Origin of the sequence: Chryseobacterium turcicum (genome assembly GCF_021010565.1) — a bacterium.
GTDB classification, from domain to species: Bacteria; Bacteroidota; Bacteroidia; order Flavobacteriales; family Weeksellaceae; genus Chryseobacterium; species Chryseobacterium turcicum.
Window position 1 is genome coordinate 1,038,085 of the sequence record NZ_JAJNAY010000002.1, and the last position, 56,717, is coordinate 1,094,801.

Below are 56,717 nucleotides of genomic sequence, written 5' to 3' on the forward strand. Positions count from 1 at the left end.
CCTAACTGAAGCTCTCCGTTTACATTTCTAATGTATAACCCTTTTAATTTAACATTTAAATCTTTTCCTAGTTTAAATCTTTTTTCGAAGTATAAATCTTCTCTGTTAATATTGATTTTAATACCTCCAGTAGCATCTTCTAAGTAAAGATATTTGAACAAATTTTTTGTAGCGTCATCCGCAATAATTTGAGCTTTAAGATAGAAATCACCTGTAATCTGTACAAGCCCATTTGGCGCTAAATTTCCTGCTAATTGTTTAACATCAGCAACCGTTTTAGCCATTAATCCATCAGGGCTGAAGTTACATGGATTTGCGGTTTTACCATCCACACGTGGGAAGTGATGATCAACACCATCTGCACCCGCACCTTCCATATCAAGATCTGATAGTTTATTGATATACATTTGATAAATAGAATTAAATCTACTCAAAATCCCTACAAACTTTCCTTTACCAGCAGGAACAATTTGATTTGCAAAAGATGCATAACCACTGTTTCTCACAATTGCTGTTGATACATACTTTTGAGTTGCGCTATTCCACCCTTGACCGATTGTTCTATCAACAGTTTCTCCGTTTGGAGCAAAATTGGTACACAAAGCTCTTTCGTCAAATTCTACATCATCAAGTTGTACCAAACACCCTACAAGAGCATCATTTGTTGCGAACTGAGCCATTGTTAAAACTTTAGGTTTAATATTCGCTCTAATATTACAATCTCTGAAAATATGGTTCGGAACTTCTTTTTCCAACATCCTTGTTCCCGCAGGAGTAATTTGACCTAATTGCCTTACACTACCATACGCTGTAACAGCTAGCCCCTTCAGATCAATATATATTTTAGAACCTTGTGGAAATCTCGTATATGTGCTTACCATATCTACGCTTATCGTTAAACCTTCTGTAGGGTTTTCCGGAGCGTCCTGAATATATATCGTTTTATAGACATTTCCAGATTCGTCTGTAGAAGATACATACCCTTCAACATAAGCGTTCTCTGTAATTACTTCATTTAAAGTCTTCAATTTCAAATCATGCAAAGTCCATTTTACATATTTATTTTCAGGCTTTGTATAATAATCAGCAGTTCTACACTGGTAATTCTCAAGATTTGGCTCATCATATTTATCGTCATGCACACAACCTGTAATAGCCAAGACTGTAATAAGCGCAAAAATATAGGATAAAATTAAATTATTTTTTTTCATAATAGTCAATAGTTTAGAATCTTAAATAAACATTAGTAAAGAATGTTCTTCCTCTGTCATACCAAAGTTTTGGACCGAAATAAGGTGTCCCTCTGTTGTTTTCTTCCAGAGCTTGAGGGAAGTTTGCCAATCGTCCTTGCTCAAAACCTCCGGTAACATAGTCTCTATTATTTAAAATATTATTTACAGAAATACTGATTCCCATTCTGTATTTTCCGAATTGGAAAGATTTACCGGCATTAGCATTCAACATAAATTGGTCATCAAATTTCTTCTGTGCAGTCAGTTGCTGGATAAGTTCGGGAGTAACACCATCATATAACACATCGGATGTCCCAGGAATAGTATAAAGAGATGCTGTCTTATTAAGCGCTGAGAAATCAAGATATTGATCCATTAAATAATTTGCAGATGCACCCACCCACCAATATTTAGTTGAATTATATTTTAAACCGAATGAAAATGCTTTTTGTGGGGTTCCGGCAACTTTGTAATCTTTGATATTTGCTTTACCATAGCTTCTGAATCCGACTTGGTCATCAAATGAATATACCTGAGGGGTGTTTGTAAATTTATATTCACCTACACTTGCAACACCGGTTGCGTTTAATGTAGGAGTAATTTTAACATCAAATCCTAATTCAGCACCCATATATCTCTTATCAGCACCACTCATCGCTTCGTTGATTAACGTATTATACGTTCCTGAATTTGTAGAAGATGATGATGCCGCATAATACCTTGAAATTTCTGTTGAATTACTAATTGTTGTATAGTAACCTGATAGTCTTAATTTTAAAACTTGCCCTCTCATGATGTAGCTCAAATCGTTTGAGTTAATCACCTGATTTTTAACTCCAGGAGTTAAATAATCTACCGCTCTCGGGTTGATATACAATTCGTTAAACGTTGGCGCTAAACTAAAGAAAGCCCCGTTGTAAACAATAAAGTTTTTACCATTAATCTTATACGTAATTTTACCTTTAATACCTGCATCCAAAGCATCATAAACAGCACTTTTACCTTTAGAATTATTTGCAAATTCAGCGATTCCACTTCGGTAATCACCATTTCTGTAAGCTTCAGAATATGAAGAGAAAATAGATGCTACAATATTAAATTTGTTGAAATCAACCTCTGTAGAAACGTTTAAAGTATAATGATTTTTATGAAGTTGATAAGAATATTGCGTTCTATCTCCTTCTCTTACTTTATAGTTTTCATCATCAATGTTATAGCGCGCATCGTTATTAAAAGGGTTAAGATTATTAGCATAATTAGCACCTAATAAATCTTTAACTCTTCTAAAGTTATCCGAATTTAAGTTTTGAAAATTAAAATTGATATTCAACTTCCAATTTTCCTTTAATCTTGCATCAAAGTGAGACGCCCAGTTGAACGTTTTATCTTTATTTACATCTTCAACCAAACTATATGAAGCGCCTTTTTCTGATCCATCCATATTGTTAAGGTTCAGACGATTAGTATTATATAAATAGTTCCAATCGATTTGTGATTGTGCTCTGAATTCGTCAGCAGTTAAAAGACCATAACTTGGTAATTTTCTGTAATAAGTAGGATTTGGATCTGCAGCATGGAACCAATCCAGTCTACTTCTTGCATCACTTCCGATTTGATAAGAAACGGTATTTATCCAGTTTGAATTTTTACCAATTTTTAAATAATCAGTAAGCATAAACATTGGTTCAAATACTTTTCTGATTCTCGAGTTTCTCTTTTCACCATCTTGCCATCCCCAATATGAGTTGTAATCTTTACCCATTATGTCATAAACCTCCTGAGTATTTGGCGAGTTTGATGCTCTGTAGGTAGGAGAACCAAAACCAGTAAAGTTAATAGAGTGTCGCTCACTGAATTTTTTCTCAACTGAAGCAAAATAAGCGTAAGCATCCTGGTAAACACCATCGATAATTGCATTATCACCCCATCGTCTGCTTCCTGAGAATGTAAACGCCCAACCACTTTTGCTCATTCCTGAAGAATAAGTTGCCATTGCTCTGTGCAAATAACTTCTATTGGTAAATGAATAGGCCAAAGATGTTTGTTTTCTGTAAGAAGAAGCTCTTGTATTATAATAAGCAACCCCTCCCAAATTACCAAAAGCATATTCTGAAGGTGTAATATTATCTACATTTTCGTAAGGATATCTCGTGACATCATTCAGCCCTCCCCAATTGTTGAAGTCGATTCTTCCGTCATCATTTTTAGACATCGAAACACCGTTGAACATTACATCTTCAAAACGGTTATCTACCCCTCTTGGCCTAAACCAATAAGCTCCCAATTCAAAAGCAGAAACATTTTGAAATGCATCTCTACCTGAACTCAAAAGCCCCACAGTAGGCTGCATTGAAGAACCACCATCTTCGGTATCGCTTGCAGAATCATCAATCACAACAACTCCGGCATCTGTTCCCAAACTATTATTTAGTACAATAACACCTAAGTCTTTTCTCTTCTCATCAGCAGTTACATCAAACTTTAGAATCTTAGACTCAAAATTTGGTTTTGTAACGGTAATAAGATAGTGTCCTGGCTTTAAATCTACAAACTGGAAGTAACCGATTTTATCAGCAGTTACATCATCAACAGATTGTTCTAGATCAACCTCTGCTCTTTCTACCGGCTTACCATCCTGACCTTTAACATATGCAAAAACAGTAGTTTGCGCAAAGTAATAGGATGCAGGTAATAGTGTAAACAAAGAGATTAGGGATAGTTTTTTAATCATAATAAACTTATTTTTTTCACCTTCTTTATTTAAGGGGCAACAAATTTAGGATTATTTTCAATAACTAAAACACTTTCAGCATTTCATTCTATTAATTATTGTTAACAAACACCAATTGTCCTAAAAAAAACAAGCTTTAGAGTTGAAATTCAAAAAAGAGTTGTTACGACAATTTAACATATAGATGTATTAAAAATTTGTAATTTTAGCCCCTCAATTTTTTGAATTTTTTAAAAACATGAAAAAATATTTTATCATTTTTGCGGTATTGTGTTTTAATTTTGGTTTTTCTCAACAAAAACAAGTTAAAAGAGCAGCTGTAGCTTTCCTGAATGTAGAAAACCTCTGGGATACCATTGCATCTGCAGACTATATTGACGGAACCCTTCCTTTTTCTAATCCCAAATTTCACAGAAGCGTACCTATTGATTCTCTAAAATTTTTAGAAACTACAGAAGACTACAAAGGAGAATGGAGCAATGAGCTTTTGGTAGGAAAAAAAGTAATTCGTCATCAGATTTTAGCAACAGATTTTACGGCAAACAGCCCAAAAAGATGGGGAACTAAATATTACAACCAAAAACTAGCTAACGAAGCAAAAGTAATTTCAGAGCTTGGAAGACAATATACTAATGACAACCCTGCAATTTGCGGTTTAATCGAAGTAGAAAACAGACAAGTAATTGAAGACCTTATTAAGCAACCAGCGTTAGCGAAAAGCAATTATGGTATCGTGCATTACAATTCGTATGATGCGAGAGGAATTGACATTGCAATCATTTATCAGAAAAACAGATTTGTCGTTCAAAATTCTTATACTAAAGAAATAAAAGTCTACAACGAAGACGGAAGAAGACAATACACCAGAGATGTTTTGGTTGCGATAGGGCTTTTAGATGGTGAAAAAATTGCCGTTTTTATGAATCACTGGCCTTCAAGAAGTGGTGGTGAAGCAGCTTCACAACCAAGAAGAAACGCTGCAGCAGCTGTTTTGAAAGCTGAAATGGATAAATTATCTGTAGAATATCCAGGCATCAAACTAATTTCAATGGGAGATTACAATGATGACCCAGTAAGCCCAAGTTTGAAAAAACATTTAGGAGCAGTAGAAAACCCTTCAGACTTATCTGATAAAACTCCTTATTATAATTTAATGTACAAATTATATAAAGCAGGAGTTGCCTCTTTAGCCTATAGAGATGCCCCCAACTTATTTGACCAGATTATAGTCTCTAAAAACCTTTATTCTCCAGAGAAACTTACTCCTACTTATTCTATTTTCAAGGCAGAAATTTACGCTCCTTCTTATTTAGTAAATAAAGAAGGACAGTGGAAAGGCTACCCACTCCGTTCTTGGGACGGCGACCGATTTACTGGCGGTTACAGCGACCACTTCCCTGCGGTATCAATTCTCCAGAAAGAACATATCAAAAAATAAAATTAGGCACTCTATTTGGAGTGCTTTTTTTGTATAAATCATTCATTATGAAATCGCCATGACTAATATTTAAATACAAACAACAAATAAAAAACAATAAACACCTGCATATGAAAAATTTAATTACCATATCACTTTTAATTCTCATTCCCTTACAATCATTTGCACAAGTCAATCCTAAAAACGAAAAGGAAGATTCCGCAATGAAACCTTCAAAAAATGAAGATGGAGAATGGGATTTAATCGTAATCGACACTCAGTTTGATTACTTTATGAATGCCATCGCAAGACCAATGAATCAATATACTGAAGCCAATTTAAAAAGCCGAAATAGAATTTTAGTCAACGAATGGAATTCTTATTTTATGTCTGGGAAATATCGACATATTATTGAATCATCCATAGATTATGACCCAAGAGAACAGTACGGAATTAAGTTTGAGTATAAACTATATCAGGTTTTCGTATATGTAAATTGGAAATACAAACTGAGAATGAATGGACTCGGAGCAAGTGATATATTCAGATAACAAAAAAAGGTTCAGAAAATTTCTGAACCTTTTATATTTACAATAATCTAAAGATTATTTGTTGAATAATTCTTCAACTTTATCCCAGTTTACTACATCGAAGAACGCAGACACATAATCAGGTCTTCTGTTTTGGTAGTTCAAATAATAAGCATGCTCCCAAACATCCAATCCTAAAACCGGAGTTCCTTTTGAATCAGCAACCGGCATTAATGGGTTGTCTTGATTTGGAGTAGACGTTACAGAAACAGAACCATCTTCATTTTTTACCAACCAAGCCCATCCTGAACCAAATCTTGTTTTAGCTGCCTCAGAAAAATCATTTTTGAATTTTTTAAGACCACCATAATTTTCGATAGCAGCTTTTACGCTTCCTACAGGCTCTTTGCTTCCACCTGGAGTTAAAATTTCCCAGAAAAGAGAGTGATTGAAGTGACCTCCACCGTTATTTCTTACTGCTGGTTTTTCAACAGCTGTTCTGCAGATTTCTTCAATAGTCAATCCTTCAAGGTCTGTTCCCTCGATTGCTTTATTTAAGTTATCAACATATGCTTGGTGATGTTTTGAATGGTGGATTTCCATTGTTTTTGCATCAATTGTTGGCTCTAAAGCTTCGTAAGCATATCCTAATTTTGGTAATTCAAATGACATAAGTTTATTTTTAATGTTATGATTCAAAGTTAGCCAATATTCAAGCCATTATCAAAAATTGAAGATTACTTTAATAAATCTTTAACATTGATAATAACAAAAAGGTAGTTATTTATTAAAATTACTTTAAGCAGACCCATCATCGACAAGTTTGGCGAGAAAGCAATTATTTACTATCAAAAATGTAAAAATAGTGGCGATAAAAATTGTATTCCACGATTTATGCGCTTTCGTAAGATAGATAATGAATGGATTAAAAGAAGCTAACAAAAAAAGCAGTCAAAATTTTGACTGCTTTTATATTTTATAGGTAAATACCTTATTATCTGTTCATCGACATCAAAAACTCTTCGTTATTACGAGTTCCTCTGATATTTTTGCTTACAAATTCCATTGCCTCGATAGGATTCATCTCTGAAAGATACTTTCTGAAAATCCACATTCTCTGCGAAGTTACTTCATCAAGTAATAAATCATCTCTTCTTGTGCTTGAAGAAATTAAATCAATTGCAGGATAAATTCTTCTGTTGGCAATTTTTCTGTCTAATTGGAGCTCCATGTTTCCGGTACCTTTGAATTCTTCAAAAATAACTTCATCCATTTTAGAACCTGTATCAATTAAAGCGGTTGCCACAATCGTTAGCGACCCTCCGTTTTCAATTTTTCTTGCAGCTCCGAAGAATCTTTTTGGCTTGTGTAGAGCATTTGCATCAACACCACCAGAAAGAACTTTTCCAGACGCAGGAGTTACGGTATTATAAGCTCTTGCCAATCTTGTAATTGAATCTAAAAGAATCACTACGTCATGACCACATTCTACCATTCTTTGAGCTTTTGCTAAAACTAAATTAGCAACTTTCACATGTTTATCTGCCGCTTCATCAAATGTAGAAGCAATTACCTCTGCATTTACACTTCTTTCCATATCGGTAACTTCTTCAGGACGTTCGTCTATTAAAAGTACCATCATATAAACTTCTGGGTGGTTGGCAGCGATAGAATTGGCAATATCTTTCAACAACATCGTCTTACCGGTTTTTGGCTGAGCAACAATCATCGCTCTCTGCCCTTTTCCGATGGGTGCAAATAAATCGACGATTCTTGTTGACATCGTAGAGTTATCTCCAGACAAGTTAAATTTCTCTTCTGGAAATAATGGCGTAAGATATTCAAAAGCAACTCTATCTTTAATAAATGCTAAATCACGACCGTTTACCTCAGTAGGCTTTAGTAATGAAAAATATTTTTCACCTTCTTTTGGAAGTCTTACAATTCCTCTTACGGTATCACCCGTTTTTAATCCAAAATTTCTAATCTGTGCGGTCGAAACATACACGTCATCTGGTGAAGAAATATAAGAGAAATCTGATGAACGTAAAAATCCGTAGTTATCTGGTAAAATTTCTAAAACCCCTTCAATACTAACCATACCATCGAAGCTGAACTCTTTTTTCGGCTCATGCTGCTCCTCATGTCTCTCAGAATGATGCTGTTGCTGCCTATTCTGATTTTGATTCGGGTTTTGGTTTTGATTAGGATTTTGGTTCGGATTATTTTGATTCCGGTTTTGAGAATTTCCACTATTTTGCTGTGGATGGTTTTGACCTTTTTGATTTTGCTGTGGCTGACCTTGTTGTGGTCTTTTAGGTCTTTCTTCTTTAGCTGGTGCTGGTGCACTTGGCTGAGAATCTATATTTAAAGGAAGTTCTATAGTTCCTTGCACTTCAATTTCACTATTCGTTGCAGGAGGTAAAACTCTTTTTCTTTTTTGTCTGTTGTTAGGAGACGCTGTTTTTTCTTCTGGAGTATTTTTCGGAGCTTCAGCTTTCGCCTCTTCCGCAGGAATTTCTTCTGCTTTGGCTTCTACTTTGGTAGCTTCCGGTATTTCGATAACTTCCGGTGCTTTTACAGGCGGAGTTTCTTTTGGCTCCGCTGCTGTTTCCACTTTAGGTTTTACAGTTTTCTTGGGAGCAGCTTTTTTAGGAGCTGGTTTTGTTACTACCTTCTCCGCCGGCTGTTCTTCTGTAACAGCAGTCGGTGTTTCTGAGGTATTGAAGTAATCTTTTGTAACTTTAGGGTTGGAAGCCTGAAAATCTAGAATAGCAAAAATCTTATCATTATCATTGCTGGTTCTTGCAACCTTAACGCCCAAATCTTTTAAGATTTTAGTCAATTCCGTTACAGATTTTGACCTTAACGTTTCTATGTTAAACATATATAAAGTAAAATGTAATTAGTTGTGAGTAAGAAAAGTAAGTCGGGTGACTTTTGTTTTCAAGTACATTGTATGTTGCAAATCTACACTTATTTTTGAATTGTGCAAAATTTATGTTATTTTTGCTGCTGAATTTAAAATTCTATGTTACAAAGAATACAGACTATTTGGATTTTGCTCTCGGTTTTGGCCGCAGCTTTTCTATATATTACAGGGCAGGATGTAGATGTTTTCGGAAAAACTCCGATTGTAAGCATTGCATCAATTGTTTTAGTTTTTGTAGGAGCATTGAGTTTGTTCAGTTTTAAAAACAGAAAAAGACAAATCTTGCTGAATAACATCAGCATTATTATAAACGTTTTGTTGATTGGTGTATTGGTGTACTGGGTACAAAACTTATCCGGAGGAATAGATTTTCCTGAGAAGGGTATTGAGCCGGTTTTCCCATTAATTGCGGTAATATGTTTGTTTTTGGCAAATATTTTTATCAAAAAAGATGAGAGGCTCGTAAAATCTGTAGACAGACTGCGATAACCTAACAATGATTTTTTTTGAGTAAGAACAGCTTCTTTTTAGAGGCTGTTTTTTTTTTTGCTTGTTCCCACAAATTTCACAGATTTTCACAGATGATTGAAGTGAGAATAAACGAATGCCTTTTTAAAATATTTAAATAAAATTCGTGCATTCGTTACAAAAACTAGATGCAGGATGTAAAACTCCAACTCATCACACCGATTTTTCAGATAATTAAAATAAAATCTGTGAGAATACAAATATTTTAATAGTTCTCTGCAACATTTCATATAAAATTACGACATATTCGTTTATAATTAAACGAATAAATCTAATTTATGAAAAAACTAACCTACCTTTTACTTTCACTTTTTTCGGCATCGGCTTTTGCACAAGATGTTTCTGAACAAAGAGTAAGAACCGTAATTTCTACTCTAGCTTCTGATGAAATGAAAGGTCGCGAAATAGGAACTCCCGAAAATGATAAAGCGGCAGAATATATCGCTCAGCTTTTTAAAGAAAACAATTTAGAATATTGTACCGGAAAATCTTATCTCGTTCCTTTTAATTATAAAGGAAAAATAGCTTACAACGTTTGTGGAATTAAAAAAGGAAAGTCTGAAAAGTTTTTGGGATTTTCAGGACACTTTGACCACATTGGAGTCAACAATAAATCTGATGACAATATTTATAACGGTGCCGATGACGATGCAAGCGGAATTACAACATTAGTAGGTATTGCTGATTATTTCAAAAATAAAAAACCTGAATTCTCAATGGTTTTCATGGCTTTTAATGGAGAAGAAAAAGGAATGCTGGGCTCAATTGCTATTTCTGAGGATAAAAATTTAGACCCTATTTACAATAATCTTTCAGCTTTATTTAATTTTGAAATGGTAGCAACAGAAGCAGAATTTGGAAAAAATACAGTATTCATTACCGGTGATGAGTTTTCTGACCTTGACGAATTATTTAATAAAAATGCGGTGAATGGTTTAAAAATACATCCAGACCCTTATGCTAAACAACAATTGTTTTACAGATCAGACAACGTAAGTTTTGTAAAAAAGAAAATTATTGCACACTCTATTTCTACTGCAGACATGAGCAAAATTACTCATTACCATCAGGCAAATGATGATATGAGCATCGTAAATTCTGAAAACATGACGCAGATTATCAATAACTTTGCAAAAACTTTGGAGAAATTGAGCCCCAAAAATTTCACCCCAAAATATAATGATAAAGTAAAATTCGATTAAAGACGTCTTATCATTATATTTTAATTAATTTTGCTATCCAATTTTATTTAATGAACGAATATAAAAAAATACTAAAATTTGCACGTCCGCATCAGAAATATATTTACGGAAGTTTATTCTTCAACCTTCTCTATTCTTTATTTCAGATTGCTTCTTTAGGAACAATATTGCCCGTTCTGGGAATGCTTTTTGGAACTATTAAACGTCAAAAATTTACCGCCGCTCCTGTATATTCGGGAGAACTTGTCGATTTATTTACTTATCTGAAGTCATATTCTAATTATTACATTCAGACGTTAGTTGATGCTTATGGTACATTAAATGTTTTAGCATGGCTTTGCGTTATCACAGCGTTTATGTTTTTACTGAGAAATATTTTCAGATATTTAGGCTCTTACCTTTTGATTAATTACCGTGTTGGGGTTACCAAAGACCTTCGAGGTGAAATGTACCGCAAGGTGTTGGCTTTGCCTGTTTCATTTTTTACAGACAGCAGAAAAGGCGATATGATGTCTCGTATGTCAAATGACGTTGGTGAAGTTGAAGGAAACATTTTAGGAAGCTTAGTTGATTTAATCAACGCTCCATTTATGTTAATCAGTACCTTAATCAGTCTTTTTTGGCTGAGTTCGGAACTTACACTTTTCTCTCTTTTGGTTTTACCGGTAATGGGAACTATGATTGCGCTCATCGGAAAAAGTCTTAAAAAAGACTCTCACGAAGCTCAAAATGAAATGGGAACTATTTTCTCAATCGTTGATGAAACCTTAAAATCATCAAAAGTGATTAAAATTTTCAGCGCTGAGAAAATTATGGATAACCGATTCATGGGCTCTATGCAAAAATGGATCAACAGCTCGATAAGATTGGGTAGAAAAAAAGAATTAGCTTCACCCATAAGCGAATTTCTAGGATCTGTTACTTTCTTAATCATCGCCTGGTATGGTGGAAAACAAATTATTGTAGATCACAGTATTGCTCCGGAAGACTTTTTGGTATTTTTAGGAATGTTCTTCCAGATTTTACCTCCTGTAAAAAGTTTATCAGCTTCTATTTCTAATGTTCAAAAAGGAGAAGCTTCTTTACACAGAGTTTTGGAGATTCTTGAAGCTGATGTAAAAATTGAAGAAGTTGCAGAACCAGTTTCTATTTCTACTCTTGATAAGCAAATAGAGTTTAAAAATATCGGTTTCTATTATGATAAATCTAATTTAATTCTAAAGAATTTTAATCTTATCATTCCGAAAGGAAAGACCGTTGCATTGGTCGGGCAAAGTGGAAGTGGTAAAACTACAATTGCCAATCTTTTAGCCCGTTTTTATGATGTTTCTGAAGGACAAATCTTAATTGATGATACCGACATTAAGCATTTAAAAATCAGTGAGTACAGAAAACTTTTAGGAATGGTAACCCAAGAATCTGTATTGTTTAATGACACCGTTTACAACAATATTTTGATGGGTAAACCTGAAGCGACAAGAGATGAAGTAATCGCTGCCGCAAAAATTGCCAACGCAGATTCATTTATTTCTCAGCTTCCAAATGGTTATGATACGAATATCGGAGACGATGGAGGAAAGCTTTCAGGAGGACAGAAACAAAGAGTTTCTATCGCCAGAGCGGTTCTGAAAAACCCACCGATTATGATTTTGGATGAAGCGACTTCTGCTTTAGATACAGAATCTGAAAAATTTGTACAAGATGCCCTTGAAAAAATGATGGAAAATAGAACTTCGCTTGTGATTGCTCACCGACTTTCTACCATCCAAAAAGCAGACTGGATTGTTGTTATGGAAAAAGGTGAAATTGTAGAACAAGGAAGCCACCCTGAACTTATGGCAAAACAGGGAACTTACCACAAGCTGGTAGAGCTTCAAAATTTTGACTAAATCATTTTTAAATTCAATTTAAAATGAATCCTATACAAGAGTACTTCTACAGAATCGATGAGCCTGCAAGAAGTACTCTTTTGTTTTTACGGAAAAATATTTTAGAATCTGACCCCGAAAATATTACAGAAACTTTGAGTTTTGGGCTCCCGTTTTTTAAGTTTAAAAAGAAAATGCTCTGCTATTTTTATTACAGCAAAAAGCATAAAAAACACTACATTAGTTTTTATCATGGTGACCGACTGAACCATCCGCTACTCATCAGTGAAGGCAGAAAGAAGTTTAAAATCCTTTTAATTGAGGAAAATGAGGATTTGCCTGTTGAATTAATTTTAAGCCTAATTAAAGAAGTAAAACAATACATCAAATAAAAACGAGAAACCAATTGGCTTCTCGTTTCTGTTGATATGAATGATTAAATATAAATGCCAGATTGTAAGTCTTTTCTCTATTTTCTATTTTCTTTCATCTACTTCAATTATTTCTTGATTACTTTATGCTTAAACTGAGCACCTCCATCTAATGTAACATCCAGCAAATACGTTCCTGAAGGATAAGCAGTAAGATTGATTTTGGAATCTTTGACTTCATTTAATTTTCTTCCGTCTAAAGAATAAATAACAATCGTTTTTACTTTTTTATCAGACTTAATATTGACAAAATCAGCTGTAGGATTAGGGTAAACAGAAACATCAACCGTTGATACATCTTTTACAGACAAAAACTGATTAGAACTTTGCATATACATAGAAAGTACAATTCTTCCGTCTTGCCCGTTGAAAACTGCAGTCGGAACCTCATATTTTATAGTATGACTTCCCGCAGAAAGTGATGCTGCGGTAAAACTTCTGATAGGTACAGAATCTCCGGGACACCAATTATTCCAAGAGGTCCACCAAGATTGGTTTTGTGCGTTTGCTCCATAAATACCATTTCCCTGTGTGTTGTACATTCGGTAGGGCTCGCAAGATTTTCCACCGGGAGTAAAGGTTAAAACCTGAGCATTGTCTAAAGAAATAAAGTTCTGCCTTCTCACATACTCCTCTCCTCCCGAACCAGCACCATGCGGTGTAGTAACAACAAAGAATTTGGCATTATCGGTACTTTGGTTCAGAGAAAAATTCACCAATCTTACTGTTTGACCTGCTTGGTCTGTATTATTGTAATTATTAAGTTCATTTGAATCTAATAATGGAAGTAAATTATTATAAGAAGTTGTAATTGCAGGGTCATTAGAAGTAACAAAATCAAGTGTTCCTGCAAAAACATCATTTCTTCCAGAGCAACCTGCAACCTGAGTATTGGCAGCATAAGGAACACCAAAAACATCAAGCTCTACATACATATCGTAAGTATTTCTTAAAGCAGTATTACTGAAAACACTATATAAATTATCAACTGCATACGTATAAGGAACTGATGTAGGAGAAATATTTTTATTCATAAACGGTGTAATGTATCTTCCAATTTCAATTCTTTTCACTTCGGTATCACTTAAAGTATAAGTCGCTTGATTTTTTGGAACTAAAGCCAAATGCACTCCTCCAATTCTATCATAATTATCACATAAAGCTCCAATGGTAACATTCATGGTAATTTTATTCTGAAAAGAATTCAGCTCGGCATCCGTTAATTTTTTCGCATATCTGTAATTAGCAAGCCTTATTGTATTGGCAGGAACCGGATTGGAAACATTTGCAGCGTAACCATCATAAAAAACGATTTGCGAAAATACATTGATGTTTGTCTGAGCCTGCATTTTGAAAAGCCCTGTGAATACCAATAAAGGAAGTAGAATTTTTTTCATTTTAAAAATTATATTTTTTGATTTCGCACCAAAAATAACAATTAAAACAACACCAAAACCATTTAAAGCACCTGATGAGTATCAATAAATTACAGTTTCTTTAAAATAAATCAAAATTTAATAAAAATAAAACCAAAGTAATAGCAGTTTACCATTTTATTAAATCATCAACCTTGACCATCATGAGCATAACCTAAGCATAAAAGAATCACCTTCTAAATATTCTTCATACAAAACAAAAAAGACTGCTTCTTTCGAAACAGTCTTTATATATTTTGATTAAATATTAATCTTTCATTTTAGCAATCACATCGATTCCGCCTTTAGTAATATCACCTATTTTACAGATAATTTCGGTATCAAGTGGCAAGAAAACATCCATTCTTGAACCGAATTTAATGAACCCGAATTCATGTCCTGCTTTTGCATTGTCTCCAGGATTACAATAGAAAACAATTCTTCTTGCTACATATCCTGCAATTTGTCTGAACACTACTTTATGATTGGTTAAGCTTTGTACCGCAACAGTCGTTCTTTCGTTTTCTGTAGACGACTTTTCGTGCCAAGCCACCAAATATTTTCCTGGATGATATTTTTTATAAATAACCTCCCCAGAAACCGGATATCTACAAATATGAACATTTAATGGAGACATAAAAATAGAAACCTGAATTGCTTTACCTTTGATAAACTCATCTTCTTCTACTTCTTTAATCATTACTACCTTTCCGTCTACCGGAGCAATTACATTCTCTACATGATCTAAAATATCACGGTTTGGAACTCTAAAGAACCAAAATACCAAACTGTAAATAACTAATAAAGGTACAATGATCAAAAGTGACCACATTTCGAGAAAATAAATAGATGCCGCTGCAATAATTGCGAAAAGTATAGTTGCTACCGTAATGGTTCCTTTCGACTCTTTATGTAATTTCATAATGATAGTAATTGTTGTTTGTTATGGTCTACACGCTTTGTGAAGCATAACAATAATATAAGTTTAAATAAATTTTTCTAAAATAAAGTACAAATATACGACAGGAACGCAGATTAAAAAACTATCAAGCCTATCTAATACGCCACCGTGCCCCGGAATGATGTTTCCGCTGTCTTTTACCCCAAAATTTCTTTTCAGCTGGCTTTCTACCAAATCTCCCAAAGGCGCGAATGCTGCAATTAGAAAGCCTACAACCATCCAGTTTCCACGAAGCTGCGGTTGATACTGCTCTACAAAATAAGACAATACTAATGTTAAAACAACACCACCAATATAACCTTCCCAGGTTTTTTTAGGTGAAATTGTAGGAGCCATTTTATGTTTTCCAAAGAATTTCCCGACAAGATAGGCAAAGGTATCGCTGCTCCAAATCAGAATAAATAAGAAAATAACTTCCAGTGAAAACGTATTGTCAATAGAAGAATATTTAGGCAAACCTAAAGCAAAAGAAAACGGTAGTGCGACATAGATTACGGTAAAAATAAGTTTTCCGCTGTCGATGTACAGTTCGTTTGAGAATTTAAAAAGTGTAATTACGGCAATAAGCGTTAATGAAATTGCCAAGATTTCCGACAGTCTGAAGTCAAAATAAAACCCATGCTGAAAGTATCTTTTAGAGAAAACATAGAAGATAAAGAGTACGAGCGGAAATACGACCCATTTTTCATAGCCATCTCCGAATTTCATAATTTTCATACATTCCCATGTTCCAACCAATAAAAGAAAGGTGATTAAGCCATAATACAAATATTGCTGCTGAACGAGCCCCGGAGAAACCGAGTCTAAGAGCTGTGCTCCAAAAGGTGTTGCACAAAGAAATATGACGGCTACGTAGACCAGCCCTGAAATTGTTCTCTGAATAAGGTTTTTGTCCAAAATATAAAAATTTAGAAAGCGATGCTAATCCTCTATTAAGAGTAAAAATAGCTTCGTATTATTGTTTGCAGCAGCATCCAGCTTAGAGTGGTTTCCGCTGATTGAAGTAAGGTTTTTGATATTTCCGGTACGTTTTATCTTCCCCATTGCGTCATTAAGGTTATTGACAATCTGAGAGACGTTTGCCATAATAATAATTTTACCCGGAAGTCTTGAAGAATGATAGTGCAGGATGTTATTGTGCGACAACATAATTCTGCCATCGTACGCAATAAGATATTCGCATGAGATAAAAGCGGCATCATTACCCGATTCCAACTCTGGAGTATTGTTTGTTTTTATTACATTCAAAAAACCCTGAAGATCTTTATCACAGCAAAACACAGAGGTAATACCCTCGATTTTCAAAATCTGGTTTAAGGTCTGCAATGCTTCTGCTTCATCGGCACAATAGTTGAAAAAGCCACCAGAATGCGTAAATAATTGCGCAAACTTGTAGTCGAGATCTGCATTTTTCAGCGAATCTCCAAGCTTTTCCAGACTCTGCTTCGTATCTTCTTCGGGCTGGTTGGTTAGTTTGCTTACAATTCTTTTAAATAAACTCAACTTAGTATATTTTTAGTCAACTTAATACAAAAATAGAAAATATAATTATAATCCGTCTAAGAATATAGTTTAAATAACAAAAAACCCGACAAATAGATTATTCGCCGGGAGTTATTTTAAATCCTATTAGGATATTTTAGATCTGAGTAGAACTTTCAGGAGCTTGAATTTCACTGTCCTTCACTTCTTCTTCGATTGGCTGCTCTTCTTTTTCAACAATAGGGATTGTATTGGTTACCGGTTTTTCTGTCAATTCCGGGTCCCAAGCTCTTTTGCCGAAGATATCTTCAAGATCTTCACGGAAGATAACCTCTTTCTCTAACAGTTTATTTGCTAAAGCATTCAATTTATCTTTATTCTCCGTAAGAATTCTTACCGCTCTCTCGTATTGGTTTTCGATTATACCTTTAATTTCGGCATCAATCTTAGAAGCTGTTGCTTCAGAATAAGGCTTACCAAAATTGTATTCAGACTGACCTGAACTATCGTAGTAAGAAATATTTCCAATATTTGGGCTCAATCCGTAGATGGTTACCATCGCCTGAGCTCTTTTTGTTACCGTTTCAAGATCAGAAAGGGCACCTGTAGAGATATTATCAAAGATTACCTGCTCTGCAGCTCTTCCTCCTAAAGTAGCACACATTTCGTCTAGCATCTGCTCAGTCGTAGACAATTGTCTTTCTTCCGGAAGATACCATGCTGCTCCTAAAGATTTCCCTCTCGGAACAATCGTTACTTTAAGAAGCGGTGAAGCGTGCTCTACCAACCAAGAAATTGTCGCGTGACCTGCTTCGTGGAAGGCTACTCTTCTTTTCTCAGAAGGCTTGATTGCCATATTTTTCTTTTCAAGACCACCAATAATTCTGTCTACTGCATCAAGGAAATCTTGTTTAGTAACCGATTCGTGGCTGTTTCTCGCTGCAATAAGTGCAGCTTCGTTACAAACATTGGCAATATCTGCTCCACTGAAACCAGGGGTTTGCTTCGATAAAAACTCTCTGTCTATATTGTCGTCTAATTTGATTTTCTTTAAATGAACATCAAAAATCTCTCTTCTTTCATGCAATTCTGGAAGGTCAACATAAACTGAACGGTCAAAACGACCCGCTCTCATTAATGCTTTATCTAAAATATCTGCTCTGTTGGTCGCTGCCATTACGATAACGTTGACATCGGTACCAAAACCATCCATTTCTGTAAGAAGTTGGTTTAGGGTATTTTCTCTTTCGTCGTTTCCGCCAGAGAAGTTATTTTTACCTCTTGCTCTACCAATGGCATCAATCTCATCGATGAAGATAATTGCCGGAGATTTTGCTCTTGCCTGCGCAAACAAATCTCTTACTCTTGACGCTCCTACCCCAACAAACATTTCAACAAAATCTGAACCTGAAAGTGAGAAAAACGGAACTTTAGCTTCACCTGCTACGGCTTTTGCCAATAAAGTTTTACCTGTTCCCGGAGGACCTACCAAAAGTACACCTTTAGGAATTTTACCTCCCAATTTGGTGTATTTTTCAGAATTTTTCAAGAAATCTACAACTTCCTGTACTTCTTCTTTTGCCCCTTCTAAACCTGCAACATCTTTAAATGTTGTTTGAATTTTTTCTTTTTCATCAAAAAGTTTAGCTTTAGATTTTCCGATAGAGAAAATTTGTCCGCCAGGACCGCCACCGCCGCCCATTTTTCTGAAAAGAATAAAATAGAAAAGACCTAAAATTGTAATCCAAATTAATGCCTGAATAAGAATGCTCATTAATGGGCTCTCCCCTTCCGCATAATCTTTGGTTGTTTTCAAAGCGGGATTTTCAGCTTTCAAAGTTTCAAACTTTGACAAAAACAACTGTAAATCACCATATTTAAGTGTATAATCTGCTTTTGGAGTCATCCCCAATGAAGAGAATGGGTTTGAGCTTTTATCTTGAGCTTTTACCGTTTCCGTCTTCGCAGCTTTTGTTAAATAAACTTCAGCATTTTGTTTTTGCTTGTCTATCAACACTTTCTGAATCTTCCCAGCCTGCATCTCTTTGAAGAATGAATCTTCATCGATAGATTTTGCACTGTTGTCACCCATAGAAGTGGCGATAAAAAATAGCACTAATGCTATGATCATGACAGGGAAAAACCAGTTAAATCCTTTATTATTCATTTATTACTTTTAAAATTTATACTTCACTTTCTATCCTTGTGATTTGTGCATCTCCCCAAAGTTCTTCAATATCGTAATATTCACGAGTTTCTTTTTGGAAAATATGTACTACCACAGAAACGTAATCTACCAATACCCACATTGAGTTTTCTGTACCTTCTACATGCCAAGGTCTATCTTGAAGATCGTTTCTTACCTTTTTTTCTACACTTCCTGCTAATGCTGAAACTTGTGTATTTGAGTTTCCGCTACAAATTATAAAAGTTTCTGCAACTGAGTTTTCAATTTTAGTAAGGTCAAAAATCATAATGTCTTCACCTTTTACGTCTTGAATTGCCTCTACAATTTTATCTATTAGCGCTTGCTTTTCTGCTGTTTTATCCATTAAAATATACTATAATCTGCAAATTTATTGTTTTTCTTTTACTTTAGCCTTACTTTTAGCCTTTTAATGTCTTAAAGTTTTCTTAAATGAGTGAGCTATTTTACCGCAACACGTGTTCTTCTACTAATGACGAAATAACTGAAGTTTTACTTTATCCGCCATCCAATTTTATTGGTCTTTATACATTTAATCAAATAAAAGGGCGGGGACAGTACGGAAACTCCTGGGCATCAGTAGCAGAACAGAATCTTGCTTATACATTGGCCATAAAAACCTCCTGCATTAATCACTCGGATTTCTTGTTCAATTATTATACCGCAATCGCTGTACAAAATTATCTTGCCAATCTGACTGAAAAGATAGTAAAAATAAAATGGCCAAACGATATTATCGTTAAAAACAAAAAAGTAGTTGGAATATTGATTGAAAAGAAAAAAATCAATCAAGAACATTATTTTATTATCGGAATCGGAATCAACATTTTACAAGAAAAGTTTGATGAAATTTCTAATGCAGGCTCGCTTTTAACCCAAACCGGAGAAGCATTTAATTTAAAAGAATTTACAGAAAATCTGCATTTATTCTTAATTGAGAAATTCACTCATATCCCTAGTGATGGTGAAATTTTAGCTCAATTTAATTCAAACTTATTCAAAAAAGATGAAATCTCTGTTTTTGAATTAGATAAAACACGCCAAAATGGCATTATTAGAAATGCAGATGAAAATGGTGAAATCTGGATAGAACTGGAAGAATCTGGGCTACAATCTTTTTACCACAAAGAAATAAAGCTGCTTTATTGATTGGCTCGTTTTAGATATAAAAACAAGGTAACGGGAAAGAATATAATATTCGGAAACCACATCGCCAATGCTGGTGACATACTTTTATTCTCTGAAACCACTTTTAAGGCTTCAAATGAAAATACAAAGACAAACGCCAAAGAAATACCAATTGCCAAGTTAATACCCAACCCTCCTCTTTTCTTTTGTGACGAAAGAGAAAGCGCCAAAAACGTTAAGATAATAATAGAAACAGGCATTGAAGTACGCTGATAAAACTCGTTCAGGTGAGAATTAAGGTTGCTATTTCCTTTCTCTTTTTCACGCTGAATAAATTTTATAAGATCGGGAGTTGTTTTATTCTGCCCTAAAAGCTCATTAGGAAAAAGCTCTTCAGGATCTTGCCCGTAATTTTTTTTCAACTCAAAACCCTGCCCAAGCTTTTCTGAGTCATCTTTATTGATGGTTTTTTCTAAATAGCTATTCAGTAAAAAACTTTTTTTGTCTTGTTGCCAAACAACATCGGTTGCTTTAAGCTCATAGATAAGTCTTCGGTCTTTATCAAACTTCTGATACAAGAATCCATACCCTCTTTGTTCTCTTTTATTCCAAGAATTAATGAATATATATTCCGTTTTGCTGAGCTGTGCAGAAACCGGAGCTGTTCCCAGGATCTTCTCTTTAGCGGCCGCATTGTATGTATAGGCTTCTAGCTGGTTTTTCTTAACATTTGCCCAAGGCAAAACGAAGTGATTCACCGTCAAAGAAATAGCAGCAATAAGCAGAGAAGTTAGCAAATAAGGCCTTGCAAATCTGTGAAAACTGGCACCACTGCTTATAATCGCAACAATCTCGGTATTATTTGCCATTCTTGAAGTAAAATAAATCACCGATATAAAAACAAGAATCGCCAAGAATGTTATCACCAAATTAATAATCCAATAAGGATAAAAGTGGATCAGAAAGTAGGTTAAATCTAATTTCGGGTCAATCTCAGTTGCTTTTTCTATTCTTGGAATTTTCTGCTGAACATCGATTACCAAAACCACAATAGACAGCAATATCAACATGAAACTAAAAGTTCCAAGGTATTTTTTTACGATATATCCGTCTACTATTTTAAGCATTACTGCGTTTTTATTTTTTTAAATTTAATGGATTTTGTATCCAATTTTTAAGCAAAGTTATCCTTTAGCTTGTTTATTTTAAAGCCTTTGTCTTAATACAGGAATCACAGAGTCTTTCCATTGGTAAAAATCTCCTGCTAAGATATGTTCTCTGGCTACTTTTACCAAATCTAAGTAAAATGCAAGATTGTGGATTGATGCAATTTGTTTACCCAAATATTCTTTAGAAACAAACAAATGACGCACATAAGCCTTAGAATATTCGTGATCTACAAAACTTGTCCCAAACTCGTCTAACGGAGAAAAATCTTTCTTCCATTTTTCGTTTTTCATATTCATCACCCCTTGCCAAGTGAAAAGCATTCCGTTTCTAGCGTTTCTGGTCGGCATCACACAATCCATCATATCGATTCCCAAACCGATTGATTCTAAAATATTCCAAGGAGTACCTACTCCCATCAAATATCTTGGTTTATCTTTTGGTAAAATATCAGTTACCTCATTGGTAATTCTGTACAATTCGTCTTCAGGTTCACCTACAGAAAGTCCGCCAATTGCATTCCCTTCTGCTCCTGCTTCTGAAATTACTTCTGCTGAAATTTTTCTTAAATCTGAATAAGTAGACCCTTGAACAATTGGGAAAAAGCGTTGTTTGTAACCGTATAATTCAGGATTTTTTTCGTTCCAATCGATGCATCTTTTTAACCAACGATGCGTCATTTCCATCGATTTTTTCACCTGATTGTAATGTGCAGGATATGCAACACATTCGTCAAATGCCATGAAAATATCAGCACCAATCTGTCTCTGGATTTCCATTGATTTTTCGGGAGTAAACAAATGATAACTTCCGTCAATATGAGATTTGAACTTCACCCCTTCTTCAGACATTTTTCTGCTTCCTGAAAGTGAAAACACCTGAAAACCTCCTGAATCGGTAAGAATCGGAAGGTCCCAATTCATAAATTTATGTAAACCTCCTGCAGCTTCCATTACTTCCATTCCCGGACGAAGATATAAGTGATAAGTATTTCCCAAAATAATCTGAGCTTTAATATCTTCTTTTATTTCTCTTTGGTGCACGGTTTTCACACTTGCAACTGTTCCTACAGGCATGAAAATCGGCGTTTGAACAGTTCCGTGGTCGGTCGTTAAAACTCCTGCTCTCGCTTTACTTTCTGAGGTTTTTTCTATATTAAAAAAATTCATTCTTATACATTTTAACTGCTTTACGTGAAAGCATTACTTCATTATTATTTTTCAAGTTTCACTTTTGGCAATTCTCCATCTTTCAAGGGAGCATCACCTATAATTTTCTTTTCAGACTTCGGATCTTTTTCTATAATAATTTTCTGGGCATCTTCTACAATACCCTTCATTTTCTGTTTGATGATATAATATCGATAACTTGCAAGAAAGTCTTCGTTTTTCACCTGATGATTTTTCAGAATAAACCGTGTCCCACTTTCCAGATTGGTTCCCGGATACAAGTAAATAACCTGGTCATTAATCGCCAAATCAGCAATAATCTCAGACATCTTGGTTTTATCAATAAGATTTTTTGGTTTATCGATGTACTCGTTGCACGACAACAGTCCCATTAAAATAAAAATAAAGAACAGTTTTTTCATAATCTGTTGATTATTGATTTCCATTTTAAATTTAAAACTCCAAATACGGCTTCATGGATGATTCCACCATTCATTTTACTTTCACCCAAAATTCTGTTGGTAAAAATAATAGGAACTTCTACGATTTTGAAACCTTTTTTAAAAGCCCTGAATTTCATTTCAATCTGAAAACCATATCCTTTCAATTTTACATTATCCAAGCCTATTTCTTCTAGCGTTTTTCTAGAAAAACATACAAACCCTGCAGTGGTATCATGAATCGGAAGACCTAAAATAAATCTCACATATTTTGAGGCAAAATAAGAAAGCAAAACCCTTCCCATAGGCCAGTTGACAACATTCACTCCTTTAGAATAACGTGAGCCGACCGCCATATCTCCATTTTTGCACGCTTCGAAAAGCTTAGGTAAATCTTTGGGGTCATGCGAAAAATCGGCATCCATCTCAAAAATGTAATCATAATTGTTTTGAAGTGCCCATTTAAAACCATGGATATATGCCTTTCCTAAGCCATCTTTAATATGTCTTATAGAAAGATGAAGCGTATGGGGAAACTTTTTTTGAAGTTCTTTTACAATGTCTGCCGTTCTATCTGGCGAAGAATCGTCTACCACTAAGACATGAAACTCTTCTTCCAATGCAAAAACAGCGGAAATTATATTTTCTATATTCTCCTTTTCGTTATAGGTCGGAATTATGACGAGTTTTTTCATTTCAATTTGCAAAGATAGTTTATTTAAGCTTTTTATTTTAAACAAAATAATCGATAATTTTGCAAAAAATATTGCGTTGCCTGTATTACAAAATTTTAAAAACGAAGTAAGAATACCTGAAAATAATGATTGGGTGGTTTTTATCCTTATCGGCTGTCTCTTTTTATACATCTTTATGATGAATGTGATAGAGCGTGAAGCCAATCTTAAAGATTTTCTTCTGCAGAAATATTACGACTCCAGCAATAATCTTCCGAGCTGGATGATTACTTCGCTTGTCACCGCACTAAGTTTAAGCGTTCTTATTTCCCAATACGTACCAATTGTTCCGAAATACGTAACCGACTTTCAACCTTTTGGATATCAACTCAATAAAATAGGATACACGGCAATAATTATATCACTTTTTTATTCATTCAGAACTGCGCTTGGCTTTTTATTTTACCAAGCGATTGGGGACGGCAAAAAATGGAGTATTTTTTATTTTACCTCCACAAAATTCCATTTTATTCTTTCAGTTTTGCTGATTATTCTATGTATAATCCATTACTACTTCCCAATTGACAGAAATAGCGCATTTATTTATTATCTCTGTTTTTTTTCTTTTGTATTCATTTTCAAGGTGTTTTTCTATTTGTTTCACAGAAACAACATCTTACCCGAAAAATGGTATTATAAATTTTTGTATATTTGCACCCTCCAAATTGCACCTCTGTTGATGCTTTGGAAGTTATTATTTATTTAATAAAAGTACATGATGAGAATAAAGTCAATATTGGTTTCTCAACCAGCACCTAGTGAGTCTTCTCCATATCTGGAAATTGCGAAGAAGGAAAAAATAAAGATTGACTTCCGCCCTTTTATCCACGTCGAAGGAGTAGATAACAAAGAACTTAGAACACAAAAAATAGACCTTACGCAGCATACCGGTATTATTTTTACCAGTAAAAATGCGATAGACCACTATTTCAGGCTTGCAGAAGAATTAAGATTTGCCGTGCCAGACACGATGAGATATATCTGTCAGTCTGAGGCGATTGCCAACTATCTACAAAAGCATATTGTGTATAGAAAAAGGAAGATTAGTTTTGGTGAAAAAAACTTTGCCGACCTTTTACCTCTTTTCAAAAAATTCCCTTCCGAAAAATACTTATTACCCTCTTCAGACGTATTAAGCCCAGATATCCCAAAAACTTTGGATGCGGCGAATATCGAATGGACGAGAGCAATTATGTACAGAACGGTTTGCAGTGATTTGACAGACATCAACATTAAAGATTACGACATGTTGATTTTCTTCAGTCCGCAAGGAATAAAATCTCTACAACAAAATTTCCCTGACTTTAAACAGGAAGATACAAAAATAGGCGTTTTCGGACCCACTACTTCGGCAGCAGCAACAGATGCAGGTTTGACGATAGATTTGATGGCTCCCACAAAAGAAACACCTTCTATGACTATGGCACTTGAAAAATACATCAAAAGCCTACACAAATAGTTTTAAAGTATCTGATACAATACAGCCGTCTTTTCGATTAAAAGAAAAGATGGTTTTTTTTTAATTAAATTTGAACAAGAATTAACATTGAATGAAACATCTATGTAGAATGCTCTTCAAAAAGAGAAAATGTAGAAAAACGTTCCATCCAATCAAATAAAAATTTAAAATATTCGGATGAAAGCTCCCATTGCAAAAAAAATAGAAAAAGCACTCGAAATACACGGTGACACAAGAATTGACAATTATTTCTGGATGAATGAAAAAGAAAATCCTGAGGTAATACAATATCTTGAAGAAGAGAATGCTTATGCAGATTTTGTGATGAAAGACTCTGAAGAATTTCAGGAAGAGCTTTTTCAGGAGATGAAAGCCCGATATAAAAAAGATGACGAATCTTTGCCTTATTTTTTTAATGAATACTGGTATATCGTACGCTACGAAGAAGGAAAAGAATATCCTATTTTTTGCAGAAAATATAAAACTCTTGAAAATAAAGAAGAAATCGTTCTCGATGTAAATATTCTTGCAGAAGGAGAAGATTTTTTTGAAGTGGCTAATGTTGCGGTAAGCCCGAATAACGAATTAGTATCATTTTCATCAGATAATGTAGGAAGAAGAATTTATACTTTAAATTTTAAAAATTTAAAATCTGGAGAAATCCTTGCCGATAAAATTGAAAACACCACCGGAAAAGCAGTTTGGGCAAATGACAACAAACATGTTTTCTACATCAGAAAAGATGAAAGCTTAAGAGCCTACAAAGTCTACAGACACAAATTAGGAACTGACACTTCAGAAGATGTTTTAATCTTCCATGAAGAAGATGAGACTTTTGATGTGAATGTTTTCAAGACAAAGTCTATGGAATACATTTTCATGGCAAGCTCGAGCACCATTTCCGATGAGCATCATTTTATTCCTGCAAATAATGTTTTTGCAGAATGGAAAGTAATCCAACCAAGAATTGATGACCTGGAATACGCCGTAGAGCACTATGAAGACGAATTCTATATCATTACCAATGCAGACGATGCTACCAATTTTAAAATTGTAAAAGCAAAAATCGACAATTGTGGAATGGAGAACTGGGTAGATGTAATTCCTCATCGTGAAGAAGTCTTATTGGAAGGATTTGAGATTTTTAAAAACTACCTTATTCTTGAAGAAAGAGAAGAAGGCTTGCTTCAGATAAAAATCATTGACGAAAAAACTCAGGAATCTTATTACCTGCCCTTTTCAGACCCTACTTACACCGCTTATATTGGAACAAATCTAGAGTTTGATACAGAAGTTTTACGTTATGGCTACACTTCTTTAACTCAGCCAAGTTCAACCTACGAATATAATTTAAAAGAAAAAACTACCAAACTCTTGAAACAACAAGAAGTTTTAGGAGGAAAATTTAATCCTGACAATTATATTTCTGAAAGAATTTGGGCAGACTCCAGAGATGGAGAGGAAAAAATTCCAATCTCATTAGTTTATCATAAAGACACCAAAAAATCAGCTGAAACATCTCTTCTTTTATATGGATATGGAAGTTATGGGCATACAGTTGATGCAAGTTTTTCGAATGTAAGACTGTCAATTTTAGACCGAGGGTTTATTTATGCAATTGCACATATTCGTGGTGGTGAATATTTAGGAAGAGAATGGTATGAAGACGGAAAAATGCTTTTTAAGAAAAATACATTTTTCGATTTTATTGATGCCGGAAAATATTTAATTAAAGAAAATTACACTTCATCAAAGCATTTGTACGCAATGGGCGGAAGTGCTGGTGGATTATTGGTTGGTGCTGTAATGAACTACGAACCTACCCTATTCAACGGTATTGTGGCACAGGTTCCTTTTGTGGATGTAGTTTCTACAATGATGGATGAAACAATCCCTTTAACAACCGGAGAATACGATGAATGGGGAAATCCTAATGACGAAGAATATTATCATTATATGAAAGATTATTCACCTTATGATAATGTAGAAGCAAAAGATTATCCGCATACCTTGATAACGACTGGTTTTCATGATTCGCAAGTACAATATTGGGAGCCTGCAAAATGGACAGCAAAATTGAGAGAATTAAAAACTGACCATAATATTTTAGTGTTCAAGACTGATATGAGCTCTGGACATGGCGGCGCAAGCGGAAGATTTGAATCATTAAAAGAAGACGCATTGGAATATGCATTCTTGCTGAAAATTGACAAAATGTAGTTTTTAAACTTTTTATTTAACCACAAAAGGCACAAAAGATTTAGATATTTTAAGTTTAAACTTATCATTTAAAAAAAACACATAAGTTTTCAAAAATCTTTGATTTTTTTATTCTTTTGAAAACTTTGGATATCTAATAATATACATTTCAAATTTCTTTTGCCTCTTTTGCGGTTAAAAAAAATTAGTTTAAACAGATTTTTTTATTAAATTAATCAACCTCAAATTACAATGATATGATTTTAGTTTTTATAATGATTATGATTACTGTTATTTACTATCTTATCCAAAGAGATAGAATCATTAAAAATGAGAAGCGAGAAATTTTAAAATTTAAACAAGAAGAAAAACTTGCCGAACTTCTAAAAAAGGCAAAAGAAGAAGACTTAAAGAAAAAAGAAGAACAAAACAATCCTTAAAATAAATGTATCATTCTAAAACAGAACGAATACAGAAAATATATTATGACAGAAAGTGAAATTTGGCAAAAAATAGAACAATTTTTCATTGAAAATTTTGATACTGAAAAAAACGCTCCGATTGAGACCTATTTATTCTTAATTGGCATTCAGGAATTAGGAAGCGGGCAACAAAAATATACCAAAGACGATAAACTAAACATCCTACACATCGCAGTTTGCAGATTATTGGAACCTTTTGGATATTTTAAATTCTCACATTACGATGACGATGGCTATCCTCATTTTGATGAAGTCGAGAAGCTTCCGGAGCTGAAACCTAATGAGCAGCAAATCCTGATGAAAAAAGCAATTATTCAATATTTTCAGGATGAAGAGTTAATTTGAGAATAAGATAATTTGAAAATTAATCAATTATTAAATAACAAAAATGGAGCGTAAAATTTACGTTCCATTTTTGTTATGCTTCTTTTAAATTTTCAAATTAACACATTCTCAAATTTTCAAATTACCTTTTCAAATCATTAAAAATATGTTCCAGCTGATTCAAGCCCATTTTAAAACCTTCTTCAAACCCCATTTCCAATTGTTTTTTCATGTCATCTTCAGAATTAAAATGAATGTTAAGAGAAATTTTCGTTCCATGCTCAACTCCTGTAAAGCCAATCAGCCATTGTGTTTGGGGAAATCTTTCATCTACATTACCATTAGCATCGCAAAAAGCATCAATACCATCAACACTTCTATGCTCATCTATTTTACCATACTTAACCAACGAAAATACTTTCTCGCCATCTGGCCCATTCATCGAATATAGCCAAACGCCCCCTTCCTCGAAATTTAACGAATCCGTATTACACACCCAGGGTTTTGGCGCCCACCACAAATCGAGGAGTTCGGGTTTTGTAAAATATTCCCATACTTTTGACGTTTCTGCATCATAAACCTTCATCACATAAATACTCTTCGAATTAAAATCTTGATTAAAAACAATTGTTGAGCTCATAGTTATTTTAGTTTTGGTTAATAAATTATCATAAGTTTCTTTAAGGAACAGACTATTAATTTATAATAAAATGTTAAAACATCAGCTTTTAAGAAAAATTAAACAATATTTTGGCGCATTTTTTGTTTATCAAATCTTAAAATGATTAATTTTAACATTCACAACTTTAATTACAATATGCAATGAATAACAAATTCATCCCGATAATCTCGGTTTTTATGACAATTTCCCTCATTGTTTTTGTCACGCTGCAGTTTTATTGGCTTAAAAATTATTACGTTGCTTTGGAACAGGAATTCTCCAACAAAGTTTATTCCGCTTTGGAAAATACCTCCAAAAACATTGCAGAAATTGAAGTAGATAAGCTTTTTAATGAGAATTATGCAAATTTAAGAGATAATGTAAAAGCAAACAGCAAAAAACCTTCTCTTACCACGATTCAGCAAACCCAGGATTCCGGGACTCAAAAATCGATTGTTTACTACAGAAATATTATTGAGACACAACAGCTCCCCATTTCAAAAAGAGGCGACTCACTTCTTCTCACCAAAATGTACACCGATGATGCGGCATATACGGTTAAAAGAGATACTTCGAGACGTGAATTACTGACCTCGGAAATCCATCAGGATATTGAAAGTGGAGATTATAATTTCAAAGAATTTTTAAAGGTAAATGGAAACAATTTACCACTCAGCAAAAGAGTTGACCCAAAAATTCTAGACTCTGTAATTACCAAAGAGCTTAGAATGAAAGGTATTACCGCTGATTTTGGATATGGAGTTTCAGATAAAAATAACAAACTTACCAATATTTTTAATAAAGTTTTTAAAGAAAAAAAAGATACCAATTCTTATTCCTATCCTTTATTTACAGATACAAAAGATAGAACTTTATATACTTTGGCGCTGGTTTTCCCTAAAAAAGAATATTCTTTGGCGATGAATAACTGGCCTATGCTTTTGGGAACTTTTCTTTCTCTATTGACGATTTTGGGAATTTATATTATTTCCATTAATTATATGATGAGGCAGAAAAAACTGGCAGAAGTAAAAACAGATTTCATCAACAATATGTCTCATGAGTTTAAAACTCCATTGGCAACAATCTCGGTAGCGACAGACTCTTTGGCAAATGATAAAATTGCTACCAACCCAGAGAAAGTAAAATATTATTCACACCTCATTAAACAAGAAAATCTGAGGATGAAAAAGCAGGTAGAAAATATTCTGAACATGTCTAAATTAGAAAGAAATGAAGTAGAATTATTCTTAAAAGAAACCAATGTAAGAGAATTGATAAAAAAGACTACAGAGTCATTTAATCTTATTATTCAGCAGAGAAACGGAAAACTTACGCAGGAATTTAATGCTACTCATTTTACTTTTAAAATTGATGAGTTCCATATTTCAAATATGCTGGTGAACCTTTTAGACAATGCCAATAAATACTCACCAGAACCTCCAGAAATCAGTATCAAAACTAAAAATGAAGGAAATTGGTACGTTTTAGAGATTTCAGACAAAGGAATGGGTATGGAAACGCATAATAAAACCAAGATTTTCGAAAAATTCTTTAGAGAAGAAACCGGAAATATTCATAATGTAAAAGGACAAGGCCTCGGACTTTCCTATGTGAAGAAAATTGTAGAACTACACAAAGGAGAGATTATTGTAGATTCTGAAAAAGATAGAGGAAGTAAATTTATCATCAAACTTCCGATGGTATAAAATAAATTAAACGAATAATAAAATATACAACATATGAGCAACAGAATATTATTAGTAGAAGACGATCAGAGTTTCGGTGCGGTACTGAAAGATTATCTTACGATAAACAATTTTGAAGTGACCCTTGCAATAGACGGTGAACAAGGATTAAAAGAATTCACAGAGAGTGAATTTGACATCTGTATTTTTGACGTCATGATGCCTAAAAAAGACGGATTCTCATTAGCTGAAGATGTAAAAAAGATTGACAAAAATACGCCAATCATCTTCTTGACTGCTAGAAATATGAGAGAAGACATTCTGAAAGGTTATCAATTGGGAGCAGATGATTACATCACAAAACCATTTGATACAGAATTACTTTTATACAAAATAAAAGCAATTCTTCAGAGAAGTTCGACCCTTGAAAACGAAGAACAGGAACAGTTTAAAATCAGCAATATTTTCTTTGATTCTATGCTGAGACAATTGAGAGTGGGTGATAACGAATATAAACTTTCACCTAAAGAAAATGAGCTTTTAAAATTGCTTTGTCTTCACAGAAACGACTTTATGCCTAGAGATTTAGCATTGAGAAAAATCTGGAAAAAAGAAAACTATTTTACAGCAAGAAGTATGGATGTTTATATTGCCAAACTTAGAAAACTGTTGAAAGACGATGAAGGTTTAGAAATCATCAACGTACATGGTGAAGGTTTCAGACTTTTGGTTAAAAACTAAAAGAACGTTAAATTCCCGATATAAAATTAAAAATTAGCAAAACAATTCAAAATGTTTTGCTAATTTTGTTTTTCAGGGTAATTTTTGATGTAAAATTGTAAAATTTAAATGAAAGTAAAACCAAACTTCAATTATTGTCCTAAAAAATAGAAATCTAATTATGAAGAAAATACTTTTTGCCCTTTTAGCAACTTCTTTAGTTGCAGTTTCATGTAAAAAAGACGAAAAACCCACCTATTTAAAAGACGAAAACGGAGCTCAGCAACCTAATGTTGCGATGAATACCAATGCAAAACCTTCATTAATTGATCAGGCAGGCATAAAAACGTCTAATGGCTCAACGATGGTTACCGCACCAGGAATGAATCCTCCACATGGGCAGCCAGGTCACAAATGTGAGATTCCTGTAGGGCAACCTTTAAATGGTGCCGCTGCTCCTGTTCCAACACAAAGTCCGGCTAATCAAAATATTCAGGTAAATGGGAATAATGCGATTCAAATTGACCCCAATTCTGTAAGTCCCGGAAAAATAATGCCTACTCAAAATAGTCAACCCGTAAAAACAGCACCAGGAATGAATCCTCCTCATGGAGAACCAGGTCACAGATGTGATATTTCTGTAGGACAGCCTTTAAATAGTAAACCAGCTCCAGCAGCAGCTCAAACGACTCCTGTACAAGCGCCACAACCAATGCCAACTCCGCAGCCTGCAGTTGCTGCTAATACAGGGCCAAAACCAAAAAACAATCCTGCTCACGGACAACCTTGGCATGACTGCGCAAAAGAAGTAGGTGCTGCACTTTAATTTTTTTTTGTAAATTTGCACTGTGAAACCAATACAGCTCTTATTAATTATCTTTTGCTTGGGAATTTTTTTGATTCCTAAGGATAATTTTTATGCTCAGGCGTCACAGGAAATCTGCTGTAAGGCTGAATCTAAAAAAGCATGTTGTGAAAAGAGTCATGACAATCATGATTCTAAAAACAACAAGAGCGACCACAAATCATGCAACGATGACTGTTGCTCGTTTTGTATGACCTGTAATACTTTCGTAGAAAATAATCTTACGAAAAATAGTATCTCAGAAATCTCTTCATTCAAAACAATCTCAAAAATTCAGGTTCAGTACGCTAACCCTTACATTTCAAACGGTTTAAAAGAAATTTGGCAACCGCCTAAATTAGGTTAATTAAAAATTAATTTAACGATGTATCAGTTTACCAACCTACCAATGGGTTGTTACACTATTACATTGTTAGAATGTTACATTAATTCAATTAATCTAAATTTTAAACAAAATGAAATTATATTTTACCAAGGTAATCCTTGGCGCATTCTTACTATTCACTACATTCATATCTGCTCAAAATCTTTCAAAAAATCAGTTCCTGGTAAAAGGAAACTGTGAAATGTGCAAAGAGAGAATAGAAACAGCTGCAAAAAAAGCAGGTGCAAAAAAAGCGCAATACTCCTTAGACACCCAAACTTTAACCCTAGAAACTACAGAAAAAGCTTCACCTGAAGACATTCTGAAAAAAGTTGCTGAAGCCGGTCATGACAACGAAAAATTCAAAGCTTCTGATGAAACGTATCAAAAACTTCCAGGATGTTGTCTTTACGAAAGAGATCTAAAGCCTGTAACGTCAGACATAGAAAATCATCATCACTCTAAAGGTGAAAACGAGTTTTTCGTGAAAGGAAATTGCGAATCTTGTAAAGCCAGAATAGAAAAAGCTGCAAAATCTGCAGGAGCAAATTCTGCAGAATGGAGTGCTGAAAAACAAATGATCGTTTTAGATTTTGACTCATCTAAAACATCTGCAGACCAAATTCTTAAAAAAATTGCAGAAGTAGGTCATGATAATGAAAAGTACAAAACAACGGATGATGTTTACAAAAAACTTCCGGGATGTTGTCTTTATGACCGTGACCTTAAGTTTGGAGAAAAAAACGAAAAAGTACATTCGAACGAAACTGAAAGCACCACTGTAGAAAAGCAAGACCATGCAGATCATTCTAACCACGATAATCATTCAACGGGTGAAAAAAGCATTGAAGGAGTAATTATTACTGCCTCAAAAGCAGCAACTTCTATCAGTAAAAAAGAAGCGGGTTTGGTATTTAATATTGATTCTAAAGAACTTTTAAAAGCAGCATGTTGTAATTTATCTGAAAGTTTCGAAACCAACGCAACTGTTGATGTTTCTTTCAGCAACGCGGTTACAGGAACCAAACAGCTTAAAATGCTTGGTTTAGATCAAAAATATACAAGTTTAACTAAAGAATTATTACCAGAAATCAGAGGTTTGGCTTCTGCTTATGGGTTAAATTTTATTCCCGGAAGATGGATTGAAAGCATTCAGCTGACAAAAGGAGGAAGTACCGTAACCAATGGCTACGAAAGCATTACAGGGCAAATAAATACTGAGTTTATAAAAAATGCAGAAAAACCTGAGACTTCTTTGAATCTTTTCGCAGATTTCAACGGAAGAGCTGAAGCCAATATTACAAGTGTTTCAAAAATCAACGATAAGTGGTCGCAAACTTTCTTGCTTCACGGAAACGGAACTTTTGGAGATACCGATATGAATGATGACGGTTTTCTTGACCGTCCGAAAGGAACACAGATTAACGCAGCTTATTTATTAAACTATAATGATTTGACACGTTCAGGTTTTGGATCTCATTTCGGAATTAATTTCGTAAAAGACGAAAGAACTGCAGGACAAGTAGGATTTGATAAAAAATTGCCTCAAAGCCAACAATCACTTTATGGGGTGGGAATCGACATTTCAAGATTTCAGGTTTGGAATAAAACGGGTTATGTTTTTGAAGGAAAACCTTACCAAAGTTTAGGCTGGATGAACCAATATGTTTATCATCAGCAAGACAGCTTTTTTGGCTTAAGAAATTACTCTGGGCAACAACATACTTATTATTCTAATTTAATTTTTGAAAGTATTTTAGGAAATACCAACAACAAATACAAAGCGGGAGCAAGCTTTTTATATGATGGCTACGAAGAAAATTATCTAATTAATAATTTTAAAAGAAACGAAATTGTACCTGGAGTTTTTGCTGAATATACTTTAACAGGTTTAAAATATACTTTGGTAGCAGGAGCAAGAGCAGATTTTCACAACTTGGCGGGAACACAGTTCACTCCGAGAATGAATTTCAAATATGACTTTACTCCGCAAACGATCTTTAGACTTTCTGCGGGAAGAGGTTTTAGAACAGCTAATGTTTTTGCAGAAAATCAGCAATATTTTGCATCTAACAGAAATATTCAGATTCTACAAAACGGTGGAGATATTTATGGCTTAAGACCTGAAATTGCTTGGAACTATGGCGTTAGTTTACAACAGGAATTCAAAATTTTTGGTAAAAAATCTACTATTGTTGCCGATTTTTTCAGAACAGATTTCCAGGATCAGGTATTGGTAGATCTTGACCGCTCACCTCAGCAACTAACATTCTATAATTTAGATGGAAAATCTTTTGCCAATTCATTCCAAACGCAGTGGGATTTTACTCCTTTCAAAAACTTTGATGTAAGATTAGCTTATAAATACTATGACGTGCAGGCTGATTATTTGGATGGAAGACGCGAGGTTCCTTTCATGGCAAAGCACAGAGGTTTTGTCAACTTGGCATATGCCACTAATAAAGATAAAAACGAAGGGTTTTGGAGCTTTGATACGACATTAAATTGGGTAGGAAAACAAAGATTGCCAAATACCTCAACCAATCCTACGGAGTTTCAATTGCCGATGTATTCTGAATCATACGCTGTTTTGAATGCACAGGTTTCTAGAAACTTCAATAAAAAATTAAGAGCTTATTTAGGTGGAGAAAACCTAACTTCTTATCATCAGAAAAATGCAATTATGGATTTCAGAAACCCTTTCGGAAACTATTTTGATGGTGGAATGGTATACGCTCCAATTATGAAAGCTAATTTCTATGTTGGTTTTGATGTAACGTTTTAACTTTGATTGTGAGTGCGTTTGAGAATTTCAATAATTTTCAAATTGACTCATTTCAAAATTCTCAAATTAAAAAAGCATGGTTTCAATAATTTAATGATTATGAAATCATGCTTTTTTGTATCTTTAAATTCAACTTAAATATCAAAATTTTAATATGAAACGAAATGCAACAGCCGTTTGGAACGGTACCGTAAAAGAAGGAAAAGGTCATTTAACCACGCAAAGCACTACTTTAAACCAAACTCAATATTCTTTCGGAAGCCGTTTCGAAGAAGGAGTAGGAACAAACCCCGAAGAATTATTAGCAGCTGCTCACGCAGGATGTTTCACGATGAAACTGAGCGCAGAATTAACTCAGGCAGGCTTTACTCCTGAAGAATTGACTACAAAATCAGTGATTACATTAGATCCAAGTGTGGGAAAAATTACTAAATCTGAGCTGACTTTAACGGCAAAAATTCCCGGAATTTCTGAAGAAGATTTTCAAAAATACGCAAAGATTGCGGAAGAAGGTTGCCCTGTAAGTCAGGCGTTCAGTTTTGAGATTAATTTGAATGCTAGTTTAATCAACTAAGCTAAAACACTTTATCATTCCACAGAAATCTAAGCTAATTTATTAGTTATCATATTAGAAAATCAATGCTTAGATTAATTAAGAATGACAAGCTTAAAAATAAAATAGTCATTATACGATTAATAGAAACGGGTTAACGCCCGTTTTTTTCATTTTAAAACAAATCTAAATAGCTTGAGCTAAAACTTCGAATCAAACTCTTTCAATTTCAACAAATAAATTAATAAAATTTTAAGTTTAAAACAAATATACCGATTGGTATATTTCGTATATTTGTCTGTTGATTTTTATAAATGTCAAAAGCAGAAAAGACAAAACAATTCATTATTGAGAAGACCGCCACTTTGTTTAACACCAAAGGTTATACTTCTACGTCTTTATCGGATATTACGGAAGCAACAGGACTCACCAAAGGCAGTATTTACGGAAACTTTGAAAACAAAGACGAAGTATCGCTCGAAGTTTACAAATACAATTCGGGAATTCTCAAGAAAAGTTTAATGAGATCATTCAGCGAAGAGTTTCCTACAATGACTGACAAACTGTATGCTTTTGTGTCTTTTTACAGAAAAAACTGGCCGTTGGTTTTTCTTCATGGTGGCTGCCCATTAATGAATGCCGCAACAGAGTCTGACGATACTTTTCCTGAACTTAACCATCAGGTGAAATTATCTTTTGAAGATTGGACGAAAACTATTTCGGAAATCATCAAAACCGGACAGATTAGCAATGAATTTAATAAAGAAATAGATCCCGAAAAATACGCATCCCTTTTCATCATCCTTATTGAGGGTGGAATATTACTTTCAAAAACTACGGGAGACGAGAAACATTTAAACCTTGCTTTAGACAGAATTACGATTCTCATCAACGAAGAAATTAAAAAAAATCCTTTATAAATAAATGTTATGGATAAATTACAGGCATTACAATCATTTATCGGAAAAGAATTTACAGCATCCCCCTCTCCTTTTATGAGATGGCTTAATCCGATTGTCGTTTCGGCAGAAGAAGGTCAAATAGAATTTCAATATACCGTAAGAGAAGAATGGCTAAACCCAATGGGAAATATGCACGGTGGTGTAACAGCCGCAATTATGGATGATATTATTGGCGCGACAATGTTTTCTTTAAACGAAAAAAACTTCATTGTAACTGTCAACAACAGCATCGATTACTTTTCAACCGCAAAAGAAAATGATATTATTGTAGCCGAAACAAAAATCATTAAAAGAGGAAAACAGTTTGTAAATGCACAGTGTGAAATTTGGAACGCAGATAAAACACGCCTTATCGCAAGAGGAACCTCTAACCTATTCAAAATTAATAATTAATATAAAATCGCCACGACTAAATATCTCTTTGAAGCTAAAAAAGTCATGGTCATAAAAATAATAAATAGCCATATATGAAAAGAGTTGTCATTACAGGATTGGGCGCCGTGACGCCTTTAGGAAATAATGTTGAAGAATTCTGGCAAAACAGCATCAACGGAGTAAGCGGAGCAAATAAAATCACTCATTTCGATACCGAAAAATTTAAAGTACACTTTGCTTGTGAAGTAAAAAACTTTGATCCCAAAGTATATTTAAATCACAACGAAATAAAAAGAAGCGATCTGTTTTCTCAGTACGCCATGTACTCATCTGCAGAAGCCATAAAAGATTCTGGGCTTGAGTTTGAAAAAATGGATCCTTTTGACACTGGTGTCATTTGGGGAACCGGACAAGGCGGAATGTGGACTTTCGAAAGCGAAGTCATGAATTTTGCAGCTAACGATCAAAACCCAAGATTTAATCCGTTTTTTGTCCCAAAATTTATTGCTAACATGGCTTCGGGAATGATTTCTATGAAGTTTGGTCTTCAGGGAATTAACTATACAACGATTTCTGCTTGTGCAACAGGAAATACTGCTTTGATGGATGCTTTCAACTACATTCGTTTAGGAAAGGCAAAAGTAATTATCAGCGGTGGTTCTGAAGCAGCGATTACTCCAGCTTCGGTTGGTGGTTTTTCTGTGATGAAAGCAATGTCTACAAGAAATGATGATTTCGCTACAGCAAGTCGACCTTACGATGCAGATCGAGATGGTTTTGTAATGGGAGAAGGTGCCGGAGCTTTGGTTTTGGAAGAATATGAACACGCAAAAGCAAGAGGTGCAAAAATCTATGCCGAATTAGCTGGAGCCGCAATGACAGCCGATGCTTATCATATGACTGCACCTCATCCTGATGGAGTGGGTGCCATAAAAGCAATGCAATTGGCATTACAAGAAGCCGGAGCAAACATTGAAGATATTGATTATCTGAATCCTCACGCTACTTCTACTCCACTTGGAGATTTAGTTGAGCTAAAAGGAATCAGCAAATTATTTAAAGGAAGTAAAAACCTTGATCTAAGTGCTACAAAATCAATGACGGGTCATTTATTAGGAGCCGCAGGAGCCGCAGAAGCTATTCTTTCGATTAAAGCGATTGAAAAAGGAATTATTCCGCCAACAATCAATCTTCACAAGATTGATGAAAATATTCCGAAAGATGTCAATATTATTTTTGGTGAAGCAAAAGAGAAGAATATCAATTTCGCTTTAAGCAATGCTTTTGGTTTTGGTGGGCATAATGCGACTTTGGTGTTTAAGAAGTTTTCTTAAATTTTAATCTCACGCAAATTAATCCGATTTAGCAAATTTCATATCAAGAACCTTAGAATGAAATTATTAAAACTAAAAAAGCAGTCAAAATTTATTTGACTGCTTTTTAGTTTATGCTTCTTTCAGCCATTCCGATGAAGAAAGATAATTCTGATCGGGATAATATATAAAAAGAACATTCTTTCCTTTTATGGTATTGATAATCGGCTCAGCCAACGCTCTTGGAATTGCAGGACAGCCCCAACTTCTTCCAATTCTTTTATGTGCTGCGGCAAACTCATCACTTACATAATCTGCTCCGTGCATTACCACTGCTCTTTGTAAAGCTGCATCGTTATAGCCTTTATCCATACCTAAAAGTTTCAGTGAATATCCATTTCCACCTTTGTAAGTAGCATCAGTAATATAAAACCCTAAGCTACTCTGATAAGAGCTTTCGGTATTAGAAAAATTTGTGGCAAATTCTTCTCCTGTATTTTTTCCGTGAGCAACCAGAGAATTGAAAAGTACTTTTTTCTCATTCATATCGATTACCCAAAGTCTCTTGGTATTAGATGACATCGAAAAATCACAAATCGTTAATAAATGTGCGCTTTCATCTAATTTTCCAGCTTTTTTAAGATTAGAAAAACCTAAAATCGCTTTAGAAAAAACATCAAAATTTAGTTTATGATCAGTTTCGAATAAGATAGAATTGTAAAGTTCTTCTGAAGAACTCATTTCATTTTTGCTTTTTTCAGATTTAATTTCAACTGCAGTTTCTATTTTTTTTGTGTCGGTATTATCAATCTTTCTATTCTCGCTTTTCGGAGAGAGATAAAATGAAGTCGCTACCAAATACACAATGCCTAATACGCTGTAAAATCCTTTCATTAAATATTATGTTAAATTAAAATTGCGGGTACAAATTTATAAAATCATAATTATCAATGAGTTAAAATAAAAAAAGTTTAACTCAATTTAAGAAACTTTAACGGTCACAGATTATTTTTCAGAATCCGGAACAAACTCTAAACTTATAGAATTCATGCAGTATCTAGTGCCGGTTGGAGCCGGTCCGTCATTAAAAACATGACCCAAGTGAGAATCACAACGTTTGCAAACGACCTCAATTCTTTCCATTCCATGGGTTGAATCGCGGTTATACCCTACTCCATTTTTATCCGCTTCAAAAAAACTTGGCCAGCCACAACTGCTCATAAATTTTTGATTGGAACGGAAAAGGTGATTTCCGCAAACTGCGCAGTAATATTCTCCCAACTCATCAAACTCATTATATTTTCCGGTAAAAGGTCTTTCTGTAGCCGCTTCTCTTGCTATTGCATATAAATCGGGAGAAAGAATTTTAAACCATTCGTCATTGGAAATATTCAGTTTTGTAGTATCTGTTCTTGAATAATATGGATTGTTTTGTATTTCGTTTTGCATAGATTTATTTTAAATATTAGAAATTAATATGATATCGAACCTCAATTTTTTTTAACACATAAGTTTTTTTTAAGTTTTCAAAGTTTGAAAATATGAAGATCACATAAGTTTAAAAATCAAAGATTTTTTTCTATGTTTAAAATTCGATATTTCCCAACCTATTTCACTGCATTTTATTTGCATTATGCAAATTTTGGTTTTAATTCAAGTTTAAATTATTGAAAATGACAAGTTCATAAAATGTAAAACTAATGTGGTCTTTTTACAGTAGTTATTAAACTTAAAATTTTTTGTAAATTCTTTTGTGACTTTTGTGGTAAAAAATATATCTCAAATTTAGTAAATTTGAGAATATGAATGACGAAGACAAACGAAAACAGCTTAGAAAATATAAAGCTTTTGCCACAGGACTTTTTGTTTTGATGGCAATTATCTTTATTATCACTACAATTTTACAAAAAACACTTGATTCTCATTGGATTGGCTATGTTCGTGCATTTTCTGAAGCCGCCATGGTGGGTGCTTTAGCAGACTGGTTTGCCGTGACAGCACTTTTCCGTCATCCGTTGGGAATTCCCATTCCACATACCAATCTGATTGAAAACAGCAAGGAAAAGCTGGGTGATAACCTGGGAAGCTTTGTGGTTTCTAATTTTCTTTCGCCTAAAACAATTCGTCCTTATATTCAGAAACTGAAAATTTCCGGTTTTGTGGGAGAATGGCTTGCAAAAGAAAGAAATCAGGAAGCTTTAATTAAAAACCTCTCAGACATTGTTTTGGATATTCTCAATAAACTGGATGACTCTAAAGTAAGCCATTTTATCAGTAAAAAAGTCGGCGAAATGACTGATAATATAAAACTAAACGCCATTCTCGGAAACGGAATCATTTATCTTTTGGATAAAAATGACCATCAAAAAATCATTACCAATCTTTCTGCTCAGATAAAAGATTATATTATTTTAAATGAAGATGTCATTCAGGAACGGGTAAAAAAAGGGAGTTATTCTTTCATTCCTTCATTTGTGGACAATAAAATTGCTGATAAAATAGCGAGCGGACTTGCCGATTTTTTTAAAGAAGTGGAAGAAAATCCAGCCCATGAAATTCGAGATTTAATTACCCGAAAAATTTATGAATTTTCTCACGATTTAAAAAACAGTCCAAAATGGAATGATGAATTTAAAACCATCAAAAATGATTTTCTAAAAAATGATAAACTAGAAGAATATTCTAACGACATTTGGCTTTCTATAAAAAAAACATTGAATAATGAATTGCAGGAAGACGAATCTTCATTAAAAAAATACATCACAAAAAACCTGAATGAGTTTTCTGAAAATCTTAAAACCGACGAAAAGCTTCAGAATAAAATCGACCATTGGGTAAGGGTAACCGCCTACAAATATATTTTGAAAAACACGCACCAAGCTGGAGATTTGATTAGTTCAACCGTTGGAAACTGGCAAGGAAAAGAGCTCAGCGAAAAACTAGAACTAGAAGTGGGGAAAGATTTACAATTCATCCGTGTAAACGGAACTTTAGTTGGCGGATTGGTTGGACTTATTATTTATACGATATCGCATTTTTTTATTTAAAAAACATTTATTTTAACTCATGAAAATTTATCACACAATATTCCTCTTATTACTAATCCTTAGTTCCTACCAAAATAAAGCTCAAAATAAAATAAGTGAGCATTTAGAAATAACAAAAGAAAATGCAAATCTTAATGCCCAGAAAATTATGGCAGATAATTTTTATTGGGATATGATTGATGAGTTTTCACCTTTCGGAAACGACGTAGGAAATGATACATTCTATATTTACTATGATTGGAAAAAAGACAATCCAAATAAAAATGGAACTGATTTCTTAAATCATGATTTAAGAGAGATTAATTTTGATTTGAATATTACAGAAAAAGAAATGGTTCAAAACAGCGTTCAAAAAATGAATAATCAATATCTTGATTTAAATAGAATTGACAATGAAATTATTTCTCTCGCATTTACACAACTATTTTTATATGGTAAAATTGAAAGTAAAATAAAAGAATTAAGCCTGAAAGCGATTGAAAGAGAAATGCTCTATCTTGATTTTTGGGATACTGATTCTAAAATTCGGGAAGAAAGATTAACAAAAATGAAATCAGCAATTCTTAAATCTAAATAAGCTAGATTTAATTTAACAAAAAAAGCAAAACCTCATCAGTTTTGCTTTTTATATTTTTAAGATTTAAAATTATCTTGGAATTCTACTTGCTCTTGTTAAAAGTTCCTGATTAATATCGTTAATTAATTGCGGACCTTCATAGATAAATCCGGTATATAATTGCACTAAACTTGCTCCTGCGTCCAGTTTTTCAATCGCATCTTTTGCTGAGTGAATTCCGCCAACTCCGATGATTGGGAATGCGCGGTTGCTTTTGTCTGAAAGATATTTAATCATTTTTGTGCTTCGCTCACGAATTGGTTTTCCGCTTAAACCACCGTTTCCGATTTGTTCTAAAGTTTCTTTTGAAGTTTTCAGACCTTCTCTGTTGACGGAAGTATTTGAAACCACAATTCCATCGATTTTTGTGTCTGCAATCAGTTCGATAATTTCATCCAATTGTTGATTATTCAAATCCGGAGCGATTTTCAGAAGAATAGGTTTTGGATTTACTTTAGTTTGATTGATTCCTTTCACAGCAGTAATCAATTCTCTCAAATACTCAACATCTTCTAATTTTGCATGACTTCCAACGTTTGGACAGCTCACATTCAGAACAAAATAATCGACATGAGGATGAAGACCTTCAAAGCAATCTAAGTAATCCTGAGTATAGTTTTCAGGCGTTGTATTGGTATTTTTTCCGATGTTTCCACCGATGATTATTTTTCCGTTGTTTGATTTTAATTTTTCAATCGCAGCTTCCAAACCATCGTTGTTGAAACCCATTCTGTTGATAATTCCGCCATCTTCTATTAGACGGAACAATCTTTTCTTAGGATTTCCGGCTTGAGCTTTTGGAGTTACCGTTCCAATTTCTACAAATCCGAAACCTAAATCTCCCAATTCATTAAATAAAACTGCATTTTTATCGAAACCAGCTGCCAATCCAACCGGGTTTTTAAATTTCAGTCCGAAAACTTCTCTTTCGAGACGCTTGTCAACAATGGGTTTTGGAAGGAATAATTTTGTTAAAAATCCAAAGTTTTTAAGCATCGAAAAGGTAAAGTGATGCACTTCTTCGGGATCAAATTTGAAAAGAATCGGGCGAATGAGCGATTTGTACATTGAAAAAAAGTTTTACAAAAATACTCATTTTAAAATTAATGGATTATTGATGTGTGATATTTTATTTAAACATAAAATCTGCTATATCTAAAAATCTGCGTGAAATTCTTTTAACGCAAAGGTTTTTATTAATTTTTCTTCAAATTTTAAGGAGCAAAGATGAATCAACCAGTTGATTTGATGAAGCGTATGTTTGAGCTTTGCGATCCAAACTCTTCCTTAAAATAAAATATTTGCGTTAAACTAAATTAAGAATACGCACTCAAATCAAAACTCAAAATATCCCCTACTCTTTTGAATTCTTCGTTTATTGTGGCATTCAAGGTTATTTTTTCGTTGGTAATCGGATGATTAAAAACCAATTGATGAGCATGAAGCATCAGTTTATTCATATTAAAAGTTTCCAGCCACAATTTATTCTGCTTATTACAACCATGAGGTCTGCATCCCAAAATAGGATGTAAAATATGCTTAAAATGCTTTCTCAATTGATGAAATCTGCCCGTTTCGGGGATTGCTTCAACTAAACAATACCGCGAGGTCTGATGTTTTCCGAATACTAAATCTATCTCGGAAGTCTGTAAACGGTGATAATAGGTAATTGCGTTTTGTTGAATTTCGTCTTCATTAACCAAATCATAATCTATGGTTTCCTCTTCGGGAGCCCATCCTCTAAGAATTGCCAAATATTTTTTTTCAACTTCACGCGCTGCAAATTGGTCGCTCATTATTCTCAAAGTATCTTTATCTAAAGTAAACAGCAAAACGCCCGAAGTTTTTCGGTCTAAACGATGCACCGGATAAACATATTGCCCGATTTGGTCTCTCAATTCCTGAATAGCATACGTATCTGCTTGTCCCGAATAATATGATTTATGAACCAATAATCCGCTGGGTTTATTGATGGCAATAAGATGTTCGTCGCGATAAAGAATTTCTAACATGGAGCAAAAGTAGAGAATTTTAAACTGATTTAATTTTGATTGTAGCCGCAAAAAAAGATTCTTTATCTTCATTAATAATTATTGTAACATTTTTGGTGGTACGTTCTCTAAATTATAAAAAAGGATTAATGCATAATTTAAACTTCGATGAAATTTATCATACCTATTGGAAGAAGATTTTTCGGCTCTGCATGGGATATGTAAATAATGATGAAGTGGCAAAAGACCTCTGTCAGGAAACATTTGTAGCGGTTTTTCAGCAATTACCAAAATTTCGCCACGAAGCCAATATAGGAACATGGATTTATCGAATTGCCTCAAATATATGCCTAAGACAGGTTAATCTTGAAAAAAGAATGCCTAAAAATGACCTTCCTTCTCAAATAAAAGATATTTCAGAAAAAGAAAATAAGATTGAACAGGAAAATATGACCAACTTTCTCTACCAATGTATTTCCGAATTACCTGAGCTTGAAAGAATTATCATTTCTTTGGAGCTTGAAGAAATGAAGCAGAAGGACATCGCTGAAGTTGTAGGAATTTCTCCTGCCAATGTGAGAGTTAAAATTCATAGAATCAAGGAAAAGCTAACCGAAAAATTTACAAAGTATGGAAACCAATTATAATTTTCAGGAAATCTGGAACAAAAAAAACACAGATATTCCTGATATACAAGAGATAAAAACAACAGCTGAGAAATACAGAAAAAAACAAATTTTAAAAGATATTGGGCTTATATCCTTACTATTATCAACTGTGGCAGTGATTATTGCCATTTGGGTTTTTATTAAAATTTCTTTTTTCACTACACAGCTAGGAATTATGTTGGTTCTTACGGGTATTGTCATGTATATTTTTCTTGTATATCAAAACATTAATATTTTAAAGAAAATTAATACCTCAACCAACAATCTTGAATATCTTATTGCAATTAGAAAAGCAGAGCAACAGCAGATTTATATGCAGACAAAAGGTCTAAGTATTTATTATGTTTTACTTTCTTTTGGCTTCTTCTTTTACTTTTATGAATTTGCATTGAAAATGAGCTGGCTCGGATGTATACTAACTTACGGATTAACATTTTTATGGGGACTTGTTACTTGGTTTATCATAAGACCCAAGCAGATTAGAAAGCAAAAAGAAAAAATATCATCCGTTATCAGTTCTTTAGAAAATTTGGAAAAAAGCTTAGAGGATTAATCTCTATTTTTTTGATGGATGAATTTCAAAAATGAATGGTATATATTAAACCTCATAGGTTTTGGAAACCTATGAGGTTTGTATTGTAAACGTTCTTTGGTCACTAGCCCTGATGGGAGCGGCATCCTTTTTTGTGGCGGGCGGAACGAAGTGGAGACTGCCACAAAAAAGATATAGCGAAAAGCAGGTTCCCGGCTCCTGAAATTCTAGATTATAAAAACTTCCCACTTCCCGCTTTCAACTTCCTACATTTTCACTATTTTTGCAGGTAAGACGAAAAATTTATGGCAAAGCAAGAAGATGTTTTCAAGAAAGTGATTTCTCACGCTAAAGAATATGGGTTTATTTTCCCTTCGAGTGAGATCTACGACGGTTTATCTGCAGTTTATGACTACGGACAAAACGGTGCAGAAATGAAAAATAATATCAAACAATATTGGTGGAAAGCAATGGTACAGCTTAACGAAAATATTGTGGGGATTGATTCGGCGATTCTGATGCACCCTACAACCTGGAAAGCTTCTGGCCACGTTGATGCTTTTAATGACCCTTTGATTGACAATAAAGATTCTAAAAAACGTTTCAGAGCAGATGTTTTGGTAGAAGATTATTGTGCAAAAATCGAAGATAAAGAGAATAAAGAAATTGAAAAGGCTGCTAAAAGATTTGGTGAGTCTTTCGATAAAGCTCAGTTTGTGGCAACGAATCCTAAAATTTTGGAGTATCGTGCAAAAAGAGAGCAAATTTTATCAAGATTGGCAAAATCTTTAGAAAATGAAGACCTTGCTGACGTAAAATCTTTGATTGAAGAGCTAGAAATTGCTGACCCTGACACTGGTTCTAAAAACTGGACTGAAGTAAGACAATTCAACTTAATGTTCGGAACTAAATTGGGTGCGTCTGCAGATTCTGCAATGGATCTTTATTTGAGACCGGAAACGGCTCAGGGAATTTTCGTTAACTTCTTAAATGTACAGAAAACTTCTCGTCACAGACTTCCGTTCGGTATCGCTCAGATTGGAAAAGCTTTTAGAAATGAGATTGTTGCAAGACAGTTTATTTTCAGAATGCGCGAATTTGAACAAATGGAAATGCAGTTTTTCGTTGCTCCGGGAACGGAATTGGAATTCTACGAACAGTGGAAAACAAAACGTTTGAACTGGCACTTGGCTCTTGGTTTAGGAAATGACAATTACAGATTCCATGATCATGAGAAATTGGCGCATTATGCAAATGCTGCGGCAGATATTGAATTTAATTTCCCGTTTGGATTTAAAGAACTAGAAGGTATTCACTCTAGAACAGATTTCGATTTGAAAGCGCACGAGAAGCATTCAGGTAGAAAATTACAGTTCTTCGATCCTGAAAGAAACGAAAACTATGTTCCTTATGTGGTAGAAACTTCGGTTGGATTGGATAGATTATTCCTTTCTATTTTCTCAAACAGTCTGAAAGACGAAGTTCTGGAAGACGGTTCAGAAAGAACGGTATTATCTTTACCTCCGGCGTTAGCTCCAATTAAAGCAGCGATTTTACCATTGATGAAAAAAGATGGTTTAGCAGAATATGCTGAGAATATCTTTAACGATTTGAAATATGATTTCAACTTATTCTACGAAGAAAAAGATGCGATTGGAAAACGTTACAGAAGACAGGATGCAATTGGAACACCTTACTGTATTACGATTGACCACGACTCTTTAACGGACCACACGGTAACCATAAGAGACAGAGATACGATGAAACAAGAAAGAGTTCCAGTTTCTGAGTTGAGAAGAATTATCGATGAGAAAACAAATTTCAGAAATTTACTTTCTAAAATATAAATTGAAAGCCTTGAGAAATCAGGGCTTTTTTGTTGCAATTAAATTAATGTAAGTTTCGGCTAAACCCAATTGCAGCATTTGTGTAGGGACGGACTAAAGTTCGCTCCTATTGAATATTTGAAAATCTTTGATTTTCTACTTACGTGGTCTAAAATATTTTCAATTTAAATTAATTCTAATATGACCCATGTGTTGATAGATTGCAAAATTCTCAAAAATAACTTTGTCTAAAAATATTTTCTTCATCATATTTAAAGTATTCTTGAATTCACTACTTTTGGATTTCAAAAAATGATTATGAAGAAAATTTATTTACTGCTTTTTGGGGTAACCCAAACTTTTACCTTTGCTCAAACTCAGGATTTGGCATCTTTAGCTTCCGGAACCAATGTGGGAATGAATGCCCTCTTTGATTCTAAAGATAATCTTTACGGTTATATTTCAATATATTCTTACGGAAAAACCGACAAGAAAACTCAGAAGTTCGAATACGTTCTTTTAGATAAAAACCTCAATCCTGTTTCTAATAAAGAATTTGATGCTGGTCTTTTGGTTTCAAACTATTACGGATATGTAGACTTTAAAGGACAGATTATTTTGAGGCCTTCCGATTTTAATTATATGCAGGCTTTTGCAAAAGATGCCGCCTTACCGGTTTCGATGGTGATAGACCCAAAAACCAATAACATTGCTCCGAAAGTTTATTACGATTATCAGGAAAACGGAACATTTAAAGAAATTAACCAACCTAAAAGCTTCAAAGAAGAGCGAAAAGAAAACCGCGCCGAGAAAAAAGACAAAGGCTACAACTATGTTTCTTCTGTGGGAGAAATTAAAGAAGGCGGATACCTTGCTGTTGAATACAACGATTACGGAAAGTACATCAATAAAAACAGCCTTATAAAATTTGACCCAAATAAAAAAGAAGTCTGGAGATATAGTTACAATACCGATGGCAATAAAAAAGTTTTTTCTGACCTCACCATTTTAGACAAAGATGAAAACCGCATCTACGGAATTCTAAGAAAGGTAAATGACGACGACAAGACATTTTCTATGCTTGTTATTGATATGAAAACAGGAAAAGAGCTTTCAAACAAACCAATTACAGGGCTTTCGCCAGATACAATCTACAATATAGACAACCTGTATGCAAGTGGCAGAAGAATAGATAACGACAAAACATTTGATGATAAAATTGTCCTTTTAGGAAGAAATTATGTTCCTAAAACTGATAAAGGTTTTGCAAGATTTATGCTTGATAAAAACAATTATACTGTAGATTTAAAAGAATTAAACTACAAGCCTGACCTTTCTAATCATATTCCGAAACTTAGCGCAGACGGAGGTGTAGAAAACGGATATTTTCTCCAGACAAAAGACGCCTATTTTTTGAGCGACGGAAGTGTAGGAATTCTTGCCGAAAAATTCAAACCTGCAGGACAATATAATGCTCCTAAAACGACAGATTTAGTTTACGTAAATACCGATAAAGATTTTAAAGTAAAAGATGTGCAGGTCTTTGAAAAAGAAAAATCAAAATGGGTCAACAGTGACTATCTTTTTTCGCAATATCTGAATGAAGGAAAAGACGTTGTATTCTTCTTCCGCGATTACAAAAAAGACCAGGTAACCAAAGAGAAAAAATGGAATCTTTTTATCAATACCATTATCAACGGAAAATTTAAGCAGGAAGTTATTCCTATTTCTGAAAAAGATAACTATACCGTAACGCCGTACGTGGCAAAAGAAGGATACATTTTGCTTAGAGAATTCAACGAGAAAGAAAAATTCAACAAAGTACGTTTGGAAAGATTGAATTATTAATTTTGTGAATTTCCGTCTTTAAGCATAACGCTAAAATCAGCAGTCGTTTTGTCATTCCGGAGGAATCTCAACATATTGAAAATAAATTAGTTTAGATTCCTCCGGAATGACAAACAAACTGTTGAAAATTAAGTTGTTATTAATTACGGATGCTCATATTAATTTTAAAAATTAAAACATAAAAAAACCTAACAGATTTTAATTATTTGTTAGATTTTATTTTTTTCAACCTTTAGGAAAATAGAAAAACTCTACGATTCTTTCTGATAATAATCTGCAATATTTTTAATCTCATCCAGACTTAAATTCCACATAAAATTTAAGAATTGCTGATAACTTTTGCTTTGATTTTTAGGGTCTACCCTATCTAAATATCTGTTGAGATTATAATTTTTACGGGCTTCATAGATTTTAGAAAAACATTTTCCAAGCCAGGCTTTGTAATATTCTTCCTCTTCACCATCCTGCAAAAACTGCAGACTTACATAAATTCCTATTCCATAATCTTCAGCATGATAAAAGTTGGGTAATGTTTCCATTCTTGCCGTTTTTTCAAGAACTGCATAAGATTCTGATGCTTTTTCATCAGCAACTTCCGTTTTAAGTTCAGGAAAAAGCATCTTCAGATGATTAATTCTCAATGTGATTTCCGGATGTGATTTCAATGAATCTTTGTTGAGCTTACTTTTAAAATGATTGTAATTATACAACGAAAAGTCTTCTTTTTTCAGCCATTTGTCATTAAACTCCTGTTTGGGAAGATTAAAAAACTTCTTGTACGTTTCTACTTTCAGTTCTTTGGGAGAAATTGTATCAAAATCTTCAAGCCTTTTCAATGTATTGATAAATTCTGTTCTTTTAAAATCACTGTTTTTAAAAACGGTATACCCTAAAGAATCTGCCTGCATTTCTTGTTTTCTGTTTTCAGTTCCTTTTTTGTACACTCTGTTTTTCAATACACTAAACGCTCTTTGATTACGATTTTCTTTAGTTGCTTTAATGTCTTGAACCACCATTTTATCAAGCTGATTCTGATTAATCAGGCCCAAAAAAGTTTTCAAAGTATGCTCTGTAATTTTATGACCTAATTCGTGAGAAATTACAGCGGCTAATTGACTGTCGTTATTTAGCCAATTAAACAAACCCATATTGATAACAAAAGTACCGTCTGCAAAACAATAAGCATTAGGCGTATTATCTTTGGCAATAAGGATTTTAAGATTTTCCGGAATCTGAGGATTATTTTTTCGTAAGCGCCCAATAATATCTTTTACCTTGGCATCAAATACCGAATTGAAGATAAAATCTTTATTTTTCACCTGCTTTTCAAAATCTTTACCAAGCTCATTATAAATTTTAGACAGCTCACCGCCCGTTTTTCCGGAGTATCTTGCTTTCAGACTTTTTACCAAAAGTTCATTATTTAAAGAATAGCTTTTAATAAAATCTTTTCTCTGCTTATAATCTGTAGTATCAATTGTTTTATAAGTCTGCCCGAAAAAGACAACACTCAAAAAAAGCAATAGAAAGCTAATGTAGTTTTTCATCATATTTTTCATCAATAATTACAAAAATAATTCATTTAAAAATACATTTATGAGTTTCTTTTCAAATTTATTTTAAATTTGTTTAAGACCAATTCTTATGATAGTTATTATTTATCTAATGGCTTTTTTAGCCGCTGTAGCAGTTCTTTTCTACTTATTTGGGTATGCTTATATTTTTAATGGCATTTCTAAAACCTACCTTCGTGGAAAATCGAGCGCCAATATTGATGACGGAAAACTTTTCACAAGCAACATTATCCATACCACAAAACCGGTCTTGTGGGATGAACATTCTGATTACAACAAAAAAAATCTACCTAAAAACATTGTTGATGACCTCATCCACTCCAATACAGCTTCATTTTTGGTCATAAAAGAAGGAAAATTACTTCATGAGCAATATTGGAACGGCTATAATGAGCTTTCAAAAACCAATTCTTTTTCGATGGCAAAAGCGGTTACCGTTATGCTTTTTGGAAAAGCTTTGGAAGAAGGTAAAATTAAAAGTATTGACACTCCTTTTTCTGAATTTTATGATGAGTTTAAAAATAAACCTTTAGGTAAAGAGGTAAGTTTAAAGCATCTGGCCCAAATGGAATCTGGCCTAAACTGGGATGAAAATTATAAAAATCCTTTTCTCCCAAATGCTCGGGCGTATTATGGAACAAGTTTGATGAAAGCTACCTTTTCGAGAACATTTAAAGAAAAGCCAGGTGAAAAATTTGAGTACCAAAGCGGCTCTACTCAGCTTTTAGGATTTGCAGTAAAAAAAGCAGTCAACCAATCTTTATCAAGCTATTTATCTGAAAAATTCTGGATTCCGTTGGGTATGGAGCAAAATGCCGATTGGAGTGTTGACCAAAGCGGAATGGAAAAAACATATTGCTGCATTCACTCTAATGCAAGAGATCTTGCAAAACTCGGACAGCTATTTTTAAATGATGGAAAAGTAGGGAATCAACAAATTTTAAATTTAGATTTTATCGAACAGATGAGAACACCAACTGAAAAATCTGATGAAATCTACGGAATGGGACTTTGGATTAACAATGATAATCCTATAAAACATTATTATTTCCTGGGGCTTCAAGGTCAATATATCATTATTATTCCTGAGCACAAAATGGTCATTGTAAGAACCGGAAGCTACAATAACCTTCCTAAAACTGACAGGGGAAGACCCGACCAGGTGAAGTTTTTAGTGAATGAAACGGTAAAAGTATTTGCTTAAATTAAGGTTGAAATTGAGGTTGATTTTTTTTAACCTTAATTTTTTAATGAAATCTAAAATTGGCTTCGGGAAGGGTATTATTTTTTAGAAAAGCTTCGTATTCAGGCGACATTTGAGCACGTCCCCAAGTATTTTGTCCACTCATGCTTCCGAGACGCACTTTATCTTTCCCGTATTTTTTATTCATAGCATCCATTGCTTTCATCACAGGCAAATGCTGGTTTTGGGTGTCTTCTTCAAACAAACTAATTAATCTTTGGTCTTCCGGAACAAAATCATTGACGATAACACCCGCTTTTTTATAATGAAAACCTTCTTCAAAAATAGATTCAAATAATTCATTTACTACTCTACCAATAAGAATCGATGAATTAGTAGGATTGGGAAGAATCTGAGTTCTTGCATTTCGATATTCCGGCAAATCTTTTCTAAAACGGTTGGTTTGCACAAAAACAGTGACCATTTTGCAGCAGGTATTTTGCTTTCTTAATCTTTCCGAACAATACATCCCGAAAGTTTCTACACGTTCTCTCACCTCATCTTTTTTAGTGAGCATTTGCATAAAACTTCTCGTCACCGCTATCGATTTTTTAGGAGATGGGGTATCCAATTCTAATTGACGAATTCCTTTTAGCTCATTCATCATTCGTACCCCATGAATTCCCATCACTTTGCGAACCCACATTTCAGGTTTTTGAAGTAGATCCCAAGCTTTATACACCCCGCTATCATGCATTGTCACAGCAAGTCGCCTTCCTATTCCCCAAACATCTCCGATATTAAGCCATTTTAAAGCTTTCTCAATTTTTTCCGGAGTGTCTAAAATATAAACTCCATCGTTAAATTTTTCAGGAAAATCTTTTACAATTCTATTGGCCACTTTACACAAAGTCTTTGTAGGTGCGACACCAATGCTTACAGGGATATTTTCCTTATCCTGAATTTCATTTTTAATGTTAACACAATAATCATGCGTGTCAATATATTTAAAACTTGTCAGGTCTAAAAATAATTCATCGATAGAATATACTTCAAAATCAGTTTTATCAACATAAGAAGTAGCAATCTCAATAACTCTTTGACTCTTAAAATTATACAATTCAAATTTTGCAGAAAAAACTTTTACATCATGCTGTTTAAATAGTTCTTTATACTTAAATGCAGGAGCCGCCATCGGAATTCCCAACTTTTTCGCTTCCCGACTTCGAGACACCACACATCCGTCGTTGTTGGAAAGCACCACAACGGGTTTGTTTTCAAGCGTAGAATCTAAAGTTCTTTCGCACGAAACAAAAAAATTATTGCAATCTACTAAAGCGTACATGAAGTGAAAAATGTCAGTTTGAAAGTACAAATCTACTACTTTTAAAACAGAGTTTTAAATTTAAAAACAACTTTAATACCACAAACAAATAACTGATTACCAAATAATTAAAAGCTTAAAACACGTCACATTTTGTCGCAACAAAGTATTAATCAGGGCTTACAGAATGTTTATATTTTTATTGACCTATCCCTTTAATTAATATTGAATAACAGCCATTACTAAGTGGTTCTCTAACAGAACCCTTCGACAAGCTCAGGGTGACATCTCTTATGCTAACTGGAAAACTTATACATTGTCAGGCTGAGCCTGTCGAAGCCTTTATTAGTAAAAGGGATAAGTCAATATTTTTATTTTAAAAATGATTCTATTTTCATCTCCAACACGTCACGTTTTGGCGTATCTCGCATCTATATTTGCTTATAAAAGAAATTAAAAATCATGGATAAAGTAACATTACAGAGAATCGAAAAACTACATCCTTTTGTAAGAGAGGAAGTAAAACAAATTATTAAAGAATGTGATGAAGCATTAACCGGAAAAGCGAAAATCAGAATTACCCAGGGACTGCGAAGTTTTGAGGAACAAGAAAAATTATACGCCATTGGAAGAATTACAAATGCAAAAAAAGTAACCAATGCCAAAGCGGGGCAAAGCATTCACAATTACGGATTGGCAGTAGATATTTGCTTAATCATCGACGGAAAAACTGCAAGTTGGGATACCGCAAAAGATTGGGATAATGATGCTGTTGCCGATTGGTACGAATGTGTGAAAATTTTCGCAAAACATGGTTGGGATTGGGGCGGAAACTGGAAAACATTCAAAGACCTCCCCCACTTTGAAAAGAAGAATTTCCCGACTAAAAAAGGTTTGTCAAGAACAAGTTGGAGAGCGCTAGCTAAGCTTAAAAGAGATGAGGAAAATTACATCATTTTTTAACGTTTTATTTTTGAAAATAATTATAACACGTCAAGTTCTGTCGCCTCCGATTCTTATCTTTACTATACCAAAATAACAGTAGAAACAATGAAAAAGACAACCTTACTTTCTTTAGACGGAGGCGGAATAAGAGGCATTATTACCTGTATTATTTTACGCTACATAGAAGAGCAATTGCAGATTCATGATAAACCCAGCGCAAAATTGGGAGATTATTTTGATTTGGTTGCAGGAAGCAGCACCGGAGCATTGATTGCAGCGATTATTTTGTGTCCTGACGAGCATAGAAATGCAAAATATTCCATTCAGAAAGGTTTGGAATTATACTCTGAAAGAGGAGGCGATATCTTCCAGGTTTCTTTTTGGGAAAAACTGGTGAATCCGTTTGGATTGATGAATGAAAAAATTTCTCAGGAAGCTTTAGAAAAAAACCTCAACGACTTTTTTGGAAATTTAGAATTAAAAGAACTGATAAAACCATGTTTAATAACAAGTTATGACATAGAAAATCGAAGAGCGAAGCTTTTCAATTCTTGGAAAGCACATTTAAGTACAGATAATTTTTATGTAAAAGATGTCTGCAGAGCGACTTCAGCAGCGCCAACTTATTTTACTCCGGTTCAGATAAAATCGATGTACGGGCAGATTTTCAGTTTAATTGATGGCGGAATGTTTGCTAATAATCCTGCACTTTGCGCTTATGCGGAAGCCAGAAAAATTCCTTTTGCTGAAATTTTGAAAAATCATCAAAAAACCAATCATCCTACAGTCAACGATATGATTATTATTTCTATAGGAACCGGAATTGAATCTAAAAGTTATTCATTTAAAAAGATGGAAAAAGCCGGAAAAATCGGTTGGGTAACTCCTATTATTGATATTTTGATGTCTGCCAATGCAGAAACCGTAGATTATCAACTTTGTCAGATGTTTCAGACTTTAGGACAGAGAAATCAGAAGAATTATTACAGAATCAATCCGTCTTTGAAAAATGCTTCTCCTGCGATGGATAATGTAAGAAGGTCTAATATTGAAAATTTAATTCAGGCAGGATTGAGTTATATTGACGATAACAGAGAAATTTTAAATCAAATTGTGCAGAAATTAATTAAAAACAAAATATAAGCTTAAAAACTTATAATTGATAAATATAAGCTAAATTGATTATATTTAAAAATAATTAACAAAATGAAAGCAGTTTTAGTATCCCTCTTCCTAAGCCTATTATTTTTCATTCTTAGTGGTGTTGTTATATATCTTGTATTAGATGATTTTAATCCCTCGGTTACAGAAGAAGGATTCCGATATATGCCTATTCAAAATGTTTTTAATTCATTAATTATTGCTTTTCCCGCTACAATTCTATGGTTTATCATTATCCTAAAATATTTGAAAAGAAAACTATAATTTTCTAAACTTTTCAAAAAACACGTCAAGTTTTGTCGCTCTTCACCATTACTTTTGTAATATAAACAAAGACACAAAAACAAATCTAAAAAACTTTTAATATCCATTTGAATTCGACATTAAGTAATGCTGAACAGCCAAAAAAATGTTCAAAATTAACCTCATCTTTAAAAACACAAAACATGGAAACACCCAATCATCATTTAGATACAATTCCCGGTAAAGACCTTTTTACTATTGAATGGAGCGATATCGAAAACGTAGAAATAGACTACGAAAATTACCTCGATGACATTGAAGATTTCTTCAGAAAAGATTTTGAAAATGACATTCTGGAAGAAGAGCTTGAAAACTATTAAATAGTTGATCGTTTTTAGTTGATGGTTGACAGATTGAATTTCAATACTTAAATAAGTATCATCCGTTAATTATTCATCATTTTTTTTAGGGTTTGAAAATTATGTTATAAATATTTCCAAATCCTGAAAAGATATTCTCCAACGCTTTTTCAAGAGTTTGCCAAGAGGCTTAATCTTTTGCACGAAGCCATTCATACTTTATTTTTCGCCAAAGAATTTCAATAGAATTAAGATGTGGACTATATTTTGGAAGATAAAAAATTTCAATATCTAACTTCTTCCATTTTGAAATTTGGGCTTTAAATTCCTTAGAATGATGTATCCGTGCATTATCTAAACAAATAACAGTCTTCTTTGTGATTGTTTTTGAAAATTCATCAATGGCCTGAATTACAAAATCAGAAGTTATTTTTCCAATATGATGACGCTGAAAAAGATTATTATTCTTAGACATCATCCCAAAAACATTGATTCTTTTACTGTGCCTGGGTATAATTTTTACATTTACATTTTTTTGTTGCCAATGGTAAGAAATGGAGGGAGTTAAAGAAAATCCGCTCTCATCAGCAAAGTATACATCCAAATAATCATCTTTCGTCAGACTCATTAAACTCTTCAATTGCTCTGCTTTCAATAGATATTCTTCTTGATTTTGTAGAGGTTTGAGCCAACATCGTATTCTTTTCCAGACATAATCTTTTTTTTAGAAAGATTTTTAGCATTCTTTCTGTAACACGTTCTGAAAGATTTTCATTGATAAAACAGGTCGTTTCTTTCACAGAATCTCCCTGATCTATTTTATCCAAAATACATTTTTCTTCTTCTGAAGAAAATGAAGAAAAAACATTTATCCTTCCTTGTCCCTTTTTCGTATAAAGGCCTATAAACCCTTTATCTTCATACGATTTAATCCATGAATAAACAGCTCTGATTTGTACTGAGAAAATATCCGAAATCTGCTTTGCTCTAATGCCATTATGATTCATGATCAAACTTTTGGCACGGTCTCGAACGAAAGAATTTGGATGGTGGCTGGACATCATTTTCAAGGTTGCC

General features: G+C 33.8%; 54 protein-coding genes (1 of these 54 running past the window's edge). 31 read left to right on the forward strand and 23 right to left on the reverse strand.

Translation table 11 applies throughout. From position 1 onward, the window contains the following. Together LO744_RS19505 and LO744_RS19510 are read right to left on the reverse strand one after the other, a co-directional pair. On the reverse strand, nucleotides 1-1,211 hold the 5' portion of the coding sequence (locus LO744_RS19505) for a DUF5689 domain-containing protein (RefSeq protein ID WP_230672421.1). The gene continues 928 nt to the left of window position 1, outside the view; 1,211 of the gene's 2,139 nt are visible here — the first part of the coding sequence; its start codon is at nucleotides 1,209-1,211; its stop codon lies beyond the left edge, outside the window. Nucleotides 1,212-1,224: 13 nt separating this feature from the next. Beyond that, on the reverse strand, nucleotides 1,225-3,963 hold the full coding sequence (locus LO744_RS19510) for a carboxypeptidase regulatory-like domain-containing protein (protein WP_230672422.1): 2,739 nt from the start codon (nucleotides 3,961-3,963) through the stop codon (nucleotides 1,225-1,227). A gap of 238 nt (nucleotides 3,964-4,201) precedes the next feature. On the opposite strand from LO744_RS19510, the gene LO744_RS19515 reads away from it, so the two are divergent. Together LO744_RS19515 and LO744_RS19520 are read left to right on the forward strand one after the other, a co-directional pair. Further along, nucleotides 4,202-5,401 carry an endonuclease/exonuclease/phosphatase family protein gene (locus LO744_RS19515; RefSeq protein ID WP_230672424.1) on the forward strand — a complete coding sequence of 400 codons (1,200 nt, stop codon included), beginning with the start codon at nucleotides 4,202-4,204 and terminating at the stop codon, nucleotides 5,399-5,401. A gap of 110 nt (nucleotides 5,402-5,511) precedes the next feature. After that, nucleotides 5,512-5,931 (forward strand): DUF6146 family protein, encoded by a 420-nt coding sequence (locus LO744_RS19520; RefSeq protein ID WP_230672427.1) that lies wholly within the window; start codon nucleotides 5,512-5,514, stop codon nucleotides 5,929-5,931. Nucleotides 5,932-5,985: 54 nt separating this feature from the next. Here the strand turns inward: LO744_RS19520 and LO744_RS19525 are convergent, their stop codons facing one another. Next, on the reverse strand, nucleotides 5,986-6,582 hold the full coding sequence (locus LO744_RS19525; RefSeq protein WP_230672429.1) for a superoxide dismutase: 597 nt from the start codon (nucleotides 6,580-6,582) through the stop codon (nucleotides 5,986-5,988). Nucleotides 6,583-6,904: 322 nt separating this feature from the next. Further along, nucleotides 6,905-8,797 carry a transcription termination factor Rho gene (gene rho, locus LO744_RS19530; protein ID WP_230672430.1) on the reverse strand — a complete coding sequence of 631 codons (1,893 nt, stop codon included), beginning with the start codon at nucleotides 8,795-8,797 and terminating at the stop codon, nucleotides 6,905-6,907. A gap of 144 nt (nucleotides 8,798-8,941) precedes the next feature. Between rho and LO744_RS19535 the strand changes: the two genes are divergently transcribed. From LO744_RS19535 to LO744_RS19550, 4 genes are all read left to right on the forward strand, one after another. Then, nucleotides 8,942-9,331, forward strand: coding sequence for a DUF4293 family protein (locus tag LO744_RS19535; RefSeq protein ID WP_230672432.1), 390 nt, complete (start codon nucleotides 8,942-8,944; stop codon nucleotides 9,329-9,331). A 317-nt stretch (nucleotides 9,332-9,648) separates the two neighbouring features. Beyond that, nucleotides 9,649-10,572, forward strand: coding sequence for a M28 family peptidase (locus tag LO744_RS19540; protein WP_230672434.1), 924 nt, complete (start codon nucleotides 9,649-9,651; stop codon nucleotides 10,570-10,572). Between the two features lie 50 nt (nucleotides 10,573-10,622). Then, complete coding sequence (locus tag LO744_RS19545; RefSeq protein WP_230672436.1) at nucleotides 10,623-12,461, forward strand: ABC transporter ATP-binding protein; 1,839 nt, start codon at nucleotides 10,623-10,625, stop codon at nucleotides 12,459-12,461. Nucleotides 12,462-12,484: 23 nt separating this feature from the next. Then, the gene (locus LO744_RS19550) at nucleotides 12,485-12,832 is read left to right on the forward strand and encodes a DUF1801 domain-containing protein (protein WP_230672438.1); all 348 of its coding nucleotides are present in this window, start codon (nucleotides 12,485-12,487) and stop codon (nucleotides 12,830-12,832) included. Between the two features lie 107 nt (nucleotides 12,833-12,939). On the opposite strand, the gene LO744_RS19555 is transcribed toward LO744_RS19550, so the two are convergent. From LO744_RS19555 to rsfS, 6 genes are all read right to left on the reverse strand, one after another. Then, entirely contained in the window at nucleotides 12,940-14,268 is a 1,329-nt protein-coding gene (locus LO744_RS19555) for a peptide-N-glycosidase F-related protein (RefSeq protein ID WP_230672440.1), read from the reverse strand. Nucleotides 14,269-14,554: 286 nt separating this feature from the next. Next, a complete protein-coding gene (locus LO744_RS19560) occupies nucleotides 14,555-15,208 on the reverse strand; it encodes a phosphatidylserine decarboxylase family protein (protein ID WP_230672442.1) in 654 nt (217 codons plus the stop codon). Between the two features lie 63 nt (nucleotides 15,209-15,271). After that, the gene (locus LO744_RS19565) at nucleotides 15,272-16,144 is read right to left on the reverse strand and encodes a phosphatidate cytidylyltransferase (RefSeq protein WP_230672444.1); all 873 of its coding nucleotides are present in this window, start codon (nucleotides 16,142-16,144) and stop codon (nucleotides 15,272-15,274) included. A gap of 24 nt (nucleotides 16,145-16,168) precedes the next feature. Beyond that, the gene (locus tag LO744_RS19570; protein ID WP_230672446.1) at nucleotides 16,169-16,750 is read right to left on the reverse strand and encodes an LUD domain-containing protein; all 582 of its coding nucleotides are present in this window, start codon (nucleotides 16,748-16,750) and stop codon (nucleotides 16,169-16,171) included. A 136-nt stretch (nucleotides 16,751-16,886) separates the two neighbouring features. Further along, entirely contained in the window at nucleotides 16,887-18,896 is a 2,010-nt protein-coding gene (gene ftsH / locus LO744_RS19575; protein WP_230672448.1) for an ATP-dependent zinc metalloprotease FtsH, read from the reverse strand. Nucleotides 18,897-18,912: 16 nt separating this feature from the next. Next, nucleotides 18,913-19,281, reverse strand: a complete 369-nt coding sequence (gene rsfS / locus LO744_RS19580) for a ribosome silencing factor (protein WP_230672450.1) — start codon at nucleotides 19,279-19,281, stop codon at nucleotides 18,913-18,915. Nucleotides 19,282-19,367: 86 nt separating this feature from the next. Between rsfS and LO744_RS19585 the strand changes: the two genes are divergently transcribed. Then, nucleotides 19,368-20,084, forward strand: a complete 717-nt coding sequence (locus LO744_RS19585) for a biotin--[acetyl-CoA-carboxylase] ligase (protein ID WP_230672452.1) — start codon at nucleotides 19,368-19,370, stop codon at nucleotides 20,082-20,084. On the opposite strand, the gene LO744_RS19590 is transcribed toward LO744_RS19585, so the two are convergent. From LO744_RS19590 to LO744_RS19605, 4 genes are all read right to left on the reverse strand, one after another. Continuing rightward, a complete protein-coding gene (locus LO744_RS19590; RefSeq protein ID WP_230672454.1) occupies nucleotides 20,078-21,190 on the reverse strand; it encodes an LptF/LptG family permease in 1,113 nt (370 codons plus the stop codon). The genes LO744_RS19585 and LO744_RS19590 overlap by 7 nt on opposite strands. Before the next feature lie 78 nt (nucleotides 21,191-21,268). Then, entirely contained in the window at nucleotides 21,269-22,399 is a 1,131-nt protein-coding gene (tgt, locus tag LO744_RS19595; RefSeq protein WP_230672456.1) for a tRNA guanosine(34) transglycosylase Tgt, read from the reverse strand. Nucleotides 22,400-22,443: 44 nt separating this feature from the next. Then, nucleotides 22,444-22,821, reverse strand: coding sequence for a DUF4296 domain-containing protein (locus tag LO744_RS19600; RefSeq protein ID WP_230672458.1), 378 nt, complete (start codon nucleotides 22,819-22,821; stop codon nucleotides 22,444-22,446). After that, nucleotides 22,818-23,534 (reverse strand): polyprenol monophosphomannose synthase, encoded by a 717-nt coding sequence (locus tag LO744_RS19605; protein ID WP_230672460.1) that lies wholly within the window; start codon nucleotides 23,532-23,534, stop codon nucleotides 22,818-22,820. The genes LO744_RS19600 and LO744_RS19605 overlap by 4 nt, the downstream gene beginning before the upstream one ends. 76 nt (nucleotides 23,535-23,610) lie before the next feature. On the opposite strand from LO744_RS19605, the gene LO744_RS19610 reads away from it, so the two are divergent. From LO744_RS19610 to LO744_RS19630, 5 genes are all read left to right on the forward strand, one after another. Then, complete coding sequence (locus LO744_RS19610) at nucleotides 23,611-24,279, forward strand: DUF4271 domain-containing protein (protein ID WP_230672462.1); 669 nt, start codon at nucleotides 23,611-23,613, stop codon at nucleotides 24,277-24,279. Nucleotides 24,280-24,291: 12 nt separating this feature from the next. Continuing rightward, nucleotides 24,292-25,032, forward strand: coding sequence for a uroporphyrinogen-III synthase (locus tag LO744_RS19615; RefSeq protein WP_230672549.1), 741 nt, complete (start codon nucleotides 24,292-24,294; stop codon nucleotides 25,030-25,032). A 177-nt stretch (nucleotides 25,033-25,209) separates the two neighbouring features. Continuing rightward, the gene (locus tag LO744_RS19620; RefSeq protein WP_230672465.1) at nucleotides 25,210-27,252 is read left to right on the forward strand and encodes a S9 family peptidase; all 2,043 of its coding nucleotides are present in this window, start codon (nucleotides 25,210-25,212) and stop codon (nucleotides 27,250-27,252) included. A 236-nt stretch (nucleotides 27,253-27,488) separates the two neighbouring features. Further along, the gene (locus LO744_RS19625; protein ID WP_230672467.1) at nucleotides 27,489-27,671 is read left to right on the forward strand and encodes a hypothetical protein; all 183 of its coding nucleotides are present in this window, start codon (nucleotides 27,489-27,491) and stop codon (nucleotides 27,669-27,671) included. Nucleotides 27,672-27,716: 45 nt separating this feature from the next. Further along, entirely contained in the window at nucleotides 27,717-28,058 is a 342-nt protein-coding gene (locus LO744_RS19630) for a hypothetical protein (RefSeq protein WP_230672470.1), read from the forward strand. Between the two features lie 121 nt (nucleotides 28,059-28,179). Here LO744_RS19630 and LO744_RS19635 read toward each other — a convergent pair whose 3' ends face one another. Continuing rightward, nucleotides 28,180-28,677, reverse strand: coding sequence for an SRPBCC family protein (locus tag LO744_RS19635; protein ID WP_230672472.1), 498 nt, complete (start codon nucleotides 28,675-28,677; stop codon nucleotides 28,180-28,182). Nucleotides 28,678-28,859: 182 nt separating this feature from the next. Here LO744_RS19635 and LO744_RS19640 point away from each other — a divergent pair, with 182 nt between their 5' ends. The 9 genes from LO744_RS19640 (at nucleotide 28,860) to fabF (ending at nucleotide 38,344) form a co-directional block, all read left to right on the forward strand. Next, on the forward strand, nucleotides 28,860-30,407 hold the full coding sequence (locus tag LO744_RS19640) for a sensor histidine kinase (RefSeq protein ID WP_230672474.1): 1,548 nt from the start codon (nucleotides 28,860-28,862) through the stop codon (nucleotides 30,405-30,407). A 33-nt stretch (nucleotides 30,408-30,440) separates the two neighbouring features. Further along, the gene (locus LO744_RS19645) at nucleotides 30,441-31,127 is read left to right on the forward strand and encodes a response regulator transcription factor (protein WP_066676439.1); all 687 of its coding nucleotides are present in this window, start codon (nucleotides 30,441-30,443) and stop codon (nucleotides 31,125-31,127) included. A gap of 160 nt (nucleotides 31,128-31,287) precedes the next feature. Further along, complete coding sequence (locus LO744_RS19650; protein WP_230672482.1) at nucleotides 31,288-31,932, forward strand: hypothetical protein; 645 nt, start codon at nucleotides 31,288-31,290, stop codon at nucleotides 31,930-31,932. A 22-nt stretch (nucleotides 31,933-31,954) separates the two neighbouring features. After that, nucleotides 31,955-32,317, forward strand: coding sequence for a hypothetical protein (locus tag LO744_RS19655; RefSeq protein ID WP_230672484.1), 363 nt, complete (start codon nucleotides 31,955-31,957; stop codon nucleotides 32,315-32,317). A gap of 109 nt (nucleotides 32,318-32,426) precedes the next feature. Then, on the forward strand, nucleotides 32,427-35,120 hold the full coding sequence (locus LO744_RS19660; protein ID WP_230672486.1) for a TonB-dependent receptor domain-containing protein: 2,694 nt from the start codon (nucleotides 32,427-32,429) through the stop codon (nucleotides 35,118-35,120). A 154-nt stretch (nucleotides 35,121-35,274) separates the two neighbouring features. Then, nucleotides 35,275-35,694: an OsmC family protein gene (locus LO744_RS19665; RefSeq protein ID WP_230672488.1), complete on the forward strand. Its 420-nt coding sequence runs from the start codon at nucleotides 35,275-35,277 to the stop codon at nucleotides 35,692-35,694. A 293-nt stretch (nucleotides 35,695-35,987) separates the two neighbouring features. Then, nucleotides 35,988-36,593: a TetR/AcrR family transcriptional regulator gene (locus LO744_RS19670; protein WP_230672490.1), complete on the forward strand. Its 606-nt coding sequence runs from the start codon at nucleotides 35,988-35,990 to the stop codon at nucleotides 36,591-36,593. A gap of 9 nt (nucleotides 36,594-36,602) precedes the next feature. Next, entirely contained in the window at nucleotides 36,603-37,028 is a 426-nt protein-coding gene (locus LO744_RS19675; protein ID WP_230672492.1) for a PaaI family thioesterase, read from the forward strand. Nucleotides 37,029-37,102: 74 nt separating this feature from the next. Further along, nucleotides 37,103-38,344: a beta-ketoacyl-ACP synthase II gene (gene fabF, locus LO744_RS19680; protein WP_230672494.1), complete on the forward strand. Its 1,242-nt coding sequence runs from the start codon at nucleotides 37,103-37,105 to the stop codon at nucleotides 38,342-38,344. Between the two features lie 111 nt (nucleotides 38,345-38,455). Here the strand turns inward: fabF and LO744_RS19685 are convergent, their stop codons facing one another. Together LO744_RS19685 and msrB are read right to left on the reverse strand one after the other, a co-directional pair. Then, a complete protein-coding gene (locus tag LO744_RS19685; protein ID WP_230672496.1) occupies nucleotides 38,456-39,217 on the reverse strand; it encodes a murein L,D-transpeptidase catalytic domain family protein in 762 nt (253 codons plus the stop codon). 111 nt (nucleotides 39,218-39,328) lie between these two features. Then, nucleotides 39,329-39,772 carry a peptide-methionine (R)-S-oxide reductase MsrB gene (msrB, locus tag LO744_RS19690; protein WP_230672498.1) on the reverse strand — a complete coding sequence of 148 codons (444 nt, stop codon included), beginning with the start codon at nucleotides 39,770-39,772 and terminating at the stop codon, nucleotides 39,329-39,331. A 353-nt stretch (nucleotides 39,773-40,125) separates the two neighbouring features. Between msrB and LO744_RS19695 the strand changes: the two genes are divergently transcribed. Both LO744_RS19695 and LO744_RS19700 read left to right on the forward strand, forming a co-directional pair. Further along, on the forward strand, nucleotides 40,126-41,370 hold the full coding sequence (locus LO744_RS19695; RefSeq protein ID WP_230672500.1) for a DUF445 domain-containing protein: 1,245 nt from the start codon (nucleotides 40,126-40,128) through the stop codon (nucleotides 41,368-41,370). A gap of 148 nt (nucleotides 41,371-41,518) precedes the next feature. Then, nucleotides 41,519-41,947, forward strand: a complete 429-nt coding sequence (locus LO744_RS19700; RefSeq protein WP_230672502.1) for a hypothetical protein — start codon at nucleotides 41,519-41,521, stop codon at nucleotides 41,945-41,947. 69 nt (nucleotides 41,948-42,016) lie between these two features. On the opposite strand, the gene LO744_RS19705 is transcribed toward LO744_RS19700, so the two are convergent. After that, the gene (locus LO744_RS19705) at nucleotides 42,017-43,054 is read right to left on the reverse strand and encodes a quinone-dependent dihydroorotate dehydrogenase (RefSeq protein WP_230672504.1); all 1,038 of its coding nucleotides are present in this window, start codon (nucleotides 43,052-43,054) and stop codon (nucleotides 42,017-42,019) included. Between the two features lie 248 nt (nucleotides 43,055-43,302). After that, nucleotides 43,303-43,998 (reverse strand): pseudouridine synthase, encoded by a 696-nt coding sequence (locus LO744_RS19710; RefSeq protein WP_230672506.1) that lies wholly within the window; start codon nucleotides 43,996-43,998, stop codon nucleotides 43,303-43,305. A 128-nt stretch (nucleotides 43,999-44,126) separates the two neighbouring features. Here LO744_RS19710 and LO744_RS19715 point away from each other — a divergent pair, with 128 nt between their 5' ends. The 4 genes from LO744_RS19715 (at nucleotide 44,127) to LO744_RS19730 (ending at nucleotide 48,851) form a co-directional block, all read left to right on the forward strand. Then, nucleotides 44,127-44,624: an RNA polymerase sigma factor gene (locus tag LO744_RS19715; RefSeq protein ID WP_230672508.1), complete on the forward strand. Its 498-nt coding sequence runs from the start codon at nucleotides 44,127-44,129 to the stop codon at nucleotides 44,622-44,624. Continuing rightward, nucleotides 44,608-45,198, forward strand: a complete 591-nt coding sequence (locus LO744_RS19720) for a hypothetical protein (protein ID WP_230672510.1) — start codon at nucleotides 44,608-44,610, stop codon at nucleotides 45,196-45,198. The genes LO744_RS19715 and LO744_RS19720 overlap by 17 nt, the downstream gene beginning before the upstream one ends. A gap of 284 nt (nucleotides 45,199-45,482) precedes the next feature. Next, complete coding sequence (locus LO744_RS19725; RefSeq protein WP_230672512.1) at nucleotides 45,483-47,024, forward strand: glycine--tRNA ligase; 1,542 nt, start codon at nucleotides 45,483-45,485, stop codon at nucleotides 47,022-47,024. Between the two features lie 297 nt (nucleotides 47,025-47,321). After that, nucleotides 47,322-48,851: a hypothetical protein gene (locus LO744_RS19730; RefSeq protein ID WP_230672514.1), complete on the forward strand. Its 1,530-nt coding sequence runs from the start codon at nucleotides 47,322-47,324 to the stop codon at nucleotides 48,849-48,851. Between the two features lie 251 nt (nucleotides 48,852-49,102). Here LO744_RS19730 and LO744_RS19735 read toward each other — a convergent pair whose 3' ends face one another. After that, a complete protein-coding gene (locus tag LO744_RS19735; protein ID WP_230672516.1) occupies nucleotides 49,103-50,401 on the reverse strand; it encodes a M48 family metalloprotease in 1,299 nt (432 codons plus the stop codon). A gap of 94 nt (nucleotides 50,402-50,495) precedes the next feature. On the opposite strand from LO744_RS19735, the gene LO744_RS19740 reads away from it, so the two are divergent. Beyond that, entirely contained in the window at nucleotides 50,496-51,629 is a 1,134-nt protein-coding gene (locus LO744_RS19740) for a serine hydrolase domain-containing protein (protein WP_230672518.1), read from the forward strand. A 43-nt stretch (nucleotides 51,630-51,672) separates the two neighbouring features. On the opposite strand, the gene LO744_RS19745 is transcribed toward LO744_RS19740, so the two are convergent. Further along, on the reverse strand, nucleotides 51,673-52,953 hold the full coding sequence (locus LO744_RS19745; RefSeq protein ID WP_230672520.1) for a Y-family DNA polymerase: 1,281 nt from the start codon (nucleotides 52,951-52,953) through the stop codon (nucleotides 51,673-51,675). Between the two features lie 441 nt (nucleotides 52,954-53,394). Here LO744_RS19745 and LO744_RS19750 point away from each other — a divergent pair, with 441 nt between their 5' ends. The 3 genes from LO744_RS19750 (at nucleotide 53,395) to LO744_RS19760 (ending at nucleotide 55,661) form a co-directional block, all read left to right on the forward strand. Continuing rightward, nucleotides 53,395-53,895 (forward strand): M15 family metallopeptidase, encoded by a 501-nt coding sequence (locus LO744_RS19750; protein ID WP_230672522.1) that lies wholly within the window; start codon nucleotides 53,395-53,397, stop codon nucleotides 53,893-53,895. Nucleotides 53,896-53,982: 87 nt separating this feature from the next. Further along, entirely contained in the window at nucleotides 53,983-55,020 is a 1,038-nt protein-coding gene (locus LO744_RS19755; protein ID WP_230672525.1) for a patatin-like phospholipase family protein, read from the forward strand. Nucleotides 55,021-55,484: 464 nt separating this feature from the next. Then, nucleotides 55,485-55,661, forward strand: coding sequence for a hypothetical protein (locus LO744_RS19760; protein WP_230672527.1), 177 nt, complete (start codon nucleotides 55,485-55,487; stop codon nucleotides 55,659-55,661). A gap of 169 nt (nucleotides 55,662-55,830) precedes the next feature. Here the strand turns inward: LO744_RS19760 and LO744_RS19765 are convergent, their stop codons facing one another. Further along, nucleotides 55,831-56,340, reverse strand: a complete 510-nt coding sequence (locus tag LO744_RS19765; protein WP_317207261.1) for an IS630 family transposase — start codon at nucleotides 56,338-56,340, stop codon at nucleotides 55,831-55,833. Next, the coding region (locus tag LO744_RS19770) for a helix-turn-helix domain-containing protein (protein ID WP_230672529.1) at nucleotides 56,249-56,717 on the reverse strand (469 nt) is incomplete at its 5' end. The genes LO744_RS19770 and LO744_RS19765, both read right to left, overlap by 92 nt.

Coding starts and splice junctions, on each gene's coding strand:
- LO744_RS19510 (WP_230672422.1), bottom strand. CDS start 3,963: ATGATTAAAAAACTATCCCTAATCTCTTTGTTTACACTATTACCTGCA.
- LO744_RS19515 (WP_230672424.1), top strand. CDS start 4,202: ATGAAAAAATATTTTATCATTTTTGCGGTATTGTGTTTTAATTTTGGT.
- LO744_RS19520 (WP_230672427.1), top strand. CDS start 5,512: ATGAAAAATTTAATTACCATATCACTTTTAATTCTCATTCCCTTACAA.
- LO744_RS19525 (WP_230672429.1), bottom strand. CDS start 6,582: ATGTCATTTGAATTACCAAAATTAGGATATGCTTACGAAGCTTTAGAG.
- rho (WP_230672430.1), bottom strand. CDS start 8,797: ATGTTTAACATAGAAACGTTAAGGTCAAAATCTGTAACGGAATTGACT.
- LO744_RS19535 (WP_230672432.1), top strand. CDS start 8,942: ATGTTACAAAGAATACAGACTATTTGGATTTTGCTCTCGGTTTTGGCC.
- LO744_RS19540 (WP_230672434.1), top strand. CDS start 9,649: ATGAAAAAACTAACCTACCTTTTACTTTCACTTTTTTCGGCATCGGCT.
- LO744_RS19545 (WP_230672436.1), top strand. CDS start 10,623: ATGAACGAATATAAAAAAATACTAAAATTTGCACGTCCGCATCAGAAA.
- LO744_RS19550 (WP_230672438.1), top strand. CDS start 12,485: ATGAATCCTATACAAGAGTACTTCTACAGAATCGATGAGCCTGCAAGA.
- LO744_RS19555 (WP_230672440.1), bottom strand. CDS start 14,268: ATGAAAAAAATTCTACTTCCTTTATTGGTATTCACAGGGCTTTTCAAA.
- LO744_RS19560 (WP_230672442.1), bottom strand. CDS start 15,208: ATGAAATTACATAAAGAGTCGAAAGGAACCATTACGGTAGCAACTATA.
- ftsH (WP_230672448.1), bottom strand. CDS start 18,896: ATGAATAATAAAGGATTTAACTGGTTTTTCCCTGTCATGATCATAGCA.
- rsfS (WP_230672450.1), bottom strand. CDS start 19,281: ATGGATAAAACAGCAGAAAAGCAAGCGCTAATAGATAAAATTGTAGAG.
- LO744_RS19585 (WP_230672452.1), top strand. CDS start 19,368: ATGAGTGAGCTATTTTACCGCAACACGTGTTCTTCTACTAATGACGAA.
- LO744_RS19590 (WP_230672454.1), bottom strand. CDS start 21,190: ATGCTTAAAATAGTAGACGGATATATCGTAAAAAAATACCTTGGAACT.
- tgt (WP_230672456.1), bottom strand. CDS start 22,399: ATGAATTTTTTTAATATAGAAAAAACCTCAGAAAGTAAAGCGAGAGCA.
- LO744_RS19600 (WP_230672458.1), bottom strand. CDS start 22,821: ATGAAAAAACTGTTCTTTATTTTTATTTTAATGGGACTGTTGTCGTGC.
- LO744_RS19605 (WP_230672460.1), bottom strand. CDS start 23,534: ATGAAAAAACTCGTCATAATTCCGACCTATAACGAAAAGGAGAATATA.
- LO744_RS19615 (WP_230672549.1), top strand. CDS start 24,292: ATGAGAATAAAGTCAATATTGGTTTCTCAACCAGCACCTAGTGAGTCT.
- LO744_RS19620 (WP_230672465.1), top strand. CDS start 25,210: ATGAAAGCTCCCATTGCAAAAAAAATAGAAAAAGCACTCGAAATACAC.
- LO744_RS19625 (WP_230672467.1), top strand. CDS start 27,489: ATGATTTTAGTTTTTATAATGATTATGATTACTGTTATTTACTATCTT.
- LO744_RS19630 (WP_230672470.1), top strand. CDS start 27,717: ATGACAGAAAGTGAAATTTGGCAAAAAATAGAACAATTTTTCATTGAA.
- LO744_RS19635 (WP_230672472.1), bottom strand. CDS start 28,677: ATGAGCTCAACAATTGTTTTTAATCAAGATTTTAATTCGAAGAGTATT.
- LO744_RS19640 (WP_230672474.1), top strand. CDS start 28,860: ATGAATAACAAATTCATCCCGATAATCTCGGTTTTTATGACAATTTCC.
- LO744_RS19645 (WP_066676439.1), top strand. CDS start 30,441: ATGAGCAACAGAATATTATTAGTAGAAGACGATCAGAGTTTCGGTGCG.
- LO744_RS19650 (WP_230672482.1), top strand. CDS start 31,288: ATGAAGAAAATACTTTTTGCCCTTTTAGCAACTTCTTTAGTTGCAGTT.
- LO744_RS19660 (WP_230672486.1), top strand. CDS start 32,427: ATGAAATTATATTTTACCAAGGTAATCCTTGGCGCATTCTTACTATTC.
- LO744_RS19665 (WP_230672488.1), top strand. CDS start 35,275: ATGAAACGAAATGCAACAGCCGTTTGGAACGGTACCGTAAAAGAAGGA.
- LO744_RS19670 (WP_230672490.1), top strand. CDS start 35,988: ATGTCAAAAGCAGAAAAGACAAAACAATTCATTATTGAGAAGACCGCC.
- LO744_RS19675 (WP_230672492.1), top strand. CDS start 36,603: ATGGATAAATTACAGGCATTACAATCATTTATCGGAAAAGAATTTACA.
- fabF (WP_230672494.1), top strand. CDS start 37,103: ATGAAAAGAGTTGTCATTACAGGATTGGGCGCCGTGACGCCTTTAGGA.
- LO744_RS19685 (WP_230672496.1), bottom strand. CDS start 39,217: ATGAAAGGATTTTACAGCGTATTAGGCATTGTGTATTTGGTAGCGACT.
- msrB (WP_230672498.1), bottom strand. CDS start 39,772: ATGCAAAACGAAATACAAAACAATCCATATTATTCAAGAACAGATACT.
- LO744_RS19695 (WP_230672500.1), top strand. CDS start 40,126: ATGAATGACGAAGACAAACGAAAACAGCTTAGAAAATATAAAGCTTTT.
- LO744_RS19700 (WP_230672502.1), top strand. CDS start 41,519: ATGGCAGATAATTTTTATTGGGATATGATTGATGAGTTTTCACCTTTC.
- LO744_RS19705 (WP_230672504.1), bottom strand. CDS start 43,054: ATGTACAAATCGCTCATTCGCCCGATTCTTTTCAAATTTGATCCCGAA.
- LO744_RS19710 (WP_230672506.1), bottom strand. CDS start 43,998: ATGTTAGAAATTCTTTATCGCGACGAACATCTTATTGCCATCAATAAA.
- LO744_RS19715 (WP_230672508.1), top strand. CDS start 44,127: ATGCATAATTTAAACTTCGATGAAATTTATCATACCTATTGGAAGAAG.
- LO744_RS19720 (WP_230672510.1), top strand. CDS start 44,608: ATGGAAACCAATTATAATTTTCAGGAAATCTGGAACAAAAAAAACACA.
- LO744_RS19725 (WP_230672512.1), top strand. CDS start 45,483: ATGGCAAAGCAAGAAGATGTTTTCAAGAAAGTGATTTCTCACGCTAAA.
- LO744_RS19730 (WP_230672514.1), top strand. CDS start 47,322: ATGAAGAAAATTTATTTACTGCTTTTTGGGGTAACCCAAACTTTTACC.
- LO744_RS19735 (WP_230672516.1), bottom strand. CDS start 50,401: ATGATGAAAAACTACATTAGCTTTCTATTGCTTTTTTTGAGTGTTGTC.
- LO744_RS19740 (WP_230672518.1), top strand. CDS start 50,496: ATGATAGTTATTATTTATCTAATGGCTTTTTTAGCCGCTGTAGCAGTT.
- LO744_RS19745 (WP_230672520.1), bottom strand. CDS start 52,953: ATGTACGCTTTAGTAGATTGCAATAATTTTTTTGTTTCGTGCGAAAGA.
- LO744_RS19750 (WP_230672522.1), top strand. CDS start 53,395: ATGGATAAAGTAACATTACAGAGAATCGAAAAACTACATCCTTTTGTA.
- LO744_RS19755 (WP_230672525.1), top strand. CDS start 53,983: ATGAAAAAGACAACCTTACTTTCTTTAGACGGAGGCGGAATAAGAGGC.
- LO744_RS19760 (WP_230672527.1), top strand. CDS start 55,485: ATGGAAACACCCAATCATCATTTAGATACAATTCCCGGTAAAGACCTT.